38 protein-coding genes and 5 pseudogenes (1 of these 43 running past the window's edge) are annotated in these 41,679 nt (G+C 45.9%); 26 read left to right on the forward strand and 17 right to left on the reverse strand.

The window, feature by feature from the left end; all coding sequences use genetic code 11:
- A protein-coding gene (locus tag RID53_RS17975) for an SdrD B-like domain-containing protein (protein ID WP_446389400.1) crosses the window boundary here: on the reverse strand, nt 1-1,839 show its beginning. The gene continues 2,955 nt to the left of window position 1, outside the view; only the first 1,839 of its 4,794 coding nucleotides appear in the window; the start codon lies at nt 1,837-1,839; its stop codon lies beyond the left edge, outside the window.
- A gap of 585 nt (nt 1,840-2,424) precedes the next feature.
- On the opposite strand from RID53_RS17975, the gene RID53_RS17980 reads away from it, so the two are divergent.
- From RID53_RS17980 to RID53_RS18025, 10 genes are all read left to right on the forward strand, one after another.
- Nucleotides 2,425-4,023, forward strand: coding sequence for an SDR family NAD(P)-dependent oxidoreductase (locus RID53_RS17980; protein ID WP_446389401.1), 1,599 nt, complete (start codon nt 2,425-2,427; stop codon nt 4,021-4,023).
- Nucleotides 4,024-4,297: 274 nt separating this feature from the next.
- Nucleotides 4,298-5,947: a DUF3352 domain-containing protein gene (locus RID53_RS17985; RefSeq protein WP_446389402.1), complete on the forward strand. Its 1,650-nt coding sequence runs from the start codon at nt 4,298-4,300 to the stop codon at nt 5,945-5,947.
- Nucleotides 5,948-6,590: 643 nt separating this feature from the next.
- Nucleotides 6,591-6,896, forward strand: coding sequence for a lasso peptide biosynthesis PqqD family chaperone (locus RID53_RS17990; protein ID WP_446389403.1), 306 nt, complete (start codon nt 6,591-6,593; stop codon nt 6,894-6,896).
- Nucleotides 6,880-7,329, forward strand: a complete 450-nt coding sequence (locus RID53_RS17995) for a lasso peptide biosynthesis B2 protein (RefSeq protein ID WP_446389404.1) — start codon at nt 6,880-6,882, stop codon at nt 7,327-7,329. The genes RID53_RS17990 and RID53_RS17995 overlap by 17 nt, the downstream gene beginning before the upstream one ends.
- The gene (locus tag RID53_RS18000; protein ID WP_446389405.1) at nt 7,326-9,380 is read left to right on the forward strand and encodes a lasso peptide isopeptide bond-forming cyclase; all 2,055 of its coding nucleotides are present in this window, start codon (nt 7,326-7,328) and stop codon (nt 9,378-9,380) included. Before RID53_RS17995 ends, RID53_RS18000 begins: the two co-directional genes overlap by 4 nt.
- A 35-nt stretch (nt 9,381-9,415) precedes the next feature.
- Complete coding sequence (locus RID53_RS18005) at nt 9,416-9,715, forward strand: hypothetical protein (RefSeq protein ID WP_446389406.1); 300 nt, start codon at nt 9,416-9,418, stop codon at nt 9,713-9,715.
- Nucleotides 9,716-9,797: 82 nt separating this feature from the next.
- Nucleotides 9,798-10,739 carry a hypothetical protein gene (locus RID53_RS18010; RefSeq protein WP_446389407.1) on the forward strand — a complete coding sequence of 314 codons (942 nt, stop codon included), beginning with the start codon at nt 9,798-9,800 and terminating at the stop codon, nt 10,737-10,739.
- A gap of 16 nt (nt 10,740-10,755) precedes the next feature.
- On the forward strand, nt 10,756-10,956 hold the full coding sequence (locus RID53_RS18015) for a hypothetical protein (RefSeq protein ID WP_446389408.1): 201 nt from the start codon (nt 10,756-10,758) through the stop codon (nt 10,954-10,956).
- A gap of 151 nt (nt 10,957-11,107) precedes the next feature.
- Nucleotides 11,108-11,362, forward strand: coding sequence for a hypothetical protein (locus RID53_RS18020; RefSeq protein WP_446389409.1), 255 nt, complete (start codon nt 11,108-11,110; stop codon nt 11,360-11,362).
- Between the two features lie 266 nt (nt 11,363-11,628).
- Nucleotides 11,629-12,816, forward strand: a complete 1,188-nt coding sequence (locus tag RID53_RS18025) for a cupin domain-containing protein (RefSeq protein ID WP_446389410.1) — start codon at nt 11,629-11,631, stop codon at nt 12,814-12,816.
- 65 nt (nt 12,817-12,881) lie between these two features.
- Here the strand turns inward: RID53_RS18025 and RID53_RS18030 are convergent, their stop codons facing one another.
- Nucleotides 12,882-13,049 (reverse strand): hypothetical protein, encoded by a 168-nt coding sequence (locus tag RID53_RS18030; protein WP_446389411.1) that lies wholly within the window; start codon nt 13,047-13,049, stop codon nt 12,882-12,884.
- A gap of 324 nt (nt 13,050-13,373) precedes the next feature.
- On the opposite strand from RID53_RS18030, the gene RID53_RS18035 reads away from it, so the two are divergent.
- Complete coding sequence (locus RID53_RS18035) at nt 13,374-13,862, forward strand: DNA-binding protein (protein ID WP_446389412.1); 489 nt, start codon at nt 13,374-13,376, stop codon at nt 13,860-13,862.
- 4 nt (nt 13,863-13,866) lie between these two features.
- Here RID53_RS18035 and RID53_RS18040 read toward each other — a convergent pair.
- Nucleotides 13,867-13,959, reverse strand: a pseudogene (locus RID53_RS18040) (four helix bundle protein); the annotation flags it as partial.
- 88 nt (nt 13,960-14,047) lie between these two features.
- On the opposite strand from RID53_RS18040, the gene RID53_RS18045 reads away from it, so the two are divergent.
- On the forward strand, nt 14,048-15,004 hold the full coding sequence (locus RID53_RS18045) for an ABC transporter transmembrane domain-containing protein (protein WP_446389413.1): 957 nt from the start codon (nt 14,048-14,050) through the stop codon (nt 15,002-15,004).
- Here the strand turns inward: RID53_RS18045 and RID53_RS18050 are convergent.
- The gene (locus tag RID53_RS18050; protein WP_446389414.1) at nt 14,914-15,261 is read right to left on the reverse strand and encodes a nucleotidyltransferase family protein; all 348 of its coding nucleotides are present in this window, start codon (nt 15,259-15,261) and stop codon (nt 14,914-14,916) included. The two genes, RID53_RS18045 and RID53_RS18050, sit on opposite strands and share 91 nt — an antisense overlap.
- A 21-nt stretch (nt 15,262-15,282) precedes the next feature.
- On the opposite strand from RID53_RS18050, the gene RID53_RS18055 reads away from it, so the two are divergent.
- Nucleotides 15,283-16,257 carry a threo-3-hydroxy-L-aspartate ammonia-lyase gene (locus tag RID53_RS18055; RefSeq protein WP_446389415.1) on the forward strand — a complete coding sequence of 325 codons (975 nt, stop codon included), beginning with the start codon at nt 15,283-15,285 and terminating at the stop codon, nt 16,255-16,257.
- A 67-nt stretch (nt 16,258-16,324) separates the two neighbouring features.
- Here RID53_RS18055 and RID53_RS18060 read toward each other — a convergent pair whose 3' ends face one another.
- The gene (locus tag RID53_RS18060) at nt 16,325-17,245 is read right to left on the reverse strand and encodes a retropepsin-like aspartic protease family protein (RefSeq protein WP_446389416.1); all 921 of its coding nucleotides are present in this window, start codon (nt 17,243-17,245) and stop codon (nt 16,325-16,327) included.
- Between the two features lie 459 nt (nt 17,246-17,704).
- On the opposite strand from RID53_RS18060, the gene carA reads away from it, so the two are divergent.
- The 6 genes from carA (at nt 17,705) to RID53_RS18090 (ending at nt 23,002) form a co-directional block, all read left to right on the forward strand.
- Complete coding sequence (gene carA, locus RID53_RS18065; protein ID WP_446389417.1) at nt 17,705-18,853, forward strand: glutamine-hydrolyzing carbamoyl-phosphate synthase small subunit; 1,149 nt, start codon at nt 17,705-17,707, stop codon at nt 18,851-18,853.
- 174 nt (nt 18,854-19,027) lie between these two features.
- Nucleotides 19,028-19,393 carry an STAS domain-containing protein gene (locus RID53_RS18070; protein ID WP_446389438.1) on the forward strand — a complete coding sequence of 122 codons (366 nt, stop codon included), beginning with the start codon at nt 19,028-19,030 and terminating at the stop codon, nt 19,391-19,393.
- A 127-nt stretch (nt 19,394-19,520) separates the two neighbouring features.
- Nucleotides 19,521-20,009: a Mini-ribonuclease 3 gene (locus tag RID53_RS18075; RefSeq protein ID WP_446389418.1), complete on the forward strand. Its 489-nt coding sequence runs from the start codon at nt 19,521-19,523 to the stop codon at nt 20,007-20,009.
- Between the two features lie 196 nt (nt 20,010-20,205).
- Nucleotides 20,206-21,372, forward strand: coding sequence for an RRXRR domain-containing protein (locus RID53_RS18080; RefSeq protein ID WP_446389419.1), 1,167 nt, complete (start codon nt 20,206-20,208; stop codon nt 21,370-21,372).
- 276 nt (nt 21,373-21,648) lie between these two features.
- Nucleotides 21,649-22,641, forward strand: a complete 993-nt coding sequence (gene rlmB, locus RID53_RS18085) for a 23S rRNA (guanosine(2251)-2'-O)-methyltransferase RlmB (protein ID WP_446389420.1) — start codon at nt 21,649-21,651, stop codon at nt 22,639-22,641.
- 73 nt (nt 22,642-22,714) lie between these two features.
- A complete protein-coding gene (locus RID53_RS18090) occupies nt 22,715-23,002 on the forward strand; it encodes a DUF1816 domain-containing protein (RefSeq protein ID WP_446389421.1) in 288 nt (95 codons plus the stop codon).
- Between the two features lie 116 nt (nt 23,003-23,118).
- Here the strand turns inward: RID53_RS18090 and RID53_RS18095 are convergent, their stop codons facing one another.
- Nucleotides 23,119-23,970 carry an alpha/beta fold hydrolase gene (locus tag RID53_RS18095; protein ID WP_446389422.1) on the reverse strand — a complete coding sequence of 284 codons (852 nt, stop codon included), beginning with the start codon at nt 23,968-23,970 and terminating at the stop codon, nt 23,119-23,121.
- A 112-nt stretch (nt 23,971-24,082) separates the two neighbouring features.
- Between RID53_RS18095 and RID53_RS18100 the strand changes: the two genes are divergently transcribed.
- Nucleotides 24,083-24,277 (forward strand): hypothetical protein, encoded by a 195-nt coding sequence (locus RID53_RS18100; RefSeq protein ID WP_446389423.1) that lies wholly within the window; start codon nt 24,083-24,085, stop codon nt 24,275-24,277.
- Between the two features lie 124 nt (nt 24,278-24,401).
- Here the strand turns inward: RID53_RS18100 and RID53_RS18105 are convergent, their stop codons facing one another.
- The 6 genes from RID53_RS18105 to RID53_RS18130 all read right to left on the reverse strand — a co-directional run bounded on the left by RID53_RS18105 (nt 24,402) and on the right by RID53_RS18130 (nt 31,527).
- Nucleotides 24,402-25,478 carry a calcium/sodium antiporter gene (locus RID53_RS18105; protein ID WP_446389424.1) on the reverse strand — a complete coding sequence of 359 codons (1,077 nt, stop codon included), beginning with the start codon at nt 25,476-25,478 and terminating at the stop codon, nt 24,402-24,404.
- 366 nt (nt 25,479-25,844) lie between these two features.
- Entirely contained in the window at nt 25,845-26,621 is a 777-nt protein-coding gene (gene larB, locus RID53_RS18110; protein ID WP_446389425.1) for a nickel pincer cofactor biosynthesis protein LarB, read from the reverse strand.
- A gap of 119 nt (nt 26,622-26,740) precedes the next feature.
- Nucleotides 26,741-27,754 (reverse strand): GAF domain-containing protein, encoded by a 1,014-nt coding sequence (locus RID53_RS18115; protein ID WP_446389426.1) that lies wholly within the window; start codon nt 27,752-27,754, stop codon nt 26,741-26,743.
- A gap of 671 nt (nt 27,755-28,425) precedes the next feature.
- Nucleotides 28,426-28,695 carry a YciI family protein gene (locus tag RID53_RS18120; protein WP_446389427.1) on the reverse strand — a complete coding sequence of 90 codons (270 nt, stop codon included), beginning with the start codon at nt 28,693-28,695 and terminating at the stop codon, nt 28,426-28,428.
- A 48-nt stretch (nt 28,696-28,743) separates the two neighbouring features.
- Nucleotides 28,744-31,194 (reverse strand): phenylalanine--tRNA ligase subunit beta, encoded by a 2,451-nt coding sequence (pheT, locus tag RID53_RS18125; RefSeq protein WP_446389428.1) that lies wholly within the window; start codon nt 31,192-31,194, stop codon nt 28,744-28,746.
- A gap of 141 nt (nt 31,195-31,335) precedes the next feature.
- On the reverse strand, nt 31,336-31,527 hold the full coding sequence (locus tag RID53_RS18130; RefSeq protein WP_446389429.1) for a hypothetical protein: 192 nt from the start codon (nt 31,525-31,527) through the stop codon (nt 31,336-31,338).
- 320 nt (nt 31,528-31,847) lie between these two features.
- On the opposite strand from RID53_RS18130, the gene RID53_RS18135 reads away from it, so the two are divergent.
- Nucleotides 31,848-33,488 carry a protein kinase domain-containing protein gene (locus RID53_RS18135; RefSeq protein ID WP_446389430.1) on the forward strand — a complete coding sequence of 547 codons (1,641 nt, stop codon included), beginning with the start codon at nt 31,848-31,850 and terminating at the stop codon, nt 33,486-33,488.
- A 200-nt stretch (nt 33,489-33,688) separates the two neighbouring features.
- A pseudogene (locus RID53_RS18140) lies at nt 33,689-34,039 on the forward strand (endonuclease dU); the annotation flags it as partial.
- Between the two features lie 12 nt (nt 34,040-34,051).
- On the opposite strand, the gene RID53_RS18145 reads toward RID53_RS18140, so the two are convergent.
- The gene (locus tag RID53_RS18145) at nt 34,052-35,263 is read right to left on the reverse strand and encodes an RNA-guided endonuclease InsQ/TnpB family protein (RefSeq protein WP_446389431.1); all 1,212 of its coding nucleotides are present in this window, start codon (nt 35,261-35,263) and stop codon (nt 34,052-34,054) included.
- Between the two features lie 82 nt (nt 35,264-35,345).
- Here RID53_RS18145 and RID53_RS18150 point away from each other — a divergent pair.
- Nucleotides 35,346-35,582 (forward strand): annotated as a pseudogene (locus tag RID53_RS18150) (endonuclease dU); the annotation flags it as partial.
- A gap of 299 nt (nt 35,583-35,881) precedes the next feature.
- A complete protein-coding gene (locus tag RID53_RS18155) occupies nt 35,882-36,277 on the forward strand; it encodes a DUF1816 domain-containing protein (RefSeq protein WP_446389432.1) in 396 nt (131 codons plus the stop codon).
- A 10-nt stretch (nt 36,278-36,287) separates the two neighbouring features.
- Here the strand turns inward: RID53_RS18155 and RID53_RS18160 are convergent, their stop codons facing one another.
- From RID53_RS18160 to RID53_RS18175, 4 genes are all read right to left on the reverse strand, one after another.
- Nucleotides 36,288-37,016: a Stp1/IreP family PP2C-type Ser/Thr phosphatase gene (locus RID53_RS18160; protein WP_446389433.1), complete on the reverse strand. Its 729-nt coding sequence runs from the start codon at nt 37,014-37,016 to the stop codon at nt 36,288-36,290.
- 34 nt (nt 37,017-37,050) lie between these two features.
- On the reverse strand, nt 37,051-38,754 hold the full coding sequence (locus RID53_RS18165) for an ABC1 kinase family protein (protein ID WP_446389439.1): 1,704 nt from the start codon (nt 38,752-38,754) through the stop codon (nt 37,051-37,053).
- Nucleotides 38,755-39,268: 514 nt separating this feature from the next.
- Nucleotides 39,269-39,598 carry a DUF6825 family protein gene (locus RID53_RS18170; RefSeq protein WP_446389434.1) on the reverse strand — a complete coding sequence of 110 codons (330 nt, stop codon included), beginning with the start codon at nt 39,596-39,598 and terminating at the stop codon, nt 39,269-39,271.
- A 190-nt stretch (nt 39,599-39,788) separates the two neighbouring features.
- Nucleotides 39,789-41,135, reverse strand: a complete 1,347-nt coding sequence (locus RID53_RS18175) for a serine/threonine protein kinase (protein ID WP_446389435.1) — start codon at nt 41,133-41,135, stop codon at nt 39,789-39,791.
- A 229-nt stretch (nt 41,136-41,364) separates the two neighbouring features.
- Here RID53_RS18175 and RID53_RS18180 point away from each other — a divergent pair.
- Nucleotides 41,365-41,460, forward strand: a pseudogene (locus RID53_RS18180) (transposase); the annotation flags it as partial.
- Between the two features lie 22 nt (nt 41,461-41,482).
- A pseudogene (locus tag RID53_RS18185) lies at nt 41,483-41,679 on the forward strand (IS200/IS605 family accessory protein TnpB-related protein); the annotation flags it as partial.

Consider the following 41,679-nt stretch of genomic DNA (forward strand, 5'->3'; position numbering starts at 1 on the left):
TTGTTGAACTTCGCGAATGGTGTAATTTCCTGCACTTAAATCAGTAAAGCTGTAGTTCCCATTGGCATCTGTGGTGGTATTGGTTTCTCCTGCATCTAAACTACCGTTATCATTAGCATCAATAAAGATAGTCCAGCCAGCTAATCCCGCTTCACCTGCATCTTTAATCCCATCGCCATCAATGTCTTCAAACTTCTGTCCACTGATGCTACCGAATTCTTCAACATTACCGAAATCAACGCCTGTAACTGTCGTATTACTACCAATTGTGATTAGACTTGGATCAGTCGTTGTTTGAATAAGGTCTGTTGGGGTTACCTGGCGAACAAAATAGTCACCCGCTAAAACATCACCAAAGGAGTATGAGCCATTAGCAGAAGTTGTGGTTGTTACTAACGAGTCTTTGGTTGGGTCAAATGCGCCTTCATTCGCCTCAAACACGCCATCACCATCATCTAAAAATAATTTAATCGTGACGCCATCTAAATTCGGATCAGCACCCGCTTCATCATCTCCATCTCCATTGACATCCTCAAACACGCGACCCGAAATCGTCCCCTCCGGATCGATTCCCGCCACATCAGCAATGGCAAATTCCTCAAACCCGCCGTCTGAACTAACAAGCTTAGAAAAAAGATACACATAAGTACTGCCTGTTGCTCCAGAAAAAGCCGTTTCAGGAACGTAAATCGAGGCATCAAACGAACTCGTTCCTGGTGTTAAACTGGCATCAAGCAGTACGGAACCGCCTAAATCAAAAACAGCTTGTCCATTATTTAAGGCACCAATCAGTGTCTGATTGCTTGGATCATAAGCACTCAATGTAGCCGAATTGCCCAGAAAGAGTCGGAACTCTTGTAGCGTAATCTCAGAGGCGCTATTCTTTTCATTCAGATCCAGGCGGATTTCGCGGAAGGTTTCTCCAGCAATAGTAACCTGTTGCAGTTCAGATAGTTGGAGCGATCGCGCTGACTTCACATCGGGTTGATGAACCGCCGCATCGGTGTTGAAGCCTTCTTCATCCGGTTTTGCTCTCAGTTTGAGAAACGAGTCATTGGTTCCAGAACCCGAGGCTAAATCAGATCGAACAATATAAGAACCATTGACAAATCCGGCTGACTGAGTTCCCGTTAAATCTAGAACCGAATCCGTGAAAATATGGGGTTCAGCCGCTTCCGCCGTTTTCAAATCCGTAGCAGTTAACAGGAACGTTTCATTCGCCGAATCATCAGGATGAACATACCATTCGGTGACAATCGTCCCATTTTTTAGACCATCGCGATCGCGAGAACTTCCATCTTTAACCATCCAAGGTTCATGTCCTGATCCTGAATTGGACGACGCCAAAATCAAATCATCGGCTGTACCAAACTCCCCATCAGCACCCGCTTCCAGATGTTGCACCTGTAATTTGACCACCGCACCTGGATCAAACCCTGTCGCGGTAATCGTCGCTGTTTCACCCGGTTGGTAATCTTGCTTATCAGTTTCGACTGTTGGTGTACTGGTTGTCTCTGCTTCAGCCGTGTCAATCTGGAATCGCTGAGACACATTCTTTATCAATGAGTCAGAAACAGCTAACGGTTCTTGAATGTCTGGAACAATCCCAGATAGATCGTCTAAGGGTGAGTTTGATGGCGTAAGTGGAGCAAATTTAACTGTGCCTAACTCACTATCAGTAACCGCTTCTAGTTCTAGATAGTGTCGCTCAAAAAACGGCTTGACCTGAGATAAGAGATAAAAAACTCGATTTAATCCAGGAGACAATAACCGAGGTTGAACTGTCTCGGTCAGCAATTCATATAGATAAGGGAAGTCTAAATACTTAGTAGCAGTCATCATGTGAGGAACAATTAGCCCTGATCAACAACAGTGAAAATAAGCTGTACCTGATGGAAAGTGTCTCAATCAGTTTTAACAAAGACACCACACCCATTGCTGGGCAATGGTTTAAACGTTCAATAATTCTTCAGGCTGACTATGATTTTTATCGCCACAATAGCTAGACAAAACTATCACCCGCATAGCTTTCAGAACTCATTTCAACTCACTAAATTTATCTGTTCAACAGATATTGAACGTATAATAACTAAACCTGACACCCGTTTATGTGAAGAATCTGTAAAGTTACTTCTAATTAACGTAAGAGATTGATGAAGCTTGCTTAAAACCCAACATGTAACCATCTTAAATTTGTAGTACATAATTTTTATATACTTTTTATCACTTCTGGTAATGAGTCAAACCTATTCCTCTGATAAAAACTAGAAAATGTTGGTGAATGTTGGCAAATATTAGTGAATGTTGGTAAATGTTGGTAAATGTTGGTAAAAATGACGACCAACCCAAGCCGGGACTCAATTGCCCCAGTCTCTATACAAAGATTGCAAAGATTGCGCTACTATCAATAAAAAATGAGAACGTATGAATCAGTGTCAACCTCAGCAAGTCTGCATTGTCACAGGTGGTAACTCAGGTGTAGGTTTGATGACTGCTGTTGGTCTCGCCCAATTCGGTCATCATGTATTTATCGCCTGTCGCTGTGCAAACAAAGCTGAGAAATCTGTCAATTATATTCGCTCCTCCACCGGAAATCCCAAGGTTGAGTTTTTGCCACTCGATTTAGCCTCCCTTGATTCAGTTCGTACATTTGTGAAACTGTTTCAGGACAGACAGCTTCCGCTGCATTTATTAGTGAATAATGCGGGAGTTTTCAATGCCAGAGGCACAACTCAAGAAGGATTTGAACTCATTTGGGGAATTAACTATCTGGGTCACTTTCTACTGACAAATTTGCTACTGGAAACGCTTCAACATTCAGCCCCCAGCCGAATCATCATGGTTGCCTCTGACTTAGCCTTGCGCCCCACTTCTATCAAATGGGAATGTTTTGTCAAGAAGACACCCTTAAATTTTATAGAACTGTATGCCGTATCAAAACTTTGCTTAGTGATCCTGACTCAAGAACTGGCACAGCGCTTAAAGACTACCAACATAACTGTTAACGCAATTCATCCTGGATTTGTGCAATCTAATATAACCTTAGGGCATCGCTTAAGCAAGTATTTGGGCATTGGCATTTCGCCCCAAGAAAGTGCTTCTGGGTTGCTGACTTGTGCAACATCTGCTGATTTTGCAGCGGTAACGGGTAAGTTTTTTGATTATCAACAGAACGAAATAGAACTTCCTGATCTAGCAAAAGATACTGAACTCGGTCAACAGTTGTGGGAACAGAGTGGCTTGTGGACAGGCTGTAATCAATACAATCCGAAAACACCCGCCAAACCTGAGACGACTGTTGGACTTTTAGAACCCTATTCGCTGGCATTAAGTCCCTCTGAACTCGGTTCCCTTACCCAAGCTATTGTTGAAACTGTCTTGCCTAACCCCCCGCTTAAAAACCAATTTTATCATTTTATCCACCTTTTATTTAATTTCAAGATTGGAGCAATTATTCTACTTGTCAATCAACTCCGCAAGAAAGAGTTTTATATGGAAAGACATCTTGATTCAGAGGCTGTTTGGGCGATCTGTCAGGATAAAAAGTTACGACAGAAATTGAACGAGTATTTGGGTGAAACATTAGTCTTGTGGCGTTCGGAAATTTGGGTAAATTATCCCTCGCAACAACTGATTCCATTTTGGCATCAAGACTCCTATCCCAATCTGCTTCAAGGCGAAGGGAAAACGATCAATGTCTACATTGCACTAACCGAGGTTAATGAACGGAATGGGTTTGAGTACATCCCTAATTTTCAACTCACTCCGGATGTCTCAGTTAAAATGAAAGACCCATTTAGTGGCAATCACTTGTTTAATTTGACAGAAGACTTAGAACAGCAAGCCATTCCTGTGGTTTTGCGTCCTGGAGAATTTGTTTTATTTACCGACCAACTCATGCATCGTTCGATTCGCAATACCAGTGGTCAAGTTCGGCTAGCCCTCACCCTGCGGCTGACTCAACCCTCTGTTCATATCGTGTCAAGCTATAGTCCTATTTACAGTAAGCCTGTCTTGTTGTAAGTTCTGCTAACATGAAATATAAGTAAGCTGTCATGCATTTAAATTGGGTATTAGTAGCGAGCAAGATGCAAAGCCTGCGGCATGGCTTCGCTTAACGCACTACAAGGCTTTCGCCGTTATTGATATTAAGGTTTAAATGCCGAACAGCTTAGTTGGACAAAATTAAATCAGGGAACAGGGAACAGTAAGTAGTCGGACATTCTAGTATTTAGGGTGATAAATAAGGAAACGCGGATTTATTGAAAACATTTATTCAAGTTAGGAGACATTTAAAATGTCCTTTAAAAAGTTTCTGGTAATTGGCACAACTCTAGTCTTGGTAGGGGGTGGCGCGGCTTATCTCTACGCTAAAGGTTTTTGGGGAGTCGCCGACACCCCAGCCGCCAGTGCTAAAGTTATCCCCGATGAAGCGGTGATGGCGGGCTTTATTTCCACTGACTCTCAATCCTGGATGAAGTTGCAGAAGTTTGGTACGCCCGAACTGCAAACGTTAGTGAATCAAAGTCTGGAAGATTTAAAAACAGAAACCTTTAAGGATTCCCAAATTAGTTACGAGGAAGATTTAAAACCGTGGTTGGGGAATGTAATGGTCGCGGTTTTACCAACTACCTCTGCTGAAGCGGTAGACGACTCCAATCTGTTGACAGTTGTTACGATTAAAAATAAGTTCAGTCTGTTAAAGTTTGCCAACCAGTTGAAAACTGACGAAAAACTGGGAAAAACTGATGAGATTGACTATAACGGGTTGACAATTTTAGAAACAATCGACGAGGGACAAACCTTCTATTCAGCGGTATTGAGACAGCATTTGGTCATATCCGAAGACTTGAAACCTGTGCAATTAGCGATTGATAGCTATAAGGGAGAACCGTCTCTGGCTAGCGAAGGGAATATTGCCACACTCTTCTCCCAGGATATGGATCTGCTCAACCCCGTTGCCAAGTTTTATATCCCTGACTATACTGCTTTTGTGCAAGAAATGGTTGCTAATAATCCAGGAGTTGCTCCCTTACCACCTGCTACATTAGAACAATTGCAAGCGTTTAAGTCAGTTAAAATGGGGGTAGGAATTGATGACGTAGGAATCCGGCTGAAAACCGTTGCTAATGTTGAACCATCGGATATTCAAGTCGAATTTCAGCCCAATCCCGGTCAAATTATCAGTCAATTCCCCGCTTCAACGATGATGCTGTTAACCGGAAATGGAATTAGTCAGGGATGGGAAATAATGAGCCAATCCGCCCAATCCGATCCCCAATTGCAGCAAGGACTCAACAGCCTCAGAAGTGCCGCCAATAGCATCAATTTAGACGTAGATCAGGATATCTTTGGCTGGATGGATGGGGAATTTGCCATCGGCGTGATTCCTTCCACAGAAGGGATACTCGCCCCCATCGGCTTTGGCGGAGTGATCGTCTTTCAAACCAGCGATCGCGCCACCGCCCAAGCCACGTTAACTCAACTTGATACCCTCGCCCAACAGAATACTATTCAAGTTTCACCCACAACAGTTCAAGGACAATCGGTTACCAAATGGGCAATTCCGGGACAAGGAACCTGGTTAGGACATGGTTGGCTAAACCAGAATTCCCTGTTTATCGCTATTGGCGAACCAATAGTAGAAAAAATGCTGGCGAATCCTGAACCGTCTCTGGATCAAAGTGAGTCGTTTATTACGGTAACTAAAGCTTTACCGGAATCTAACAGCGGTTACTTTTATTTAGATATGGATAAAACCATGACAGTGGTGAATGATTTTATCGAAAATACCACCCCAGATACACCAGAACCTGACTCTGATACCCAAACCGCTTTAGCTATTTTAAATTCCGTGCAAGGGATCGGTGGAACCGTGACTCAAGACAACCCTTCTACTCATATTTTTGAAATGATTGTTACGCTTAAGCCTAAAACAGAAAACTAAGCAAAAAAAAGGTAGAGGGTAAAAGACCATTACTCACCTTTCGCTCAAGCCACTATCCAATTCAGATCCCCCAAACCTGTTTCATGGTTAAATAGCTATTAAGTGATAAAAGGCTTGTATCGACCGACGCTAGGACTTGCACTACGTCCGCGATCGCGTCGCTCACGAATCCTGACACGGACAGCCGTGGCTTTTATGAAGTTTTCGTGAAGTTGACCTCTGTGTCAGTTTCAGGACAATTCATAAATTTTGATTATAGTTAGAACGAATTTTCGTGACTTGAGGGGTCTGGCTTTTTTAAGTTTTGTAACTAAACTGAGAATAGGACTGAAGAGGTTTGGTGAGCTGCCGCTGTTTTTTTATATTAGATGGGAATTTGCGTTTTTTGTCAAGATAATTTGACATTTTAATAATTGATGTTTATTGATAATTAGTTTAACTATTTAATTTAATAAAGATTGTGTAAAGGAAAGGATTTTTTGCGATTTGTAACTTGACAGAGATTCCCAAGACTGTAAACTGACGGGCAGTTGTCTTTTTATACGGATAGAAGAATTAAGGAGAGAATCGTGCGATCGCCTGAACGTTGCCCTGGGTTACTGGATGGCTGTAAAGATAGCGTTTCTGGGAGTTGGCAGAAGTTATGAGTTCTGAAAATACGGTGTCAATGTCTTCGATTATCGTCGCCAGTCAGGAACAGCGCTCATCAGATTTGACGGGAGAGACGGTGATCCTGAATCTCAAGTCGGGAATGTACTACGGCTTGAGTGCTGTGGGTGTGAGTATCTGGAATCTGATTCAGGAACCGAAAGCGGTAAGCGAGGTGCGGGATGGGATTCTAGCAAAATATGACGTTGAGCCTGAACAGTGCGATCGCGATGTCTTGGCGTTGCTGGAAGAGTTGGCAACAGAAGGATTGATTGAGGTGCGGGATGCAGCAGTTGCATAAGTTTCTCAGTTTAACAGCTTGCGATCGCGTTTTGTTATGCCGTGCCGTTTTCTTGCTGGGCGCTGTTCGCTTGGGGCTGGGGGTGCTACCGTTTCAGCGGTTTCGCCACCTGTTAGCGGGTGTGAAGGGGACAAGATGGTTGTATCCTAGACCTGATTGTCGGATAACCCTCGATCAGATTGTTTGGGCAGTTGAGGTGGCGAGTTATTATATGCCCGGTCAGGTTAAGTGTTTGGCACGGGCGCTGACAACACAAATTCTCATGAGTTGGTACGGTTACACCTCGGAACTGAGAATTGGTGTGGCAAAGGGGGAAGCCGGACAGTTTGAGGCTCATGCTTGGGTGGAAATTCAGGGACGGGTGGTAATGGGTCATCTCCGGGACTTGTCCCGATATACGCCAATGCCCTCATTTGAAGGGGGTGGGTTATGAGTGGGATAGTGGGGATTTACTATCTCGATGGGCGTCCCGTGGAACGGGAAATCCTGGGGCGGATGGTAGATAGATTGGCACATAGAGGTGCTGATGGTGCGGGGATTTGGTGTGAAGCGTCGGTGGGTTTGGCACATCGGATGCTGTGGACGACACCGGAATCGTTTTTGGAAAAGTTGCCTTTGGTGAGTTCTCAAGGACATTGGGTACTCACGGCGGATGCGCGGATTGATAATCGTGAGGAACTGATTGCGGCGTTGGGGTTAAATCAGTGTCCGGTTGAGAAGATTACCGATAGTCAGCTTATTTTGGCGGCTTATGAACGATGGGGGAATGGTTGTCCGCAACGGTTGTTAGGTGACTTTGCGTTTGCGATATGGGATCAGCGTCAGCAGGTGCTGTTTTGCGCCAGAGACCATAGTGGGGTGAAGCCGTTTTACTATTATTATTCACCGGGTAAGTTTTTTGCCTTTGCCTCGGAGATTAAGGGGGTATTGGGTTTACCGGAAGTCTCGCGTCGGGTGAATCAGGCGAAGGTGGGGATTTATTTGTGTCAGTTAACGGGGTTTGCTTCGTTAAAGTCGGATACGTTTTACCAGGATATTCGGCGTTTACCCCCGGCGCAGTGGCTGGAAGTGAGTGAGAGGGGGTTGAATTTTCAGTCCTATTGGGATTTGGATGCGGCGGCGCAAACGATACAGTTCCAGTCTGATGGGGAGTATGTGGAGGCGTTTCGAGAACGGTTTACCCAGGCTGTGGCTTGTCGCTTGCGGAGTGCTTATCCGGTGGTATCTACTCTGAGTGGTGGGTTGGATTCGTCGTCGGTTAGCTGTGTGGCGAGGAATCTGTTACGGGGGCAAAACCTCTCCCCCAACCCCTCTCCTGCAAGGAAAGCTGGGGGGGTTAGGTTTCCCTTATTGACGGTTTATGGGGATTGTGGTGTACCGTCTACGGATGAGAAAGGGTATGTGAATGCGGTATTGGCGCAGGGGGGGTTTCAGCATTCGATCGCTACGGTGAGGAATCCCATTGGTTCAGCGCAAACGGTGACGCCTTGCATAGATAGACCCGTGCAAATGCCTACACCTGCCATGTTACTGGCTTCTTTGCAGTCCGTGCAGCAGCAGGGGGCGCGGGTGGTGTTGACGGGACATGATGGGGATACGATTGTGTCTCATGGTCAAGATTATCCGGCTGAGTTAATTGAGTTGGGTAAGTGGGACTGTTTAAAGGATATTGTTATATCGCGTTTGGATAAAGGGAAAGAATCAGCGGACAAGAAAAGGGTAGAGTATGAACTTTATCAGTATGTTCTGCCTTATTTTAACCAGTTGGTCAAAGATTTTAAGATAAAGGGCTATTGGCAGGGACTCTCTAAGGTTTCTCGGAATTGGTCGTTCTCCCTTCGTGGTATCGTCAGTTTGCCCGTTCGGAGTATTTATTACAATTTACGTCAGGTTAAGTGGCAGGCTTATAATTCAAAGATTAATCGTGATTTTGCTCGTCAGGTTGGTTTAAATGGGCTACTTCAGGATGAGTTGGACTATCAATTGGCTTATTTGCCGTCGGAATATTTGAATCATCATCGCGGGATAACCTCGGATAATATGCAGGATATCAATGAGCAAGTTGATGGGATGAGTGCGGCGTTGGGGATAGAACCGCGTCATCCGTTTCTGGATAAGCGAGTTGTGGAGTTGTGTTTGGCGGTTCCGGCTCATTTGAAATTTTGCAATGGGTTTGGGCGGGGGGTAATGCGACGGGCGATGAAGGATATTTTGCCGGAGGAGGTGCGGCGGCGGGGGAGTAAGGTGGATTTTTATGGGTTTATTATTCCAGAGATGGAGAGGGATGAGCGGGAGTTGATTGAGGAGGTGTTGGGGGGAGAGTCGGAGTTATCGCGTTATATAGATAGTCATGCTTTATATCAAGAGTACCGGGAGTTTTCAAAGTCTGCGACTCCTTGGAAGCAGAGGAGGCGTGGGGCAAGAATGATTGCTTGTGCAATGTTCTTGGCAATGTGGTTGAGGCAATCTAAGGATTGTGGTTGAATGGTTTTTGATTTGTTTAGTTAAGGAGATAGATGATGAGTATTGAGAGAGAAATGATAGATAACCACGGAGTAAATCTTCCCTATGAACAACCGAGTATTAAGAAGTATGGAACGATGAAAGAATTTACACTAGGTTCAAGTGGAAGTGGAGGTGATGGGATGGGAAGCGACGCAAAGACAGAGCAAAACACTAGAATAAATGATGTTAATCAAAATGCAAGTGCAGGTAACGACGATCCTCGTTCATTTGATGATAATGTTTTCTTTGGAGATAACAAAAACTCTGCCGCCGATTTTTTAATACAAGACGTAACTATCGGAAATGACGATTAGTGTGATCGCTCACTATGACTAGCTTGGCATAAGCTGTCATGCATTTAATTTATTAACGAGAGCGAATGCGAATAAGGGTTAAATGTTTTTCTACCAAGCCTATGGTTTAAATATTCATTCTGACTTTCCTCTTCCTGAATTACTACCAGGAGGAGATAAAGCAGATATTTACATCCAAAAAGGAAAACTCAAACCCCCACCCTTAGAACCCACCTCTATCAACCGTCAAGGAATAGAAGCCCTATTTGGTGGCACCACTCAAGAAGCCTACCTGCACTGGCAAGGAATCGCCACCCTACTCGCAAAAGATGGCAAAACCCTAATTGTTGACACCTACTCCAACAACATCAAACCCCAACTCTTAAACCTGTACATCTTGAGCGAAGCATTAGGCATAATCCTCTATCAAAGAGGCTTATTTTTACTCCATGCCAGTGCTATAAAAATAGGGGAACAAGTCGTTATCTTTGCAGGGACTCCAGGTGCAGGGAAATCTACCACGGCTGCTGCTTTTGCCAAATGCGGCTATACCGTACTCGCTGATGATATGGTCGCTATATCCCTCGATAATCCAAGGAAACCAATGGTTTACCCCGCGTTTCCCCAGATAAAAATCTGGCAATCAGCCGTCAAGGGATTGGGTTATAATCCATCGTTATTACCCCCACTTTTTCCCGGTTCCCGCAAACGGGTTATCCGGCAAAAAGAAAACTTTCCCGTTGACCCATATCCCCTGACTCATATCTTTATATTAGAGGAGGGAGCAGACCTTAAGATTACCAAAATGGATGGAACCAATGCTTTTTTTAGCCTAGCACGTTTCTTTCCCTTACCCAGTGATCTTCTGCAAGGAACTGCCCTTGAGCGTCATTTCCAGCAGTGCGTTCAATTGACAGGGGATGTAGATATTTGGAAGGTGGAGAATCCGAAGAATTTTGGGGCGCTGAAGCAGTTGGTGCGTTGGGTTGAAGGAGAGTTAGGAGAAGATAGACCCAAAAATCAAGTTTTTTGTTCGATTAGTTAAATTAAGGAGAAAGAAGATGAATAGCGATGTAGGAAATATGGAGAAACAGGAAATGAACCTGCCTTATAAGCAACCCAATCTAAAGAAATACGGCTCGATGAAAGAGTTTACACTTGGTTCAGGTGGAAGTGGCGGCGATGGCATGGGGAGTGATAATGACGCAATAGCAAATGATGCAAAAGCTATTGATGATGGTGATTTTCAGGTGGGGGATTGATTGTAGAAAATAACGCATATACTATATCTGGTTTTGGAGAGGCGAACAAAAAAATTAAAGCTATTTGTTAAAAAAATGTTCTAATATTATCTTCTTTGAACAAAAATTGTCTGAAGATTCTTGTTAAGTGGTTCAATAAAGGAGGACTAAGATGAAGATTGATGAAACCAGAGGAAATAAAATGGAACCTCTTTTCTATGAGCAACCAAGTCTCAAGAAATACGGAACGATGAAAGAGTTTACTCTTGGTTCAGGTGGAAGCGGCGGTGATGGCATGGGAAGCGACACCAATAATTACGCACATACAGATGGAGATCCAGAAGTTCCAGTTGTTGATTTACCATCAGATCATGAAGGACAAGTAGATCCCAATAGGGTTGCAATTGACGAAACTAAAGTAGATTGATTTGGATCACCCCGTTTTGGATAATGCATTACCAAAAGTAACGAATTGGCAAGGATTTCAGCCCCTTTACAAGAGTCAACGTGCCAAATTGGGATGCTCCAGATTGATTAGGAGATAGTTGATAATTATTAACTAACTTAGTTGTCAAGTAAAAGTTACTGTAGGATGGGCAATGTAAAGCAACAATATCAAGTTTTTGAGAAGTTTAAATATTGCCCACCCTACATAAAAATAAGCTTGCTTAAAATTCATGATAGCTGCCGAGTATGTATTCTAAATTCGCAAATCTCATCTCCCCTTTCAACATAGAAGACTTTTTCCACCATTACTACGAAAAAAACTACCTCCACCTCTCCCGCAATACCCCAACCTACTACGACGCCATCCTCAACACTGACGACATCGACTTATTTTTCCAAAACAAAACCTTACCCAGTTCCCATCTGCGAGTCGTCAACAACGGCGAAGAATTACCCGCCTGGAAATGGTCGCACCGCAACTCATCAACCGCTGATAACGATAGACTCTTCGTCCTCTTCAACGAAGGAAATACCCTAATTATCAACTCCGGCAATAGCTCAATTCTCAAACTAATCAACTATTGTGCCGACCTCGAACGCGAACTGCAAATCCGCTTACAATTCAACATCTACATCACCCCCGTCAACGCCCAAGGATTTGCCCCCCACTACGATGACCACGATGTCTTCATCTTACAAACTACAGGCACCAAACGCTGGCGTTTATACCATTCTCCCATAGAACTTCCCTCCCAAAAACAACCCCACTGTAAACAAAAGGGTAAATACGAACTCGGAGAACCCACATTTGAAGTCGAACTCCAACCCGGTGACTTACTCTATATTCCCAGAGGACTCATCCACGACGCCATCACCACCGACACCGCCTCCGTTCACATTACCTTGGGATTACATCCCAACTACTGGTTTGAACTCCTCCGAGAAGTCGCCGACATCGCCGAAGACAAAGCCGAATTCCGACGCGCCGTTCCCAATGCTTTAATGAATGAACAGCATCACCAAGACTTTAAAGCCGAATTTCGCCAACGCCTGCAAGCATTAATCGATACCCTAGACGTAGACGAACTCCTCACCCGGAAATCTGAACAGTATATTAGTAACAAACGTTCCGAAGACCAAAACCGCTTCAAAGATTCCATTCAACTCAATAAGCTAAATCTCAACACCGTCCTATCCCGCCGGGAAAATATCCTATTTAAACTGGACAAAGACGACGAAAAAATCTATGTCAAATTCTACAAAAAGACCCTCGATTTCCCCCGCTTTGTCGAACTCTCCCTGAATACCCTACTCCAGGATAGAAGCTTCGCCGTCAAAGATATCGGCGGACTAATTACCGACGAAGGCAAAATTGACCTCGCCACTAAATTTGTCCAGGAAGGCTTTTTGAGAATTGAAAGCATCAATGGTTAGTCAGGAGTCAGGAGGGAAGGAGTCAGGAGAAAAATAGCGTTGCTGGAATTTACAGCAATATGAATCTAGGAGTTCCCAATACGGCTCCCATCCAGGGTGTGATTGTGCCATTTGGGTTGTGGATGATGGACAGATGCGATCGCGCCATTGTTATGTTTCATTGACTTTGGCGATCGGGTGGCGGGTATTCCTGGCTGTGGGCTGGTAAACTGGAGTGCAATTATCTTACTCAAAACTATTACGCTATCGTTATAGTTACTTTCACCAACCTTGCCCTAAAAGGGACAAGGATTGACCAAGCCAGTTTGGACAACGTAAGCGGTGAATAGCTCGGTTTGAGCCTAGTTCTGGCACAGACTTCCGAATACTTCCCTAGTTCGGACTATATCTAAGCCTAATTGGTTAGGCGTTGGGTAATGCCAAGACATCTTGGACTGGGTGGGCGAAGGGACTTATTACAGGGTTTGCTGGTTCCTGGGATTATCTCCATTTAAAAACCAGCATTTAATTGTAAAGCTGTCTTATAAAGACAGGGTTTCAGACCCAAAGGAGTTACTATGATTGTTGGTACAACCCAAGCGGCTGAAATTTTAAATATCTCCACGGCTCGACTGCGAGTCCTGCTCATTGCCGGCAGAGTCGAAGGCGCTTACAAGACGGGGAAGATGTGGTTAGTGCCTCTATTTAATGGCAAACCTTTGATTAAGCCAGGTAAAAGAGGTCCGGCTCCGCGTTGGCTCAATCCCAGAAAACCAGCGAAAACGATCATTCACGTTAATTCGCACAGAATTCGACACAATCAAAAATACCAGGAACACCAGCCGGTGATTACGGTGAAGAAGTGGTGCGACAGAGCGCCGCAGAATGGCGCAAAGGAACAAGCACCCCAAACCAGCAATACGAATGTCTATGGACATGAGGTGGAAATACCCGGAGGATGCCGGGTTGTGTATCGTCCTGATAGTCCCAGATGTGGTGCTAAGGTTTGGATCGAAACCTTATACAACGTCAGGGTGATTTCTTGGCAGGAGGACGGCTCGTCTTAATTAGCGAAGTTAGTCCATAGATTTCTGAGGAAGGAAAATTGCAACTAAAACGATCAACCAACAAAACGAATTGATGGGCTTTTTGCCAAACTATCAAATCAGTAAAGCGTTTAGCGGGTTGGTTTACCTTTAATTTCTCCTAACTTCTAACTCCTTCCCTCCTGTCTCCTGACTCCTTTATTCAAATGCCCAAACTTAAACGCGCCATCCTCCTAGTCTGGCAAAGTGCGCCCAGATTAACCGGGATTAAAGTCGCCCTAATTATCCTCCAGGGAATCCTCCCCCTAGCCTCCCTCTACCTGACGAAAGTAGTGGTTGATACCCTTTCTGCTAGTCTCACCACTCCTAACCAGGAAGCTGCATTCAGTCAAATCATGGTATTGCTGGCGATCGCAGGTATTGTTATCCTGACAACGACTCTGTGCGAATCATCCGCCAATTTAGTCAGCACCCTACAAGCCCAGCGCGTCACTGACTTTATGGAAGGTATTCTCCATGCCAAGTCCATTGAAGTAGACTTAGAGCACTACGAGGATGCCGAATACTACGATAAACTGCAACGGGCGCAACGAGAAGCCCCATCACGACCCACTCAAATTGTAGACCGCCTTACTCAAATCGGTAAAAATAGCATTTCCTTACTGGCAATTGTCGGTTTATTACTCTCCTTTCACTGGGGAATGGCTGGGGTTCTCTTTGTCGTTGCCATTCCCTCGGTGCTAGTCCGTTTAAAATTCGCCAAAATCATGTATCGTTGGCAGCGAGAGAAAACTTCAATCCGACGCCGTGCGGGGTACTACAGCGCCTTACTTACCAGAGATAGAGTTGCTAAAGAAATTCGCCTATTTAATTTAGGTTCTCTATTTAGCGAACGATTTCGCCAATTACGTTGGCAACTCTACCACGAAAGCTTTACCATTGCCACTCGCCGTTCTGCGGCTAATTTAGGCGCTCAAGCCTTGGCTGGATTGATTATGTTTGCCGCCTATGGGTTTGTTATCCATCGAACTCTCCAAGGTATTCTTACTCTAGGCGATTTAGCCCTTTATCATCAAGCCTTTAAGCAAGGACAAGGTTTGATTAATTTTTCGCTCAGAAATAAAGTATATAGAGCGTTCGTCTGGAACCGCAGCCGTAGTTGATTCAGAAGAGTCTGAGGAACAGCTTCGGGACAGGTACTGTTAAGACTTTGATACAGGAGGGGTAAAACCCCCTGTCTATCAGCCATTTGGATTAAATGCGCCCAGTTGATGTTTGACTCAACTAATGTTTTGATAGATTTAGCTGTTGTCGTATTTATTTGAGTGCGGCTACAGCACAGGAGTAGATCAAGTTCTGGATGAGTCGCCACTTCTATAGATTTGGTGCTAACTGTATTAGTTATAAGTTTTTGAGCCATATCAATAATGACTATTGACGAATGACAAACCAATCATTATCTGTTATCTATACCGATATCGAAGCCGCCGCCAAACGCCTGAGAACCCACGCTCATCTTACACCTGTTCTCACCTCTACCACTGTCAACCAACGTACCCAAGCTCAGGTTTTCTTCAAATGCGAGAACTTCCAACGCACAGGTTCCTTTAAATTTCGTGGTGCATTTAACGCCCTATCTCAACTCTCAACTGCCCAGAAACAACAGGGTGTGATCACTTATTCTTCCGGCAACCACGCCCAAGCGATCGCCCTATCCGGTCAATTGCTCAACATTCCGACAACCATTGTCATGCCAGAAAATGCCCCAGATGTCAAGCTAGCGGCAACTCGTGGTTATGGCGCTGAAGTGATTCTCTATGAACCAGCAGAAACTATCCGAGAGGAACTCGCCAAAAAACTAGCCGCCGAACGACATCTGACGATTATCCCACCCTACGACCACCCTGATATTATCGCCGGACAAGGTACCGTTGCCAAAGAACTGATTGAACAAATCGGTCAACTGGATATCTTACTCGTCTGTTGTGGTGGCGGTGGTTTACTCTCCGGCTGTGCGATTACCGCCAAAACCTTATTCCCTAATTGCCGAGTGATTGGCGTCGAACCCGAACGCGCTGACGATGCTACCCGTTCGTTTTACAGCAAAACCCTCCATAAATGCCATAACCCGGATACCATTGCCGATGGCGCTCGTACCCCATCCTTGGGTCAGTTTACCTTTCCCTTAGTCCTCAATTACGTCGATGACATGATCACTGTCTCCGAAGATGCCATTCGTCGCACCCTCACCTTCTTATGGGAACGCCTAAAAATTGTCGTTGAACCCACAGGCACACTCGCCGCCGCTGCTTTACTCGAAGGACAAATCACCGCACCCGGAAAGCGAATCGGCGTGATTATTAGCGGTGGCAATGTAGACCTGACAAAATTACCTCAACTGTTGGGTACTAGGTAACACTTTTATACCAATAAGGTGGACATGATAGAAGCAGGAATTAAGATCAAAAGCTAGGGGTTTGTCCTTAACGGTGGTGAAATTCGACAACATTTTCTCGAATCACGACATCATAATGACTATAGAAGTTTTGACCCAATAATCCTACCTCTAAATCTGCACTCCCAATCGCTACTTTAATATTCTGTTGAACCGCTTCTCCCACCGCGATAGAGTCCACTTGACCAATGGCAAATTTAACACCCTTAGCACTGGCTGTATCGGCAGTAATTTCACCCTCTGGAACCACACCCAGACGCTGCGCCATGACTTGAGTAATGACTGTACCACTTGCCCCTGTATCAACGACCATATTAAAGGTCTGTTCGCCATTAAAGGTTACTTCAATCACGGGCGTTTGACCAATTCGCTGCTTGATTGGCGCTTTAACGATTTTGGCAGTTTCTCTATTTCCCGGTAACGGGTTCTCGGATGTCGCCGGATTTGCCTCATCTGTGTCTGAGGAATCCGGGGATTTCGTTACAGTTTTGGTGGCGACACTTAGGGGTTCAGGATCAGGGAGACGAGGGCTAGTGGCTTGTTGTTGGGCAATGTTAAGATTGCGTTTATATTCACCGATTTTCGATTGCGCGATCGCATAGTTGGGACTAGACGATGACACTGATTCTAAAAGTGCGATCGCCTCTTGCCAACGACTGATCACTAACTGCCAATCATCCGCCGATTGAGCCGATTGACTAATCGTTGCCGCACTATAGGCAGCATCTAGCGCTTGTTTATAAAGTTCTGTGGTAGTTGGCTGTGTCTCGGTTTCCGCCGATTCCGGAGGTGTCGAGGGTTGAGGGGAAACCCTGGGCGTTGTCGAGGTAACAATGGGTTGAGAGGAATCCTCCAGACGCCCTGAGGACTCCCAACGGCTACAAGCCCCTGTGGTTAAGGCTAAGGTGCCAAAAATAAACAGAATGACGACGCGATCGCAAGATAACATAGGCTCAAAAAGCTCTTGAGCGATTTATTTTTATTATGACGAATGATTTAGCCTTTACCACTTATCTTATGGGGGCTAAAAAATCAAGATCAATTTTGCTGATCCGAAGGCAGACAACAACTGATCTTGCTCAGGCGGTAGGCAATCCACGATTATAAAAGTCACACTCTAATAACCTCCATCCATTCATTACCGTTTGGTGTAGGTGGCATTACGGTGAAGGCGGTCAGCATTTCAACCATCTAGGTGAAATTGATGCCCCTGTAATGCTTATTTCCCTTCAAATTTCCTCATAGCTTCCTTCCCCCAGACTGATTCAGTCGGGGGAATTTTCACGATCGCTGCCACAAATCCTCGCCAGTTTTTCCATTGCCATGGGATAATAGCGCCTCAGTTGAGTGTTCGAGTTATTGTACTCTTAGAAATAAAAATCAACCAACCATTAACAACACACTGCTTATGCCTATTTCAGCAGCTACACCAGCGCTTCTGGTACTGGCGGATGGAACATCCTACCCGGGTTGGTCTTTTGGCGCTTCAGGTACGGCGATTGGAGAAGTTGTCTTTAACACCGCCATGACGGGGTATCAAGAAGTGGCAACCGATCCCAGCTACTGTGGTCAGATTGTCACGTTTACCTATCCCGAACTGGGAAACACAGGAGTTAATCCAGAGGATGAAGAATCAACCCATCCTCAGATCAGGGGTGCGATCGCCCGGAACATTTGTTGGCGTCCCAGTAATTGGCGCTCAACCCAATCTTTACCCGACTACCTCAAGGAACACAAGATTCCCGGAATTTACGGGATTGATACCAGGGCGCTGACTCGCAAACTGCGCTCAACCGGGGCGATGAATGGTGGTATTTCCACAGAAATTCTTGATCCCGGCAAATTGCTACAAAAAGTGCAAGCCGCGCCGAATATGGCAGGGTTAAATCTGGTGCAGGAAGTGACCACCAAAGCGGTTTACGAGTGGTCTGAAACCACCGATAATCATTGGGAGTTTCGTCCCTCGGCAGAATCGACAGCGGGTGAACCCTTAACCGTGGTGGCGATCGATTTTGGCATCAAACGCAATATTCTGCGGCGTTTAGCCAGCTATGGTTGTCGCGTGATCGTGGTACCAGCGGATACGTCCCCGGAAGACATTCTCAAGTACAACCCCGATGGTATTTTCCTCTCCAACGGACCTGGTGATCCAGCAGCCGTTAGGGACGGGATTGAAACGACCAAAGCCTTGTTAGCACAGGAAAAACCCCTGTTTGGCATCTGCATGGGACACCAGATATTGGGTCTTTCTATGGGTGCTGAAACCTTTAAGCTAAAATTTGGACATCGTGGGTTAAATCACCCGGCTGGGTTAAAGCAACGGGTAGAAATTACTAGCCAAAATCATGGATTTGCCATCAATTCTGAGTCCTTAGGGGCGGATGTGGAAATTACGCACCTCAACCTGAATGACCGAACTGTGGCAGGATTGCGTCATAAGACGCTACCATTTTTCTCGGTGCAATACCATCCAGAAGCGAGTCCGGGTCCTCATGATGCCGACTACTTGTTTGATCGGTTTGTCGAATCCATGCGATCGCACAAAACCCCTACTTGAAGCCCCTACTTGCAGAAGGTAGAAGGCAAGGGGTAGAAGGTGGGTTATTTCCATGCCCACCACGCTCTATGTGGATGATCCGTAAACTTCTCGCTATACTATCGAATAGCTTAATCGCTGGTAAATCACCAACCCATGTTGAATCGTTTAGTTAAATACAGCTAGGAGGGTGTTATTCCTGAGCAACTCAACCTAACAGTCAGCTTAAGAGGGACTCGTGAGGTCAAAAGCAATTATCAACTTTTCCGTCTAACTGGATTGTTAGATGCCTTCTCAGAACCAACGTTTGGGAAGGTGATTGGTAAATGTGTCGATGAGGGACCGAAAAATATTATTTTGGATCTCTCCAAGATCGATTTTGTAGATAGTTCGGGCTTAGGCGCTTTAGTGCGTATCGCTAAAAAGGCTCAAACCGCTGAGGGAAAATTGCAAATTGTCACCAATGCCCGTGTGACTCAAACGGTGAAGCTAGTGCGTCTAGAAAAATTTCTCTCACTTCAACCATCGGTTGACGAAGCCTTGGAGAACGTCAAAAAATAATTGACCAAGAAAACTGTGGCACTTATCCCCTGACAGTCTGGCAGGGGATTTCCCGTTATTTGGTCTATGCCTTTTACGATAAAATAGGGGCGGGCATTTAAACTGCCCTTCATTTCGTCCGAGTTTTATGGAGCAGCAGGAAGAGACGGCAAACAGCGTAGATAATAACTCAACCCTTTCTGGGACAGAAGCCCGATTTCGGCAATTGAATGCTGCTACCGATCCCCAATGCCAAATCCAACAGATCTCACCAGCGGCGTTGGCTTATCTGGGAGATGCTGTGTATGAACTCTATATCCGCAGTCACTATTTACTCCCCCCTAAACGTTTATGTGATTATCATGATCAAGTCGTGGCTCAAGTCCGCGCCGAAAGTCAAGCGAATAGCCTGCGATCGCTCGAACCTTATCTAACTGAACCTGAATTGGCACTATTGCGACGTGGACGGAATGCGGCGACTGGAACGTCACGACGCCTTAATCGCAAAATCTATCAACAAGCCACCAGCTTAGAAACATTACTGGGATATCTTTATCTGACTGATCCCCAACGCCTGACTCAGTTATTGGCGTATTTGGAACTCGATTCCCCTGATTCAACAACCCCACGCTACTAACGTAGAGCGTGGAGATTGACGGGCAAACGTCATTAAACGTTGAATACTGCACAGAGTCTCGGTCTGGTACAGACACCTGGATACTTCCCTAGTTCAGGGCATCTCTAAAACCTTTTGTTGGGTTGTTGTTAAGCCAAGACATCTTGACCGAGATGGCAGGAAGGGACTACGCACTTTTACTCGGAGGTTTATCACCATGTTACGAGTACCAGTTTTATCCAAATCAGGTAAACCGTTAATGCCTACAAAACCCAGCCGCGCTAGGCGTTGGCTGAGAGATGGTAAAGCCAAAATTGCACACAACGACTTAGAATGTTTTGCCATTCAGTTGACCTTTGAAACGGAAGAAAATACCCAACCTATAGCCGTTGGTATAGATCCAGGTAAACACTATTCAGGGATTGGGGTTCAATCAAACCTCTTTACTCTTTGGATGGGACACCTGGTTCTACCATTTAAGACGGTTAAAGAACGGATGGAGCTACGGCGAGTCATGCGTCGAGCCAGACGGAGAAGGCGGATTAACCGGAGGCTACCTTATGACCAACGTTGTCACCGTCAAGTTCGGTTTGACAATCGCAGACAAGGCAAACTACCGCCGTCAATTCGAGCCAACAGACAGCTAGAGCTACGGGTAGTTAACGAGTTGTTTCAACTGTTCCCGATTAGCGCCATTTACTATGAGTTAGTCATGGCGGATGTCGATAGAACCAGTGGGCGCAAGTCGGCAAAGTCTGGTGTTGGGTTTTCTCCAGTCATGGTGGGTCAAAAACAAATGCTTAACTGGCTGCGTGAATTAGCCCCAGTAACAACTCACCAAGGGTGGCAACGGGATGGCAATGGAACCAGTCAGCTTAGGCAGTGGTTAGGGTTAGCCAAGGACAAGAAAAACAAGGCTAAGGTTACACCAGCCACACACGCCGTTGATGGTGTAACCTTAGCCGCGTTTGAGTTTACCCGATGGCAGGAATGGCACTCTGATAATGCCAAGCATGGTGACTGGCAAGGCAGTGTCGAAGTTACCCCAGCACCATTTGCCATAATCCGTAGACCACCAATCAACCGTAGACAATTACATTTGTGTGTTCCATCCAAAGGGGGTAAACGGCGCAAGTATGGCGGCACAGTTACCCGCCATGGGTTTAGGAAAGGCGACAAAGTTATAGCCGAAAAAGCTGGAAAAACTTACGTCGGCTGGTGTTCTGGAGACACCGAGAAACAAGTTTCAGTTAGCGATATTAACTGGAAACGACTTGGGCAATTTAGTGCCAAAAAAGTCCAGTTGTTGCAGCGAAGCACGGGATTAATCGTCGTGCCTTCACCTGGACTGTCAAATCTCCCCTTATTGAAAGGGTCGATTTGACCGCTATTCCTCTCCACCCTGCTTCGCTGAGGGTGGAGTCTCACGCGAATACGATGAACAGGGAACAGTTAACAGGGAACACCTCGACTTACCTCGATGGTCAGTGAGCTTGATCGAACTGCGCTCGGTAACACGCTCGGTGTGTCACAGGGAACAGGAAGAAACTCTAAAAAGGCTGACTGGAGCTTGCATCTTTTCGGGAAGCGAGTATGACAAATGACATAAGACAAATGACGATCCCCACCGCAAACTTTAAATTTTCCTAAATATTATATTATGGCTAATCAAGATCGCCGCTCTCACACCTCTAGCAAGCCAAAGCGAGGGAAGTTTCAACGTGACCAACGCCGTCCCTCCTCTAAAGGTAAAGGTAAATTCTCCAGGGATCAACGCTCCCCGGATAAACCTGTTCTAAAACGTCGTTCCGATCCCCAACCGTCGCCGCCAGAACCAACGGAATCTGAGTCCACTTTGTCAGAAGATGTTGACTTACTCTATGGACGTCACCCTGTCCTAGCCGCACTGGAAAATCAACGTCAGCTTAATCGGGTGTGGATTCTACCGCAGTTACGCTACGATCACCGCTTTCACTCGTTACTACTGCAAGCTAAAGCCAATGGTACAGTGATTGATGAAGTCGATTCGCGACGCCTCAACCAAGTTACTCAAGGAGCTAATCATCAAGGTGTGGCGGCTCAAGTAGCACCTTACTCTTACCAAGAATTAGGGGATTTAATTGAAGCTGCCAAATCCACTAGCCAATACCCTGTGATCGTCGTTTGTGATGGGATTACTGATCCCCACAATTTAGGTGCTATTATTCGTACTGCGGAAGCCTTGGGCGCTCAAGGTTTAGTGATTCCCCAACGACGAGCCGTAGGCGTTACTTCCACCGTCATGAAAGTAGCAGCCGGCGCATTAGAAACCCTGCCCATTGCCAGAGTGGTCAATCTAAGTCGTGCCTTAGAGGAACTGAAAACCGCTGGGTTTTGGATTTATGGGACTTGTGCTGACGCTGGTAAACTACTACACACCGTTGACTTAAGCGGTTCGATAGTATTAGTTATTGGTTCAGAAGGTAGTGGTCTAAGCCTCTTGACTCAACGCTGCTGTGATGTGTTGGTTTCGATTCCCTTGTATGGCAAGACTCCTAGCCTCAACGCTTCTGTTGCCGCCGCCATGACGTTGTATGAAACTTATCGTCAGCGTTGGGTCAATCCCCTGTATCTTGATGATCTCAGCAAAAATTCTTGGAAAAAGGAAACGTAAAGTAGTATAACAAAATGTAAACAACTGGAAATTAACAAGACCACATAGCATCTCATCGACGTAGGTAATGAACATGAAAGAAGTTTTGATCAACAGTCTCCAATTTTTAGGCTTGGCATTTTGGGTAGAAATCGTCACAGATGATCCCCAATGCACTTACTATTTCGGTCCATTCTCCAGCAAACAGGAAGCCGAATCCGCTCAAGGGGGATATATTGAAGATCTAGAAAATGAAGGCGCTCAAGGGATTTCTGTAACTATCATGCGCTGCAAACCGACTAACCTGACAATTTTTGATGAAGAATCAGAAGAATTCAAGGTTAGCGCGAAAATACCCGTGTTCAGTGGCAACCTTTCCTAGTGCAGCGGGCGTAAAAATACTTGAGCAGCTTCGTAGATACGATGAAGCAGGGGGAGCAATGTAGAGACGTGCCATGGCACGTCTGGGAGCTGGGGGAGAAAAAATTAACGTTCTTTTCACCCCTTGAGATCAACAACTTGAGGGTGGCGTTGAATCCAATCATCAATATCACGGAGTACCTGATTGGGAATTTCCCACGGAAACAGGTGAGCCGTATGAGGATAACAACGCCACTCAGATTCTTGTAGGTGTTGAGCCGTTTCTTGACTCGATTGAGCGGTAATGTGGCGATCCGCTTCTCCCGCTAATACCAGACAGGGACATTGAATTTGTTCTAGGTCAGCCAGTCTATTGTATCTCGCTTTCAATGCTTGGTTAAGGGCATCAGTCGCCGCCTTAGAGGTTTGCAGATAGGCGACTAAGGCTTTCTCTGCCAAATACTGATAAGCTGTGGCACTATGGTTTTGGATGAGATAGCGGTAGAGCGATCGCTTGCCAAAGGTTTCAATGTTCCACCGCCATCCTGGAGAGACACGATTCAAGATAGAGGCGATCCCAGTATAGAGATTATCCTGCCATGCGATCGCAGGATGATTTCCTCTAGGTCGTGCGGCTGTGGCGATTAAAATTAAACCCCTCACTCTCTCAGGTAGCCTTAGTGCTAATTCCATGGCGAGAATCCCACCTAAAGACCAGCCGAGAACTAAACAACGATTGATCTGGAAACGGTTAAGTAAATTCTCCAAATCTATTAGGTGGTCGCTCATCTGAAACGCTTCTAAGGTACGACTGCGACCATATCCTCGCAAGTCAGGAGACAAGGTTTGGAATCGTTGAGATAGGTGGTCAGTAAAAACCGACATACAACGCCCCGATCCCGGATGACCGTGCAGGCAGAGAATTGGAAAGCCTTGACCTTGGCAATAAACATGAAGTTGAACCGATTCCGAGATTTTACCTATCGACAACGTGTTAAACTCCTGCCTAAAAGTTATTGACAAATCCGTGAAATTGCTGTTTACGATCAGCATTGTAGCGGATGACAATTGACATAACGGTTGATTAAGTTCGATTCAAGTTATGTCTTCACAATTGCATCAATTCCAATCCTCCAAATTGACCCAAAATCAAAAAGCCTTGCTTAAATTACAATACCAGACTGTACACTTAGCTACAGATGATAAGTTCGAGGCATGGCTAATGACTTTAGAAGAACAGTGGACACCGGAAATCGCCGCTTGTCTTCAGGGTAAATTCCCAGATTGGCGCAGCTAGTGCAGTGCGGCAGAGCTGGGGAAGTAGAGACGTAGCATGCTACGTCTGGGAGCAGAGGAGATCAGCAAAACTATGTCCTCGAAGGTCGTGAAGGGTCAACACTCAACACTTCTCCCGTTAAGTATCAAGTTTTGCGGAAGGAACGAATCGCCAGAATAAGCAGTGTTATGAGAGTCAACGGCATCACAAATAGGAGCATGATCGCGCTAAATTCTTCTAACGCATCATGTTCAGTGGCGTTGAGAAACAAATACATCGTATAAGCAACATAGTATGCCAGAAACAGAATTCCTTCCCAGCGAGCAATACGATAGCCCGTAAAGAAAATTGGCAGGCAAGCGACAGCGACAGCAATCATGACCGGAATGTCAAAATTTGTAGCAGGCATGGATACAGCGATGCCATCAGGGGCAACAACACTACACACTCCCAACACCAATAGGAGATTAAAAATATTACTGCCAACGGCATTCCCAACGGCAATATCCCGTTCACCTCGAATACCCGCTGCAATGGACGTGGCAATTTCGGGTAGCGAAGTTCCGGCTGCAACAATGGTTAAGCCGATAATTAATTCACTGACCCCAAGGGCTTGGGCGATATCGACAGAACCTTGAATCAGGTTGTTTGATCCCAGTACCAACAAGCCTATACCACCAATAATTAGTCCGAGGTTGAGTAAGATTGGATAGATTCCTCGGCGAGAGCGGTGATTACTGCTTTCTGAAGAACTTTCCTGGGCTTGGCTTTCTCGACGTCCTTGGTAAAGGGTAAATAGAGTGTAAGCGATCGCTCCCATAACCAAGAAAATCCCATCTCCCCGACTCAGTTTACCATCCCACCCCATTAACCACACCAGGAAGGATACTCCAGTCATGACAGGCGCATCAAGTCGCACCAACTGTCGCGAGACAATCAGCGGGGCAACGGCGGCGGAACTGCCTAGAATCAGCAAAATATTGGCAATGTTGCTGCCAACAACGTTACCAATGGCAATATCTGCTTGTCCGGCGTAGCTAGACTGTACAGATACGGCTAATTCCGGAGCGCTGGTGCCATAGGCAACAACCGTTAATCCCACAACTAGGGGTGAAAGTCCAGCCGCTACAGCTAATTGGGATGCTCCCCGTACCAGAATTTCGGCTCCGGCGATCAACAAAACAAAGCCGCTAATCAATAATACTATAGTGATGGCATCCATCAGAGTTTATCCGGTGTGGGAACAGATCACAGGGTATGGGTTGATGACATTAATGTCAAAGTTAGGCTCTGGTAGCGATGCCTCTACCAACCAGGATAACCTACCATCAAACTCTATTTTGGAAAACCTATTCAAGACTTCAATTAGGATAAGCTAAACTTTTGTGATCAAGGAATTGGTTGGAAATTTCCTTTAATTAAGATTTCGGTTTATTGGTGCAAGTTTTTACTCAAAATCTTGATTGTAACAGTAAACGCATTTTTTTGTTCCCTGTGACACACCGAGCGTGTTACCGAGCGCAGTTCGACCAGGCTCACTGACCATCGAGGTAAATCGAGGTGTTCCCTATTCCCTGTTCCTCATTCCCTATTCCCTCAATAACTTCTGCGTCGTCCGCAGAATTTGACCTGCTAGAATTGCCGCCCCAAAACCATTATCAATATTCACCACACCCACTCCCGGCGCACATGAATTAAGCATAGTTAAAAGAGGAGCAAGTCCACCAAAACTGGCACCATAGCCGATACTTGTAGGAACTGCAATAACTGGAGAATCAGCTAAACCTGCTACAACACTAGGTAACGCTCCTTCCATCCCGGCTACGACAATCAGCACATTGGCTTCAGCAATGACCTGTTGATGACTCAGCAAGCGGTGGAGTCCCGCTACACCCACATCCCAAAGACGCTGTACCTGAAACCCACACAGTTGAGCCGTAACTGCTGCTTCTTCAGCAACCCATAAGTCAGAGGTTCCCGCACAAATAATTCCTATCGTTCCTGGAAAATTGGATGGAATAGTTTCGGGCGCGATCGCACAAATCCGGGCAGTGGGATAATAGTGGATATCGGGGACTGTAACTTGGAGTTGGGCAAACACATCAGGATCAATGCGAGTTGCCATCACCACTGAATTACGTTGTCGCATTGCTGCCATAATTTGAGCAATTTGGTCAGGTGTTTTACCTAAACCCCATATTACCTCTGGAAAACCTGTTCTCAAGGTGCGATGATGGTCAACTTTAGCAAAGTTACTAACGGACTCAAAGGGAAAATGTTTCAGTTTATCTAAAGCAACTGCCGGACTTGTTTCGCCAGCAGCCACTGATTCGAGCAAAATTTTTATGGCTTGAGGTTGAGTCATGATTTATTCAACTATTAAAGTGTTATTATTTTTTTAAACAACCATAAAGCTGGAGTTAGGGATGATTTGAGGCTGGATTTACATAGATGATTTTAACCTATAGCGATTTTTTATTAGCGTCAAATTACGCGGAGTGCCCCGATGATAACAAACCGACCGTAAAGTTTAGTTCGGTTTCCGTAAACTTCCACATTAATCAAACTCCTATCTTTACGCTGTCCTTTGAATCGACAGTACAGATTTTTACTTTGACCCTGAATGCAGCTATAGATTTGTTGTTCAACAAACTTACGATTGTCTAGGCATACGAGTTCAAGAACAGATTCTAAGGAGATCAGTTCTCCAAAAGTATAGCCAAAAGTTTCGGCTAATCTAGGATTGACGTATAGAAAATTCCCTTCTCCAAACAGGATATACATGCCAATTCGGGAAAATTCTTTCTCGCTGAAGGGTTGAGTTACACTTTGACGAGATTGAGCAGTTGTTTTCTGTTGAGCCTGCTTTAATTCTAAGTCTAATTCTTGCTGCTGACGTTCATGATAGAGTCGAGCATTGTCAAGCACCAATGCCATAGATTCTGCTGTGATTTGCATTAGATGAGCCGCTTCCGGACTAAAATGTCCGGCTTTTGAGTGGGTTAATGTGAGAATTCCTAAGACTTCTTTACCCATTAAAATCGGAACGCCAAGGGCGGAGCGAACGGTGTAAGGTTGATTGGGTAAGGTCAACCAACGCTCGTCCTCGATCGTATCAGTAATGAGTCCCAGTTTGCGGTGACGATAGACCCAACCCGCTAGACCTTTATCCAACACTTGACCAATCAGCCGTTGCTTTTGTCCTCGTAGCGTCGCACCACGAGCTAGAATACTTTCGGTGACAACGCCATTGGTATCAAGTAAGAACAAACTACTGGATTCCGCCCGAGTTAGCTTAGTGCCAATTGTCACAATTTGTTGCAACATGGCTCTAACCATCAGTGTCCCCTTCGCCGCTTGCAAGGTTGTGGCAAAGGTTCTCATGAGCTGATGTTGGGCATCAAACGCCATTTTAGTCATTTTCAGTTTAATCACTTGTCGGCGTAGGGATGCCACTTCCGCCATGAGTTGTTCGTAGGACTTGTTGCGATCGCTCATTTATACCTCTATCCATTCAATGCACCTGCACTCAAATTCCTGTACGATTTCCCCCTCTGCTAGAGAGAAAGCCATAAGACAGACTCACTCCCTTGGTTTGGGGTAGAATTGAGGGTGTTCTCTAACCTCTACCAGAATTTGCTTAATCTCCCCAATAATGAGTTTAGGCGAGTTGTTGCTTACTCTGGTCAAGTTTGTCATTTTTTTGTTCAGCTTTCCATGGATTGCAGATGAAGTCCCTATCCCATGAACAAATGTAAAGCAAAGCGATCTTGATACAACCTTATGTCCTGAAACTTGTGGGTTGAGGCATGGAACCTGCTAAGGAAAGCGCATAAACTAAGTTTTAATCTGAAATCTTGTAGTTCTTACCCCCCCTGATCTTCATTCAGCGATCATCCTTTTAAAGGTGATGTAAGTGGGGGACACAATTAAAGTTAACGGTTGAGATTAGGGAACAGGGAACTCTTAACAGGGAACAGTAAGGGTTTGAGGGCGATTTACAGAACTTAATACAGTACTGTTTTCTTTTGTCCGACTACTTAGTGAGGAATCGCCACACTTATAGGGCGGTGAGGATGTCAATTTTAATCCGATAGAACAATGGAAAATCTTAGCAGAAACTGCTGTAAAAGATTTTAGTGGTTTTCTGGACTCATGTCGCTGCTACCCTAAAATGCCTGAATCCATTCTTTCACGTCGTACTCTGTCCAAATCCCATTTTGCCAATAGGGATCAGCCTCAATCAATTGGCGCACGGTGGCTTCATCTTCAGCGTCATAAATACCAAACACTTTGGTTAAATCTTTGGTTGGACCAATCGTAACTAACACTCCGGATTCTTTTTGTTGAGTTAAACCATCCAGATGCGCTTGACGATGAGGAGCGCGTTTTTCTAATACGTCCTCACAATAGCTTCCCCACATTACGTATTTGGGCATAACAAGTCAACTGTTAACAAATGACAAAGGACAAATGACATAAGACACTTAACTTCTCAGGCTAACGCCAAATTTTTCTAATAAGGCGTCTCGAACCTTCTGGTGGGCAGATTCCACTTCTTTGTCCTTCAGCGTGCGATCGCCTGCGCGATAAATTAACCTGAAAGCCAGACTGCGCTGTCCTTCTGGCACTCGTTCCCCGCGATATTCATCGAATAATTGCACCGATTCCAATAAGGTTCCGGCGGCTTGTTGGGTGGTGCGTTGAATGTCGGCGACGGAAACCGTATCGGCGACAAAAAAGGCAATATCTCTGTCTGCGGCTGGGAATGTGGAATAAACCGAAAATCTTGGTGTCAATTTTTCATCTTGGGCAAGGGCATTTAACATGACATCCAAGTCTAATTCAAACCCATAAACTTGATCCGGTAAACTCAATTCGGCGCGAAGCTGGGGATGCAGTTGCCCGAATCTGCCCAAGCGATCGCCTTGTATCCATAAGGAAGCGGTACGCCCTGGATGCAGGCGCGAATCCTGGTGATCGGGTTGATATTCCACAGTTAACCCTAAGCGTTCAAAGACGCTTTCGATGATTCCCTTTGCCTCATACCAACTCATCGGTGCATCTTGTCCGCCTCTAGTCCATTTCCCCTGACTGGGATCACCGCCCAAAATTCCCGCCACGCGATCGCCCTCAGCAAATCCGTCTTCGTCGCGCCAGAAAATTCGCCCGATTTCAAACCCATTCAATACCCCATTCCCTTGTTCGAGGTTGTACTGGGCGACTTCGATTAATCCTGAGAGTAAGTCAGTCCGCAGGGCGGAATATTCCACAAATAGGGGATTTGACAGGCTAATTTGTTCTCCTTTTTCTTCCGGTTTCACTAGGGAATATTGCAGCAATTCCGTTAATCCCGCCGCCCGGAACGCTTCCCGAATCTTGCGGATTAAAACCTGGTCAATCGATAGATAACCGGGTTCAGTTTTCGGGGGTAAATCTTCACAAAACTTATCATAGCCGTAGAGACGGGCAACTTCTTCAATCAGATCGATTTCCCGTTCTAAGTCTCGGTAGCGGTAGGGGGGAACGGTAACGATCCATTTCACCGCCTCGTCGGATTCTACGGACTGAAGTTGACATCCCAACGCCGTGAGAATGCGTTCAACATCCTCAGGCTGAATGTCACCAATCTCATCACCCAAATCCACTGGACCGAGTACCTGATTCACCCGTTCTAGGCGTAATTCAATCGAGCGCACCCAACTGTCTGGATCAGGGCGGGTATCGGCTACTTCTTGGACAATCGGCTTACCCTGGGCGAGTTCTTGAATTAACGCGATCGCTCGTTTCGCCGCAATCCCTAATTCCGCTTGATTGACGCCCCGTTCGTAACGGGTGGATGCCTCCGTGCGTAAGCCTTGAGAGCGGGCGGAACGACGAATGGCAACGGGTTCAAACAGGGCGGCTTCGAGAACTAGATTCTCTGTTCCCTCATGGACTTCGGTTTCCTCTCCCCCCATCACACCTCCCAGCGCCACGGGGCGATCATTGGCAGTAATTAACAGAGTTTGGGAATGAAGGGTGCGGGATTGACCATCTAAAGTGGTTAATGATTCCTCGCCCTTAGCAAAGCGAACCCCGATGGTTAAGGATTTGTCACCTGCTACTTGTTGTAAGCGATCGCGATCAAAGGCGTGGAGAGGCTGACCCCATTCCAACAGGATATAGTTGGTAATATCTACAACATTATTAATCGGTCGTACACCAGCGGCTTGTAAACGCTGTTTTAACCAGGTTGGCGATGGTTGAATTTTCACGCCTTCAATAACTGTACCGATATAAGCAGGACAAGCTTTCGGGTCGGAAATTTTCAACGTCAACCCACCAGTGCCTTGAGGAATCGTCAACTCCGGCGTTTTCGGCAAGCTCAAGGATGCACCCGTCAAAGCAGCCACTTCGCGAGCCACCCCAACCATACTCAACGCATCCGCCCGATTCGCTGTTGCCGTCAAATCCAGGATCACATCCGTAAGTCCCAGGAGAGGACGAGCATCACTCCCCACTTGTAGCGTCTGTGCCTCAAAAATGTGAATCCCATCCGACTCTTTTTCCAAGCCAACTTCTGCCAAGGAACAAATCATCCCCTCAGAACGTACCCCCCGCAGTTTGGAGGAGCGAATTTTCAAATCAACCGTTGGCAGGTAAGTGCCTACCGTTGCTACAGGGACATAAGCCTCTGCCCGGACATTAGCTGCGCCACAGACAATGGTGACTGGATCATTGGCGTCTCCAATATCCACTTTAGTGACTCTCAGCTTATCGGCATTAGGGTGGGGTTGCACATCCAGAACCTTCCCCACAACTACGCCATCGGCTAACTGCCGCTGATCCTCAATATCCTCGACCTCAAATCCAGCATTGGTGAGAATTTCCGCAATTTCTTGGGGAGCTAGGGTCACATCCACCAGTTCCCGCAGCCAATTTAAAGAGATACGCATTAATTTCTTGCTTTTACCGACCTCAGCTTAGATGCAGTTCCGCGACTGTTGATCTCACTATACCCGATTTGTTATTCGTCATTGGTCATTGGTCATTGGTCATTGGTCATTGGTCATTGGTCATTGGTCATTGGTCATTTGTCATTCGTCCTCAGCTTCCCCATCTCCCCCATCTTCCCCATCTTCCCCATCTCCCCCATCTTCCCCATCTCCCTCATCTCCCTCATCTTCCCCAGCTCCCCCAGCTCCCCCAGCTCCCCCATCTCCCTCATCTCCCTCATCTCCCTCAGCTTCCCCAGCTCCCCCAGCTCCCTCAGCTCCCAGACGTAGCATGCTACGTCTCTACATGCTCCCCCGGCTTGCCACACTTTACCAATTCTTCACAAACAGAGGACAATCTTTATCAAGACTTTATCCAAAAAAGACTCAAATCAATGCGTTATTTGGGCATCTGTGCCTAAACGACAGGGTAAATTAAGATATCCTGTAGATAGATAAGATTGCTTACCAAGGCTTACCAAAGCGAGGGTGCATTCGGCGGTGCGTTTCCCACTAAAGTCAACTATAGATCTTAATAGATAAGCCGGGTGCTTCGATCACAATTGAGAAAGCTTTCGTCCTAGCCCGGACAAACGCCCCATTGGTGATGCTGAATGAGCTACTGCCTAAATCCTGACTGTCCTCAGCCCAAAAATCCGCTGCACGTCACTAGCTGTCAGGCGTGTGGTCATCCTATTATGTTGCGAAATCGCTATCGTGTGCTAAAAACCCTAGGTCAAGGCGGATTTGGCGCTACGTTTTTAGCCAGAGATGAGTCTCTTCCTGGCAATCCCAGTTGCGTCATTAAACAACTTCGTCCCGCAACAACCACATCACAGGTTCTGGAAATGGCTCAAAAGCTATTTGAGCGAGAAGCCAGAACCCTCGGCAAGATTGGCAATCATCCTCAAGTGCCCCGACTGTTGGATTTTTTTCAAGACAATCAGCAGTTTTATTTGGTACAGGAGTATATTAGTGGACTCACGTTACAGCAAGAAATTAAACAATGTGGTCCCCTCTCAGAAGCCGGGGTCAAGCAATTTCTGAGTGAAGTTCTCCCCCTGATTAAATATATCCATAGCCAAGAGGTGATCCACCGGGATATCAAACCGGCTAATTTAATTCGACGAGAGCAAGACCGAAAACTGGTCTTGATTGACTTTGGTGCGGTTAAAGATGAAGTCAACCAAGCCGCCGTTGCCAATACCTCTGATCAAACCGCCTTGACAAATTTTGCCATTGGGACTCCCGGTTTTGCTCCGCCGGAACAAATGGCATTGCGACCCGTTTATGCCAGTGACATTTATGCTCTCGGCGTAACTAGCGTATATTTACTCACCGGAAAATCGCCAAAAGATTTAGATTACAATCCCTCAACTGGTGAAATGGTCTGGCGTAAATCTGTGCAAGTCAGCGATCATTTTGCGAATGTGTTGAAAAAAATGCTGGAGGCTTCTGTTCGTCATCGCTATCAAACGGCAGAAGAGATTCTCAGAGCGCTAGACTTAGAACCTTATTTTGATAGTTTGGTTCAAGGAATGGCAATGCCGACCTCTGGGCTATCGAATACAAATACAAATGGCAATTCCACCGAAGTTCAAGAGGTAGACTCGCCCAGTTCTCCTTCCTCTCCTTCATCGGCGACCCAGAAGTTAGCGGCGGCGATTCGTAGGCGTCGTGAACGACGAGAACGTAGTCGTCCGGGTTCTCCCAACACCATGGGTAATGGTAATCCCCGCAGTCAATTTATATCGAGGTCAGTGACAGAAGTTAATATGGGGAATGTACCATCGAGCCAAAGTTTTGCTACCAGTAGACCCAAAAAACTTGATGCTAATGGTGTGTTAACAGCATATATGAAAGGTCGGAGAGATTTTGCGTCCCATGATTTAAGTGGGTTGGATTTACAAAAATCGGATTTATCTGGCGGGATTTTTTACCAGTCCAAGTTAACTCGCATTAATTTACAAGGTGCTGATTTATCCAGTGCTGATTTTGGTCAGGCAAGCTTAACTCGGGCAAATTTGCGAGATGCCAATTTAGGACGGGCTTATTTGAGCAATTCGGATTTAGAGGGGGCAGATTTACGCGGGGCAGATTTAAGTTTTGCTTATCTGAATCATGCCAATCTTAAGGGGGCAAATCTCTGTGGCGCGAATCTTGCCAATGCCAAAATTACGGAGGAACAGTTAGCTTTAGCTAAAACGAATTGGGCAACAATTATGCCGAATGGCAAGCGGGGTCTTTGGTCATAGCATGAGAAGGCAGAGGACAGAAGGCAGAAGGCAGAAGGCTTCCAGGAGTCGATGGAAAAAGTCCCAAAGTTTAAAAGGGGGTTCTTTAAGCGGGTTTGGTATCTATTTGTTTTCTGTCCTTTGTCCTTTGTGATTCGTCTTATGTCATTGAACTAATATCAGTACCTTAACATTGATATTGGTTGGCTCAATGGCACTCTATGGAACTTGATGATCTTGTGCGACTCAATCGCGTCATTCGCGTCATTGGCTTTGACGACGCACCGTTTTCTCGTCATGCAAGCGCCAAAGTGTCCATTGCGGGAGTGGTTTGTGCGGGAACGCGCTTTGAGGGGATGGTTTGGGGAGAAGTGGAACGAGATGGCTGGGATGCGACGGATAGGATTGTTCAGTTATTAGTGGGGCGGAAGTTCTTACCCCAACTCCATGTTTTGCTGCTGGATGGTATTGGTTTTGGTGGCTTTAATTTGATAGACTTGCCCCAGCTTTGCGATCGCCTGAGTCTTCCCTGTGTGTCTCTGATGCGGCGTATGCCTAATGTAGAAGCATTGACACTCCCCGCCCTACAAGTGCGGGGATTCTTTGCTCATCAACTCAGCTTGCCTTGACAGGATTTCTCCAATCAAGGTAGAGGCTAAATCTCCCAAAGCGTTTGGATCTAAGATCCGAGTTCCGACATGCCCTGCCGTACTCAATGCTAATTTCAGAATATTAATAGCAGCGTTCCAGTCCCGATCTAAAATACATCCACACCGACAAACATGAGTTCTAGTGGATAGAGACTTCTTGACCACTGCGCTACAGCTAGAGCATTTTTGAGAAGTGTAAGCCGGATTAACTGCAATAGTTATTTTGCCAAACTTAACTCCGAAATACTCTAACCACTTTCTGAACTGATACCAACCTGCATCATTAATCGACTTAGCTAAACAGTGATTCTTGACTAGATTTTTTATACTCAAATCTTCATAGGCAACCCAATCGTTAGATTGGATTACGCAACGTGCCACTCTCTTGGCATGTTCTTCACGCTGCCTACTTATTTTGAGGTGAAATCGCCCTAGCTTATTAATGGCTTTTTTTCGGTTGGTTGAGCCTTTCTCCTTGCGTGAAACTCTTCTCTGAAAGAAGCTTAGACGTTTTTCTCCTTTTCGATAAAACTGGGGAACTGGCTCTTTATAGCCATTACTATCGGTATAGAACTCTTTAAGTCCTACATCTAACCCAATGGCTTTCCCTGTTGGCTGAATTTCTACTCTGTTCTCAGCATTGACCAAGAATTGAACGTAGTAACCATCAGCACGGCGGACTAATCTTACCCGCTTGATTGACCCAAGTTGATAGAAGTTTAAGTCATAAGTTCCTTTGAGCTTAAGCTTGCCGATTCCTTTCTTGTCCGTGAAGGTTATTTGCTTGCGAGTTTCAGAAAGCTTCCAGCCGCTAGTCTTGTATTCAACTGAGCGGCAGTTTTTCTTAAACTTCGGATAACCTTTTTTCCCTGGAATAGCTTTCTGGCAATTGCTGTAGAAACGAGCGATTGATGAATACGCCCTCTCTACAGCGGTTTGACAAGCATGGGAATTCAAGTCCTTAACAAAGGAAAAATCAGCTCTTAGCGTTGTATTATGGCGATACAACTCCTTTTGCCCCACACCTCGGTTATCCATCCAGTAACGGATACATTTGTTGCGGACAAATTGAGCGGTCTGAATCGCTTCATCAATCGCTGAATATTGAGTTGTTTTCCCCTTAGCCTTAAACTCAAAAACCAACATTTGACGTGGAACAACTCGGCATCAACATCATAGTACAGAAAAAGCCGTCCTAGAAGGACGAGGCTTGAGACCCACTATTCCGGTCAAACAGGCAATTCATCGTTTACCTCAACCTGAACAGCGTCTCCATCTCCTCCAACGCGCTGGAACCATTCATTCTTATCCCCCTTTCTTTTTTCAGGTTTGTGGTGCGAATCCCCAAGTTATCGCATCGGTTCTAGAGCGCGTAACGGATTGTGGCAAAGTTCCTGAAGCGTTGCGTTTAGCTCATCTGATCGGTGCGGCTGTGGTTAAGGGCGAAAGTAGCAGTTCGGCTTAGGATTAATTGGGTAATACCAAATCCGCCTTTGTCACCCCCTTTATCCATTGGTGGCTATTCCCGACACCCGATACCCGACACCCGACACCCCTTCTCTAGAAAAAAATAGTGACAATCTTCTGGGGATCTGATAACTAATACTGATGGTGGTTATAGGTTCAATGGGGCGATGTTCACAATTGCTCCCATGACAACCTTCCCCCCGGTCTCTGATATCCCCAACCGATAATCTGTCTGATTAGGGTGGGGAGTTAGAACTGTTCATCTCAAGTGTTGCTGGCTTAACAGGTAGTATCTTGTTGGATAATCGTTATTTTATTTATGAAGTCGTCGGTTTGCGTCAGAGTGCAGCTACCGACACCCTCAACTACCCCATTCGTCGGAGTAGTTCTGTCTTTATCAGAGTTCCGTACAGCCGCATGAACCAAACGATGCGGCGAATTTCTCAATTAGGTGGCAAGATTGTCAGCATACGAAGCTTAACTCTTAACACAGAGGCTCAGAGTTCCTTCGCTTGGTGGGTAGAAATTGTCACTGCTGAACCTGCGGTCACTTACTACTTTGGACCCTTTGATAGTCCAGAAGAAGCCGCGTCTTATGAAGCAGGTTACATTGAGGATTTAGAACAAGAGGGCGCTCAAGGGATCGCCGTGACGGTTAAATGGTGCAAACCCGACAATTTAACAATTTTTTAAGCTCTCTGGGTCAGATCGCGTCAATTTTGACTAGAATCACGGTGATATTGTCCCGTCCGCCTTTTTCTTTGGCGGCGGCAATTAGGTTAGCCGAGATCTCTTCGCCATCCCCATTGGACTGGAGATGGGACGCGATCGCGGTGTCTGAGAGTTCCTCAGTCAGTCCGTCGGTACAAAGGAGCAGGAAATCTCCTGACTGAATCTCCATGGACTCGACATCAACGGACTGTAAGTCCTTGCGACCTAGACATTGGGACAACACATGACGCCAGGGATGCGTTCGCGCCTGTTCTGGAGTCAGATCCCCAGCTTTCATGGCGCGTGCTACCCAGGTATGGTCATCCGTCATTTGTTCGAGTTTTAATTGTCGCCATCGATAGAGGCGAGAATCACCCACATGAGCCAGCCAAGGCTGACCTTTACGGAAGATGACCACAACAGCCGTCGTGCCCATATCTGCCCGTTCGGGATGATTTTTTTGATCCTCTAAGATCGCCTGATTAGCATCGTAGAGGGCTTGTTCCAGTAACGTTTCCGAAGGGACTGACTCTAGCCATTGCCGCTCTAAACGTGCCTGAATGACCTCTGTAGCCAGTTGGCTGGCTTCCTGTCCCCCAGCATGACCGCCCATGCCGTCGGCGACAATGAAAAAGCGTCCCTTCGGATCGATGTAGTAATAGTCCTGGTTTACGGTACGAATTAAGCCCGGGTCAGTGAGACCCGTAAAGCGACATTTCATAAAGTTTGTGCTGGCGTCAATAACCTTATGGGAGTTATAACATGCGATCGTATCGGTCGAGCCTTCGGAGTAAACGAATTAGGGCAAAAGCGATCGCGGCGGCGACTAACGCCACAACTAATGCCAGCCCGACTTGACCATTAACAAATAAGATCGTAGCTGACAATGTGAATGCACTGAGTAGTAACGCATAATTTGTTCCAATTTGAATGCTACTCATTCGGCGCAAGATGCGATCCGACTCGATAGAACGAACCCGTAGACGTATATCTCCCCGTTCTAATTTTTCAATCGTATCCTCAATCCGCCGAGGTAATCCCAACGCCGTACTACTCACTTGAGCCGCTTGGCGTCCCAATTCATTCAAGAATGTATTACCCTCAGGGCTATTACCGTTAGTCATGATTTGCAGAGCAAAAGGTTTTGCCACTTCCATAAAGTTAAATTCTGGGTCTAAGCCCTTGCCCACTCCTTCCAATGTGGAGAAGGCTCGCATCACAAACGTGAAGGTTGCCGGAAAGCGAAAGGGTTGACCATAAGCGATTTCATATAAATCGTCGCTAATTTCACTCACCGACTGTTCTTCAAAGGGCTTATCCATAAAGTGATCCAGCATATACTGGATCGAACGCCGCACCGGACCCATATCATCAACCGGAGACAGGGCACCTAATGCGACCAAAGACTCAACAACTCGACTGGCATCTTTTTGGGCAACGCCAAAGAGCGTCTGCATCAACCCTTCCCTGACATTTGCCTTAATCCGCCCCATCATGCCGAAATCATAGAAGATCAATGAGCCTTCCGGACTAACCGCAATATTGCCGGGATGGGGATCGGCATGAAAGAAACCGTCATTGAGCAACTGCTGTAGGTAAGCTCTTGCCCCTAGTTGAGCCAGCAGTTTCCGATCCAATCCAGCGGCTTCTAATGCCTCGTAGTGACTAATCTTAATTCCTGGAGCATACTCTAGGGTTAAGACTCGATTTGAGGTATAGCGCCAATAGACACGCGGAACTTTTACCCAATCGTAGGTGCGGAAATTACGGCGGAAGGTATCGGCATTGCGACCTTCACTAAGATAATCAATCTCTTCCCAAAGAATGCGACAGCATTCTTCATAAATGCCCATCCAGTCTCGACCTCGACCCCAATCGGGGTGATTTTGGAAGTAACGGGCAATCCCCTTGAGAATTTGTAGGTCTATCGTAAACAGTTTCCGCAAGCCCGGTCGTTGTACCTTGACCACAACCTCTTCTCCACTCTGGAGTTGAGCTTTGTGGACTTGTCCTAAACTGGCTGCTGCTAGAGGAATCGGATCAAAATTGTCAAAGAGTTCACTTACAGATTTCCCTAAATCTTTCTTGACAATTGCCTCGACTTGATCATAGTTAAAAGCCGGGACGCGATCCTGTAGTTTAGACAGTTCCTCTACATATTCACCAGGGAATAAGTCAGACCGAGTTGAAAATAGCTGTCCCACCTTGATAAAGGTTGGACCTAACTCTAAGAACGTATCTCGAATCCAGATTGCCTGTGTCTTACGACGAGCCGCCTGTTTTGCATCGGTCATGCCCCCTGGATAGCTCCAAGGTTTGCCGTTGAGCCACAACTGGAAGAGGAGGGTTAAAACAAATGTCCAAATATCGACAAATCGTCGATGTCGGGAATAGTTTTCCCGATTCCAACGATATGCCTTGTCTTGGTTTATCCCTCTTAGGGAACGTTGGCTAGACACCTGGCGTTCCTTATATTGCTTGAGGTTAACATAGTTATCAGAAACAGCAGACACCTAGATTCCTGAATGATGGTCTCCTCTTAATCTTAATAAAAATTCAAAATCTTTGAAAGCTAAGAACACCCCAAGCGAGTATCTGTAATATCAAATCTGGGTTGACTACCCCCTTTTTGGTAAAGACAAGGCAGATGGCTCTAAGGCAGATAGCTCCAAGGCTTCAAGGAAAAAGTACCCTAGGGATAGAGGAGATTCCAGAAGCGGATTGGTAAAAGCTGTAACGGGTGAAGGGAAAAGGGAACAGGTCACAGCCAACAGAAGATATTACAAATTGCTATGGGATTAATAAACTGATGCTAAGCGTGGCGCATGGCTCCAAATACTGACCAGCTAAAATCTCCTCTGCTCCTCTGCTCCCTGACTCCCTGGCTTGCATAGAGAAAGGTGGTCAACAACTTTTGCCGTCATGCCCACTTGCTGTTACCTCAACCTGGAAACACCGCCAGTATCACTCAAATCAACTCACTGATTGATTGCGATAGAGCTGTAGCTCAGTCCGTAAGCGAGCAATTTCAGCTCGTAACTCGTCAATAGTAGCTTGTAGGTCAACGGATTGAGAACCAGTCGAAACAGTCGTACTAGAAGAGCGATCGCCCATGGCGATTTCCATTTCCTGTTGCGCCCTTTCCATGACTTGCTCAGTAAACTGTTGCAAATGCTCTCGCTGCTCAGCATCAAATTTGCCAAGTTCGCTAAGAGCATTCGTTAAGGAGTCTTCTACGCGATCGCCCAGAGTTTGAGCTAGCGATCGTCCGACAAAAAAGGCATGAATGACTGGATTGCTCATTGGGAAAATATGGTGGGTATCTGTAACGAATTATAACGTGCTTAAAAGATTGGCGGAGAGCGGGGGAAGCTGGGGGAGACAAGGGAGAGGAAGCAGATGGGGCGGGTTTAGTCGCATCCGGATGAGCTGAAAAACGAGAATACTGAAACCCATCCCTACAAACCCGATTCCCAACTAGCGCAGCAAAGGGTCAAAACATTCCCTGTTCCCTGTTCTCTGTGCCCTTTTCTCTGACAAATTTTGGAGGTTCGGAAACGGGCCAATCGCTACGGGGAGGAAAGGTTTGTTGGGTATGCAAAATCGTTGCTCCAGGTTCACTAGGTTGATTTAGTCGTACAGCACAACCGAATCCAATCCCGGCTGACGCCGCGATCGCTCCGGTCATGAACAACGCTTGTAACGGTATTGAGGCTTTGGTTTTAGCCGTTTTGAGGGTTGAATGTAGAGACGTGCCATGGCGCGTCTTTGACCCAACGCTAGGCTCATCGGGAAACGGGTTTGTAGAGGCGGGTTGAGGAAATTTTGTTTCGCTATTGATGGTAACGTTTGTACAAAACCCGCCCTGACTCAAGGTTGAGTGTTGACTCTTTGCTCCCCTTGATGGCACAGGGTTAACCTTGAACTTGCCAGGTAGGGAACCTACTTTTGACGTTGGCTGGTTTTCCACTGGCAGAGTGGTTATCGGTTCAAGGACAGCAACAGACTCCTGAAGGGGAAGCTGCTTGAGCCAAGTGTCTATGGTTTGGGGACGGTTGTTGGGGATGAGTTCTAAACCGTACTGTAATGCTTGTTGAATGATAGGTCTTAATTTAGACGGGGCTGGCTGAGAGAGCGAGGAAAATAGACAATTGTCTCCCTTGGCTGATAACCTCTGTCGCACAGGTGCGGGTAAGGGAGGATATCCGGTGAGTAAGCAGTAGAATGTGGCGGTTAAGGCATAGATATCAGTTTGCCGCGTCGCTGTGTTTGCCAAGGTGTTGTCTTCTGGAGGAGCATAGCCAGCAGAGAGTAAGCTAGCGTAGGTTTGTTTGATGCCTGGGGTGAACTCATAGAGCATCCCAACTTCACATAACACAACGCGATCGCTATCCTGACGCCGAATAATGTTTTTGGGTTGGATATCTCGGTGTAGTAACTCGACTTGGTGTAGAACCTTTACCGCATCACTGATTTGACGGATATAGTTGATCGCCTCAGCCTCTGGCAAGGAACCCGCTTGCAGAACGTCTGTCAATGTCTGTCCGGGGATATATTCCATAACCAGGTAGGGATATCCCTTGTCCTCAAAATAGTCGAGGACGCGAACTAGATGAGGATGTTGGCAGTAGTTCAAGCGTTTGGCAATGTCTAAAAATTGCTGCTTGAATTGATTAACGTTTGCATGCTGGCGCAGCGCTGCACCTAGGGTTTTGATCACAACCGATTGACCTAACTCTGTATCGGTTGCTTTATAGGTGAGACTGAAAACACCCGCACCCAGTTGGGTACTGAGAACATATTTCCCTTTGTTTAAAGCCCGTCCTGCCTTCAAGTTCATAAAAATTCACTCCCCACAAGCACAAATAATGCTATAGCCTAGATGGAGTATTGTAAAGTTCCAATAACAATATAGTCGGATATAGTCATGTTTGGTAATATATAGACATAAAACGCTCAGACTATTTGCTCGCGGATGTACGGATTAAGAAGGTCGAAACGGAAAACCGAAAAGATTAGGCCCTAGTTAAAATCTCACGGACAATAATGCTACTAACCCAAAGACATATAATCAAAAAATTAAGCTAATTAAAAGAAGAGGTTATGGGTTAAATAATTTTGATAATTTTAGAAGAAGGGTTCTGCTTAATTGGTATTTTGGCTAGTAATTTATCATAGTTAGTCTGAAAGAGCCGTCGTTATTTAGTCAATCTCTTAGTTGACCAAGATATCACCACTTTAGTAATTGGGAAAAATGACGGTTGGAAACAAGAAGTGAACTTAGGAAAAGTCAACAATCAAAAATTTGTGACCGTTCCTCATGCTCGATTAATTGACATGATTATTTACAAATGTCAATTACTAGGAATATCGGTGATTCTTCA

Source organism: Coleofasciculus sp. B1-GNL1-01 (assembly GCF_040220235.1).
Taxonomy (GTDB): Bacteria; Cyanobacteriota; Cyanobacteriia; order Cyanobacteriales; family Coleofasciculaceae; genus Coleofasciculus.

What these genes read in the sequence shown, in the direction of transcription:
- RID53_RS17980 (WP_446389401.1), top strand. Translation starts at nt 2,425, where the DNA reads ATGAATCAGTGTCAACCTCAGCAAGTCTGCATTGTCACAGGTGGTAAC.
- RID53_RS17985 (WP_446389402.1), top strand. Translation starts at nt 4,298, where the DNA reads ATGTCCTTTAAAAAGTTTCTGGTAATTGGCACAACTCTAGTCTTGGTA.
- RID53_RS17990 (WP_446389403.1), top strand. Translation starts at nt 6,591, where the DNA reads ATGAGTTCTGAAAATACGGTGTCAATGTCTTCGATTATCGTCGCCAGT.
- RID53_RS17995 (WP_446389404.1), top strand. Translation starts at nt 6,880, where the DNA reads ATGCAGCAGTTGCATAAGTTTCTCAGTTTAACAGCTTGCGATCGCGTT.
- RID53_RS18000 (WP_446389405.1), top strand. Translation starts at nt 7,326, where the DNA reads ATGAGTGGGATAGTGGGGATTTACTATCTCGATGGGCGTCCCGTGGAA.
- RID53_RS18005 (WP_446389406.1), top strand. Translation starts at nt 9,416, where the DNA reads ATGAGTATTGAGAGAGAAATGATAGATAACCACGGAGTAAATCTTCCC.
- RID53_RS18010 (WP_446389407.1), top strand. Translation starts at nt 9,798, where the DNA reads ATGTTTTTCTACCAAGCCTATGGTTTAAATATTCATTCTGACTTTCCT.
- RID53_RS18015 (WP_446389408.1), top strand. Translation starts at nt 10,756, where the DNA reads ATGAATAGCGATGTAGGAAATATGGAGAAACAGGAAATGAACCTGCCT.
- RID53_RS18020 (WP_446389409.1), top strand. Translation starts at nt 11,108, where the DNA reads ATGAAGATTGATGAAACCAGAGGAAATAAAATGGAACCTCTTTTCTAT.
- RID53_RS18025 (WP_446389410.1), top strand. Translation starts at nt 11,629, where the DNA reads ATGTATTCTAAATTCGCAAATCTCATCTCCCCTTTCAACATAGAAGAC.
- RID53_RS18035 (WP_446389412.1), top strand. Translation starts at nt 13,374, where the DNA reads ATGATTGTTGGTACAACCCAAGCGGCTGAAATTTTAAATATCTCCACG.
- RID53_RS18045 (WP_446389413.1), top strand. Translation starts at nt 14,048, where the DNA reads ATGCCCAAACTTAAACGCGCCATCCTCCTAGTCTGGCAAAGTGCGCCC.
- RID53_RS18050 (WP_446389414.1), bottom strand. Translation starts at nt 15,261, where the DNA reads ATGGCTCAAAAACTTATAACTAATACAGTTAGCACCAAATCTATAGAA.
- RID53_RS18055 (WP_446389415.1), top strand. Translation starts at nt 15,283, where the DNA reads ATGACAAACCAATCATTATCTGTTATCTATACCGATATCGAAGCCGCC.
- RID53_RS18060 (WP_446389416.1), bottom strand. Translation starts at nt 17,245, where the DNA reads ATGTTATCTTGCGATCGCGTCGTCATTCTGTTTATTTTTGGCACCTTA.
- carA (WP_446389417.1), top strand. Translation starts at nt 17,705, where the DNA reads ATGCCTATTTCAGCAGCTACACCAGCGCTTCTGGTACTGGCGGATGGA.
- RID53_RS18075 (WP_446389418.1), top strand. Translation starts at nt 19,521, where the DNA reads ATGGAGCAGCAGGAAGAGACGGCAAACAGCGTAGATAATAACTCAACC.
- RID53_RS18080 (WP_446389419.1), top strand. Translation starts at nt 20,206, where the DNA reads ATGTTACGAGTACCAGTTTTATCCAAATCAGGTAAACCGTTAATGCCT.
- rlmB (WP_446389420.1), top strand. Translation starts at nt 21,649, where the DNA reads ATGGCTAATCAAGATCGCCGCTCTCACACCTCTAGCAAGCCAAAGCGA.
- RID53_RS18090 (WP_446389421.1), top strand. Translation starts at nt 22,715, where the DNA reads ATGAAAGAAGTTTTGATCAACAGTCTCCAATTTTTAGGCTTGGCATTT.
- RID53_RS18100 (WP_446389423.1), top strand. Translation starts at nt 24,083, where the DNA reads ATGTCTTCACAATTGCATCAATTCCAATCCTCCAAATTGACCCAAAAT.
- RID53_RS18105 (WP_446389424.1), bottom strand. Translation starts at nt 25,478, where the DNA reads ATGGATGCCATCACTATAGTATTATTGATTAGCGGCTTTGTTTTGTTG.
- larB (WP_446389425.1), bottom strand. Translation starts at nt 26,621, where the DNA reads ATGACTCAACCTCAAGCCATAAAAATTTTGCTCGAATCAGTGGCTGCT.
- RID53_RS18115 (WP_446389426.1), bottom strand. Translation starts at nt 27,754, where the DNA reads ATGAGCGATCGCAACAAGTCCTACGAACAACTCATGGCGGAAGTGGCA.
- RID53_RS18120 (WP_446389427.1), bottom strand. Translation starts at nt 28,695, where the DNA reads ATGCCCAAATACGTAATGTGGGGAAGCTATTGTGAGGACGTATTAGAA.
- pheT (WP_446389428.1), bottom strand. Translation starts at nt 31,194, where the DNA reads ATGCGTATCTCTTTAAATTGGCTGCGGGAACTGGTGGATGTGACCCTA.
- RID53_RS18130 (WP_446389429.1), bottom strand. Translation starts at nt 31,527, where the DNA reads ATGCTACGTCTGGGAGCTGAGGGAGCTGGGGGAGCTGGGGAAGCTGAG.
- RID53_RS18135 (WP_446389430.1), top strand. Translation starts at nt 31,848, where the DNA reads ATGAGCTACTGCCTAAATCCTGACTGTCCTCAGCCCAAAAATCCGCTG.
- RID53_RS18145 (WP_446389431.1), bottom strand. Translation starts at nt 35,263, where the DNA reads ATGTTGGTTTTTGAGTTTAAGGCTAAGGGGAAAACAACTCAATATTCA.
- RID53_RS18160 (WP_446389433.1), bottom strand. Translation starts at nt 37,016, where the DNA reads ATGAAATGTCGCTTTACGGGTCTCACTGACCCGGGCTTAATTCGTACC.
- RID53_RS18170 (WP_446389434.1), bottom strand. Translation starts at nt 39,598, where the DNA reads ATGAGCAATCCAGTCATTCATGCCTTTTTTGTCGGACGATCGCTAGCT.
- RID53_RS18175 (WP_446389435.1), bottom strand. Translation starts at nt 41,135, where the DNA reads ATGAACTTGAAGGCAGGACGGGCTTTAAACAAAGGGAAATATGTTCTC.